This window comes from Nocardioides rubriscoriae (assembly GCF_008087085.1).
In the GTDB taxonomy this organism is placed as follows: Bacteria; Actinomycetota; Actinomycetes; order Propionibacteriales; family Nocardioidaceae; genus Nocardioides; species Nocardioides rubriscoriae.
Genome location: NZ_VIYJ01000001.1, coordinates 338,561 through 394,105 on the forward strand (window position 1 = coordinate 338,561; position 55,545 = coordinate 394,105).

The 55,545-nt window shown below is 72.2% G+C and carries 57 protein-coding genes and 1 tRNA gene (1 of these 58 running past the window's edge); 23 read left to right on the forward strand and 35 right to left on the reverse strand.

Translation table 11 applies throughout. The features are described 5' to 3' along the window. Positions 1-118: 118 nt before the first annotated feature. From FZC61_RS01660 to FZC61_RS01675, 4 genes are all read right to left on the reverse strand, one after another. Complete coding sequence (locus tag FZC61_RS01660; RefSeq protein ID WP_148611832.1) at positions 119-1,000, reverse strand: beta-keto acid cleavage family enzyme; 882 nt, start codon at positions 998-1,000, stop codon at positions 119-121. A 5-nt stretch (positions 1,001-1,005) separates the two neighbouring features. Beyond that, complete coding sequence (locus FZC61_RS01665; RefSeq protein ID WP_148611834.1) at positions 1,006-1,764, reverse strand: SGNH/GDSL hydrolase family protein; 759 nt, start codon at positions 1,762-1,764, stop codon at positions 1,006-1,008. A 33-nt stretch (positions 1,765-1,797) separates the two neighbouring features. Next, on the reverse strand, positions 1,798-2,493 hold the full coding sequence (locus tag FZC61_RS01670) for an SGNH/GDSL hydrolase family protein (protein WP_170285928.1): 696 nt from the start codon (positions 2,491-2,493) through the stop codon (positions 1,798-1,800). A 411-nt stretch (positions 2,494-2,904) separates the two neighbouring features. Further along, complete coding sequence (locus FZC61_RS01675; protein ID WP_148611838.1) at positions 2,905-3,657, reverse strand: FkbM family methyltransferase; 753 nt, start codon at positions 3,655-3,657, stop codon at positions 2,905-2,907. A 602-nt stretch (positions 3,658-4,259) separates the two neighbouring features. Between FZC61_RS01675 and dtd the strand changes: the two genes are divergently transcribed. The 5 genes from dtd to FZC61_RS01700 all read left to right on the forward strand — a co-directional run bounded on the left by dtd (position 4,260) and on the right by FZC61_RS01700 (position 9,859). Then, positions 4,260-4,685, forward strand: a complete 426-nt coding sequence (gene dtd, locus FZC61_RS01680) for a D-aminoacyl-tRNA deacylase (RefSeq protein ID WP_148611840.1) — start codon at positions 4,260-4,262, stop codon at positions 4,683-4,685. Positions 4,686-5,104: 419 nt separating this feature from the next. Beyond that, positions 5,105-6,604: a glycosyltransferase family 2 protein gene (locus FZC61_RS01685; protein ID WP_148611842.1), complete on the forward strand. Its 1,500-nt coding sequence runs from the start codon at positions 5,105-5,107 to the stop codon at positions 6,602-6,604. Then, the gene (locus FZC61_RS01690; RefSeq protein ID WP_170285929.1) at positions 6,601-7,992 is read left to right on the forward strand and encodes an acyltransferase family protein; all 1,392 of its coding nucleotides are present in this window, start codon (positions 6,601-6,603) and stop codon (positions 7,990-7,992) included. Before FZC61_RS01685 ends, FZC61_RS01690 begins: the two co-directional genes overlap by 4 nt. Further along, positions 7,989-9,065: a hypothetical protein gene (locus FZC61_RS01695; protein ID WP_148611847.1), complete on the forward strand. Its 1,077-nt coding sequence runs from the start codon at positions 7,989-7,991 to the stop codon at positions 9,063-9,065. Before FZC61_RS01690 ends, FZC61_RS01695 begins: the two co-directional genes overlap by 4 nt. After that, positions 9,062-9,859: a cutinase family protein gene (locus FZC61_RS01700; RefSeq protein WP_148611849.1), complete on the forward strand. Its 798-nt coding sequence runs from the start codon at positions 9,062-9,064 to the stop codon at positions 9,857-9,859. The genes FZC61_RS01695 and FZC61_RS01700 overlap by 4 nt, the downstream gene beginning before the upstream one ends. A gap of 132 nt (positions 9,860-9,991) precedes the next feature. On the opposite strand, the gene FZC61_RS01705 is transcribed toward FZC61_RS01700, so the two are convergent. Genes FZC61_RS01705 through FZC61_RS01715 form a run of 3 tightly spaced genes read right to left on the reverse strand, consistent with a single transcriptional unit; the run spans position 9,992 to position 11,653 of the window. Beyond that, complete coding sequence (locus FZC61_RS01705; protein WP_148611851.1) at positions 9,992-10,291, reverse strand: DUF1416 domain-containing protein; 300 nt, start codon at positions 10,289-10,291, stop codon at positions 9,992-9,994. Then, positions 10,291-11,145, reverse strand: a complete 855-nt coding sequence (locus FZC61_RS01710; protein WP_148611853.1) for a sulfurtransferase — start codon at positions 11,143-11,145, stop codon at positions 10,291-10,293. Before FZC61_RS01710 ends, FZC61_RS01705 begins: the two co-directional genes overlap by 1 nt. Positions 11,146-11,173: 28 nt before the next feature. After that, positions 11,174-11,653, reverse strand: coding sequence for a DUF4395 domain-containing protein (locus FZC61_RS01715; RefSeq protein WP_148611855.1), 480 nt, complete (start codon positions 11,651-11,653; stop codon positions 11,174-11,176). 267 nt (positions 11,654-11,920) lie between these two features. On the opposite strand from FZC61_RS01715, the gene FZC61_RS01720 reads away from it, so the two are divergent. Beyond that, entirely contained in the window at positions 11,921-12,937 is a 1,017-nt protein-coding gene (locus FZC61_RS01720) for a GDP-mannose 4,6-dehydratase (RefSeq protein WP_148611857.1), read from the forward strand. A gap of 19 nt (positions 12,938-12,956) precedes the next feature. On the opposite strand, the gene FZC61_RS01725 is transcribed toward FZC61_RS01720, so the two are convergent. Continuing rightward, positions 12,957-13,391, reverse strand: coding sequence for a thioredoxin family protein (locus FZC61_RS01725; RefSeq protein WP_148611859.1), 435 nt, complete (start codon positions 13,389-13,391; stop codon positions 12,957-12,959). Between the two features lie 38 nt (positions 13,392-13,429). After that, entirely contained in the window at positions 13,430-13,732 is a 303-nt protein-coding gene (locus FZC61_RS01730; RefSeq protein ID WP_148611861.1) for a MoaD/ThiS family protein, read from the reverse strand. An 89-nt stretch (positions 13,733-13,821) separates the two neighbouring features. On the opposite strand from FZC61_RS01730, the gene FZC61_RS01735 reads away from it, so the two are divergent. Then, positions 13,822-14,565, forward strand: coding sequence for a response regulator transcription factor (locus tag FZC61_RS01735; RefSeq protein WP_148611863.1), 744 nt, complete (start codon positions 13,822-13,824; stop codon positions 14,563-14,565). 115 nt (positions 14,566-14,680) lie between these two features. Here the strand turns inward: FZC61_RS01735 and FZC61_RS01740 are convergent, their stop codons facing one another. Together FZC61_RS01740 and ygfZ are read right to left on the reverse strand one after the other, a co-directional pair. Next, entirely contained in the window at positions 14,681-15,130 is a 450-nt protein-coding gene (locus FZC61_RS01740; RefSeq protein WP_148611865.1) for a hypothetical protein, read from the reverse strand. Between the two features lie 121 nt (positions 15,131-15,251). Continuing rightward, a complete protein-coding gene (ygfZ, locus tag FZC61_RS01745) occupies positions 15,252-16,184 on the reverse strand; it encodes a CAF17-like 4Fe-4S cluster assembly/insertion protein YgfZ (RefSeq protein WP_148611867.1) in 933 nt (310 codons plus the stop codon). Between the two features lie 78 nt (positions 16,185-16,262). Between ygfZ and FZC61_RS01750 the strand changes: the two genes are divergently transcribed. Genes FZC61_RS01750 through FZC61_RS01770 form a run of 4 tightly spaced genes read left to right on the forward strand, consistent with a single transcriptional unit; the run spans position 16,263 to position 20,355 of the window. Continuing rightward, positions 16,263-16,625: a DsrE family protein gene (locus tag FZC61_RS01750; protein WP_148611869.1), complete on the forward strand. Its 363-nt coding sequence runs from the start codon at positions 16,263-16,265 to the stop codon at positions 16,623-16,625. Beyond that, a complete protein-coding gene (mshD, locus tag FZC61_RS01755) occupies positions 16,625-17,452 on the forward strand; it encodes a mycothiol synthase (protein WP_148611871.1) in 828 nt (275 codons plus the stop codon). Before FZC61_RS01750 ends, mshD begins: the two co-directional genes overlap by 1 nt. Before the next feature lie 43 nt (positions 17,453-17,495). After that, a complete protein-coding gene (locus FZC61_RS23325) occupies positions 17,496-19,652 on the forward strand; it encodes a hypothetical protein (protein ID WP_211357035.1) in 2,157 nt (718 codons plus the stop codon). A gap of 7 nt (positions 19,653-19,659) precedes the next feature. Beyond that, positions 19,660-20,355 carry a hypothetical protein gene (locus tag FZC61_RS01770; protein ID WP_148611873.1) on the forward strand — a complete coding sequence of 232 codons (696 nt, stop codon included), beginning with the start codon at positions 19,660-19,662 and terminating at the stop codon, positions 20,353-20,355. On the opposite strand, the gene FZC61_RS01775 is transcribed toward FZC61_RS01770, so the two are convergent. Further along, complete coding sequence (locus FZC61_RS01775; protein ID WP_246142461.1) at positions 20,352-21,374, reverse strand: alpha/beta hydrolase; 1,023 nt, start codon at positions 21,372-21,374, stop codon at positions 20,352-20,354. The two genes, FZC61_RS01770 and FZC61_RS01775, sit on opposite strands and share 4 nt — an antisense overlap. Before the next feature lie 154 nt (positions 21,375-21,528). Here FZC61_RS01775 and FZC61_RS01780 point away from each other — a divergent pair, with 154 nt between their 5' ends. From FZC61_RS01780 to FZC61_RS01790, 3 genes are all read left to right on the forward strand, one after another. Further along, on the forward strand, positions 21,529-23,631 hold the full coding sequence (locus FZC61_RS01780; protein WP_211357064.1) for an RNA degradosome polyphosphate kinase: 2,103 nt from the start codon (positions 21,529-21,531) through the stop codon (positions 23,629-23,631). Between the two features lie 100 nt (positions 23,632-23,731). Further along, complete coding sequence (locus tag FZC61_RS01785; protein WP_211357036.1) at positions 23,732-24,349, forward strand: DUF47 domain-containing protein; 618 nt, start codon at positions 23,732-23,734, stop codon at positions 24,347-24,349. A 10-nt stretch (positions 24,350-24,359) separates the two neighbouring features. Further along, entirely contained in the window at positions 24,360-25,385 is a 1,026-nt protein-coding gene (locus tag FZC61_RS01790) for an inorganic phosphate transporter (RefSeq protein ID WP_148612523.1), read from the forward strand. A 95-nt stretch (positions 25,386-25,480) separates the two neighbouring features. Here the strand turns inward: FZC61_RS01790 and FZC61_RS01795 are convergent, their stop codons facing one another. The 7 genes from FZC61_RS01795 to FZC61_RS01825 form a co-directional block, all read right to left on the reverse strand. Continuing rightward, positions 25,481-25,690, reverse strand: coding sequence for a hypothetical protein (locus tag FZC61_RS01795; RefSeq protein WP_148611877.1), 210 nt, complete (start codon positions 25,688-25,690; stop codon positions 25,481-25,483). Next, positions 25,687-26,523, reverse strand: a complete 837-nt coding sequence (locus FZC61_RS01800) for a hypothetical protein (protein WP_148611879.1) — start codon at positions 26,521-26,523, stop codon at positions 25,687-25,689. Before FZC61_RS01800 ends, FZC61_RS01795 begins: the two co-directional genes overlap by 4 nt. Positions 26,524-26,673: 150 nt before the next feature. After that, positions 26,674-27,453 (reverse strand): phosphate ABC transporter ATP-binding protein PstB, encoded by a 780-nt coding sequence (gene pstB, locus FZC61_RS01805; protein WP_148611881.1) that lies wholly within the window; start codon positions 27,451-27,453, stop codon positions 26,674-26,676. 18 nt (positions 27,454-27,471) lie between these two features. Next, positions 27,472-28,533, reverse strand: a complete 1,062-nt coding sequence (pstA, locus tag FZC61_RS01810; protein ID WP_148611883.1) for a phosphate ABC transporter permease PstA — start codon at positions 28,531-28,533, stop codon at positions 27,472-27,474. After that, positions 28,530-29,486, reverse strand: coding sequence for a phosphate ABC transporter permease subunit PstC (gene pstC / locus FZC61_RS01815; protein ID WP_148611885.1), 957 nt, complete (start codon positions 29,484-29,486; stop codon positions 28,530-28,532). The genes pstA and pstC overlap by 4 nt, the downstream gene beginning before the upstream one ends. A gap of 107 nt (positions 29,487-29,593) precedes the next feature. Further along, the gene (gene pstS / locus FZC61_RS01820) at positions 29,594-30,685 is read right to left on the reverse strand and encodes a phosphate ABC transporter substrate-binding protein PstS (RefSeq protein WP_246142462.1); all 1,092 of its coding nucleotides are present in this window, start codon (positions 30,683-30,685) and stop codon (positions 29,594-29,596) included. A gap of 215 nt (positions 30,686-30,900) precedes the next feature. Continuing rightward, positions 30,901-31,776, reverse strand: coding sequence for an NUDIX hydrolase (locus tag FZC61_RS01825; RefSeq protein ID WP_148611889.1), 876 nt, complete (start codon positions 31,774-31,776; stop codon positions 30,901-30,903). A 90-nt stretch (positions 31,777-31,866) separates the two neighbouring features. Between FZC61_RS01825 and FZC61_RS01830 the strand changes: the two genes are divergently transcribed. Next, positions 31,867-32,934, forward strand: coding sequence for a hypothetical protein (locus tag FZC61_RS01830; protein ID WP_148611892.1), 1,068 nt, complete (start codon positions 31,867-31,869; stop codon positions 32,932-32,934). A gap of 27 nt (positions 32,935-32,961) precedes the next feature. On the opposite strand, the gene FZC61_RS22865 is transcribed toward FZC61_RS01830, so the two are convergent. After that, positions 32,962-33,135, reverse strand: coding sequence for a hypothetical protein (locus FZC61_RS22865; RefSeq protein WP_170285930.1), 174 nt, complete (start codon positions 33,133-33,135; stop codon positions 32,962-32,964). A gap of 200 nt (positions 33,136-33,335) precedes the next feature. After that, positions 33,336-33,539, reverse strand: coding sequence for a cold-shock protein (locus FZC61_RS01835; RefSeq protein ID WP_056863399.1), 204 nt, complete (start codon positions 33,537-33,539; stop codon positions 33,336-33,338). Positions 33,540-33,961: 422 nt separating this feature from the next. On the opposite strand from FZC61_RS01835, the gene FZC61_RS01840 reads away from it, so the two are divergent. Continuing rightward, positions 33,962-34,037, forward strand: a tRNA-Lys gene (locus FZC61_RS01840). A gap of 120 nt (positions 34,038-34,157) precedes the next feature. Then, positions 34,158-34,541 (forward strand): response regulator transcription factor, encoded by a 384-nt coding sequence (locus FZC61_RS01845; protein ID WP_148611894.1) that lies wholly within the window; start codon positions 34,158-34,160, stop codon positions 34,539-34,541. A 4-nt stretch (positions 34,542-34,545) separates the two neighbouring features. Here the strand turns inward: FZC61_RS01845 and FZC61_RS01850 are convergent, their stop codons facing one another. Further along, positions 34,546-36,585, reverse strand: coding sequence for an ATP-binding protein (locus FZC61_RS01850; RefSeq protein WP_148611896.1), 2,040 nt, complete (start codon positions 36,583-36,585; stop codon positions 34,546-34,548). Then, positions 36,585-37,514, reverse strand: coding sequence for a response regulator transcription factor (locus FZC61_RS01855; protein ID WP_148611898.1), 930 nt, complete (start codon positions 37,512-37,514; stop codon positions 36,585-36,587). Before FZC61_RS01855 ends, FZC61_RS01850 begins: the two co-directional genes overlap by 1 nt. A 111-nt stretch (positions 37,515-37,625) precedes the next feature. Here FZC61_RS01855 and FZC61_RS01860 point away from each other — a divergent pair, with 111 nt between their 5' ends. After that, a complete protein-coding gene (locus FZC61_RS01860; protein ID WP_148611900.1) occupies positions 37,626-38,228 on the forward strand; it encodes a TetR/AcrR family transcriptional regulator in 603 nt (200 codons plus the stop codon). 14 nt (positions 38,229-38,242) lie between these two features. Here FZC61_RS01860 and paaK read toward each other — a convergent pair whose 3' ends face one another. The 7 genes from paaK to paaA are packed head-to-tail and all read right to left on the reverse strand — an operon-like array spanning position 38,243 to position 43,767. Further along, entirely contained in the window at positions 38,243-39,550 is a 1,308-nt protein-coding gene (gene paaK / locus FZC61_RS01865) for a phenylacetate--CoA ligase PaaK (protein WP_148611902.1), read from the reverse strand. Position 39,551: 1 nt separating this feature from the next. After that, a complete protein-coding gene (paaI, locus tag FZC61_RS01870; RefSeq protein WP_170285931.1) occupies positions 39,552-39,968 on the reverse strand; it encodes a hydroxyphenylacetyl-CoA thioesterase PaaI in 417 nt (138 codons plus the stop codon). Then, a complete protein-coding gene (paaE, locus tag FZC61_RS01875; RefSeq protein ID WP_148611904.1) occupies positions 39,961-41,052 on the reverse strand; it encodes a 1,2-phenylacetyl-CoA epoxidase subunit PaaE in 1,092 nt (363 codons plus the stop codon). The genes paaI and paaE overlap by 8 nt, the downstream gene beginning before the upstream one ends. After that, on the reverse strand, positions 41,053-41,562 hold the full coding sequence (paaD, locus tag FZC61_RS01880; RefSeq protein ID WP_246142463.1) for a 1,2-phenylacetyl-CoA epoxidase subunit PaaD: 510 nt from the start codon (positions 41,560-41,562) through the stop codon (positions 41,053-41,055). Between the two features lie 7 nt (positions 41,563-41,569). Next, positions 41,570-42,520 carry a 1,2-phenylacetyl-CoA epoxidase subunit PaaC gene (gene paaC / locus FZC61_RS01885; protein ID WP_148611906.1) on the reverse strand — a complete coding sequence of 317 codons (951 nt, stop codon included), beginning with the start codon at positions 42,518-42,520 and terminating at the stop codon, positions 41,570-41,572. A 12-nt stretch (positions 42,521-42,532) separates the two neighbouring features. Further along, positions 42,533-42,817, reverse strand: coding sequence for a 1,2-phenylacetyl-CoA epoxidase subunit PaaB (paaB, locus tag FZC61_RS01890; RefSeq protein ID WP_148611908.1), 285 nt, complete (start codon positions 42,815-42,817; stop codon positions 42,533-42,535). Beyond that, a complete protein-coding gene (paaA, locus tag FZC61_RS01895; protein ID WP_148611910.1) occupies positions 42,814-43,767 on the reverse strand; it encodes a 1,2-phenylacetyl-CoA epoxidase subunit PaaA in 954 nt (317 codons plus the stop codon). Before paaA ends, paaB begins: the two co-directional genes overlap by 4 nt. A 100-nt stretch (positions 43,768-43,867) precedes the next feature. Here paaA and paaZ point away from each other — a divergent pair, with 100 nt between their 5' ends. Next, positions 43,868-45,916: a phenylacetic acid degradation bifunctional protein PaaZ gene (gene paaZ, locus FZC61_RS01900; protein ID WP_148611913.1), complete on the forward strand. Its 2,049-nt coding sequence runs from the start codon at positions 43,868-43,870 to the stop codon at positions 45,914-45,916. Between the two features lie 128 nt (positions 45,917-46,044). Here paaZ and FZC61_RS01905 read toward each other — a convergent pair whose 3' ends face one another. The 4 genes from FZC61_RS01905 to FZC61_RS01920 all read right to left on the reverse strand — a co-directional run bounded on the left by FZC61_RS01905 (position 46,045) and on the right by FZC61_RS01920 (position 50,206). After that, on the reverse strand, positions 46,045-46,929 hold the full coding sequence (locus FZC61_RS01905) for a DICT sensory domain-containing protein (protein WP_170285932.1): 885 nt from the start codon (positions 46,927-46,929) through the stop codon (positions 46,045-46,047). A gap of 69 nt (positions 46,930-46,998) precedes the next feature. Then, complete coding sequence (locus tag FZC61_RS01910; protein ID WP_148611918.1) at positions 46,999-47,682, reverse strand: helix-turn-helix transcriptional regulator; 684 nt, start codon at positions 47,680-47,682, stop codon at positions 46,999-47,001. Positions 47,683-47,777: 95 nt separating this feature from the next. Next, entirely contained in the window at positions 47,778-48,932 is a 1,155-nt protein-coding gene (locus FZC61_RS01915; RefSeq protein WP_148611920.1) for a zinc-binding dehydrogenase, read from the reverse strand. Next, positions 48,932-50,206 carry an acyl-CoA dehydrogenase family protein gene (locus FZC61_RS01920; protein WP_246142464.1) on the reverse strand — a complete coding sequence of 425 codons (1,275 nt, stop codon included), beginning with the start codon at positions 50,204-50,206 and terminating at the stop codon, positions 48,932-48,934. Before FZC61_RS01920 ends, FZC61_RS01915 begins: the two co-directional genes overlap by 1 nt. Before the next feature lie 192 nt (positions 50,207-50,398). Here FZC61_RS01920 and FZC61_RS01925 point away from each other — a divergent pair, with 192 nt between their 5' ends. Beyond that, positions 50,399-51,325, forward strand: a complete 927-nt coding sequence (locus tag FZC61_RS01925; protein ID WP_148611922.1) for a hypothetical protein — start codon at positions 50,399-50,401, stop codon at positions 51,323-51,325. A gap of 34 nt (positions 51,326-51,359) precedes the next feature. Next, positions 51,360-52,034 (forward strand): PaaI family thioesterase, encoded by a 675-nt coding sequence (locus FZC61_RS01930; protein ID WP_148611924.1) that lies wholly within the window; start codon positions 51,360-51,362, stop codon positions 52,032-52,034. 480 nt (positions 52,035-52,514) lie between these two features. On the opposite strand, the gene FZC61_RS01935 is transcribed toward FZC61_RS01930, so the two are convergent. Next, on the reverse strand, positions 52,515-54,020 hold the full coding sequence (locus tag FZC61_RS01935; RefSeq protein WP_148611926.1) for an NAD(P)/FAD-dependent oxidoreductase: 1,506 nt from the start codon (positions 54,018-54,020) through the stop codon (positions 52,515-52,517). Positions 54,021-54,255: 235 nt separating this feature from the next. Between FZC61_RS01935 and FZC61_RS01940 the strand changes: the two genes are divergently transcribed. Further along, entirely contained in the window at positions 54,256-55,272 is a 1,017-nt protein-coding gene (locus FZC61_RS01940; protein WP_148611928.1) for an ATP-binding protein, read from the forward strand. Further along, positions 55,269-55,545, forward strand: the 5' portion of a protein-coding gene (locus FZC61_RS01945) for a fluoride efflux transporter FluC (protein WP_148611930.1). Its footprint extends 116 nt past the window's final position; only the first 277 of its 393 coding nucleotides appear in the window; its start codon is at positions 55,269-55,271; its stop codon lies off the right edge, out of view. Before FZC61_RS01940 ends, FZC61_RS01945 begins: the two co-directional genes overlap by 4 nt.

Consider the following 55,545-nt stretch of genomic DNA (forward strand, 5'->3'; position numbering starts at 1 on the left):
CGTGGGTCCAGTCTCGTGGTCTCGAGACGGCCGCGAGCGGCCTCCTCGACCAGCGTAGGTCCAGTCTCGTGGTCTCGAGACGGCCGCGGGCGGCCTCCTCGTCCACCGTGGGGGTGGGTCAGGGGCGGGGGCGAGTACCGAGGAGGGTGCGGGCCTCGGTGGTGGTCATCGGGCGGCGTTGGGCCAGGGCGCCCATGGCGACGGCGCGCTCGACGAGCTGGCGGTTGTTGTCGACCGGGACGCCGCGGGCCAGGGTGAGGACGTCCTCCATGCCGACGCGCAGGTGGCCGCCCTTGCTGAGCGCGGCGAGGCCGACGGCGAGGGTGGTGCGGCCGATGCCGGTGGCGCCCCAGGAGGTGACCTCGGGCGGCAGGGCCGCGACGCCGGCCACCAGGGCGTCGGCGGTGCCGGGCATGCCGCCCGGCACGCCCATCACGAAGTCGCAGTGGACCTTGCCGCCGTAGGGCAGGCCGTAGGTCTTGAGCAGGCGGGTCAGGGCGGCGACGTGGCCGAGGTCGAAGAGCTCGAACTCGGGGACCACCTGACGCTCCTGGCTGAGCTGGTAGAGGTCGCAGACGAACGGCCAGGGGTTGGAGAAGACGTCGTCGCCGAAGTTGGTGGTGCCCATGGTCAGGCTGCAGGAGTCGGGGGCGGCGTCGAGCACCTTAAGGCGCTGGTCGAGGGGGTCGTGCACCGAGCCGCCGGTCGACAGCTGGACGACGAGGTCGGTCTCGGCGTGCAGGGCGGCGACGGTGTCGGCCAGGCGCTGGGCGTCGAGGCTGGGGCGGTGGTCGTCGTCGCGGATGTGCACGTGCACCATCGCGGCGCCGGCAGCCTCGCACTCCTGGGCGGCGGTGACGAGCTCGGCCAGCGTCGTGGGCAGCTGGGGGCAGTCGGCCTTGGTCGTCTCGGCCCCGGTGGGGGCGACGGTGACGAGCAGGGCCTCGGGGGGGACGCCGGGGGTGGCGGCGTCGGTCTGGGGTTGGTGGCGGTCGGACATGACCGTCATCGTGCCAGCGCGTCGCCCACCGTCGTGCGCAGCACCTGGCCGGCCTGCGCAAGCCGGTCCTTGGCCGACCCGCCGGTCGCGTCGAGGTAGGGCTGGCCGACCTCGACGTAGACGGCGTCGGCGCCCTTGGTGACGGTGCGGACGACGTCGGTGACGGTGTCGAGGGTGACCGGCAGCGGCTTGTCGAGCACCAGCGGCGAGAGCACCACGACCTGCGAGGTCGGGAAGCGCATGCGCACCTGCTCGAGGAACGTGGTGATCGCGCGGGTCAGGACCGTGCGCTCGATGCCGTCGTCGTGGGCGCCGGCGCTGATCAGCACGACGTCGGGGTCGGGCTGCTCGGCGGACACGAGCCGCAGCATCGCCGGCAGGTTGGGGCACGACGGCAGCCCGCACTCGTCGGGCGTGGCGTCGGCGACGTAGCCGACCATCGGGCGCGAGCGGTTGGTGACCTCGGTGCCGTCGGTGCCGCCGAGCTCGCCGATCCAGCGTCCGGCCGACCGGGCGCCGCGCACGCTCTCGTCGCCGAGGACCAGCACGTCGAGCGGACCGCGAGGGTCGATGATCGGGTCGTCGGTCGGGTCGTCGGACCCGGCCGAGGGCGAGCTGTCGGCCGACGGGTCGGCCGAGGTCGGGGCCGCCGGGGGCGAGGCGGGCGGGTCACGCTGGACCAGCCAGCCGGCGAAACCGATCACCGCGACCGCCAACACCACCAGAAGCAGGTCGGCTATGCGTCGTCCAGGACCCGGTTCCATGGCGGGATCATGGCACGGCGTCGCGCCGTGGCCTCAGTCGAGGACCAGGCCGTCGAGCACCCGGGCGGCGATCGCCGCGTGGCCGGCGTCGTTGGGGTGGAAGTCGTCGCGGGTGCCGAGGTAGGTCTCCTGGCCCGCCGGGCCGCGCAGCCCGGGGCGCGCGAAGAGGTCGCCCAGGCTGATCACGAGGTCGTCGGCGCAGAGACGGCGCAGCACGTCGAGGTAGGGACGGGTGGGGCGCTGGGCGTTCCACGGCCCCAGGCAGACCACCTGGGCGTCGGGCGACGTCGCGGCGACCGCGTCGAGCAGGCGGGTGAAACCCGCGCGCCACTCCCGCAGGGTCGACTTGCCGACGTCGTTGGCGCCGACCTCGAGCACCGCGACGTCGAACGGCGCCTGCCCCACGGTGTCGGTCTCGACCGCGGCCGCGACCCGAAACGCCCGGGCCCCGGAGACGCCGACCTCGACCTGGGTGACGTCGCGGACCTTCGACAACGACGCCTCGACCAACGGGGAGAACGCGTGCTCGGGGACCGTCGTGTAGTAGCCGTCGACGATCGAGTCACCCGCCAGCAGCACCCGCAGCGGGGGCAGGGACGGAGCCACGCTTCGGGCCGGCGGCTCCTGGGCGGTAGTTGCCTGGCAGCCGGTCAGCAGGGTCGTGACGGCCAAGAGGGTCAGGACCAGCGCCGTCGCCGCAGCCGACACGGAGGCAGGTGGCCGGCGCACGGCGCCAGGGTAACCAGGGCCGGCCTGGTGCGAGACTTCCCCGGTGCGAGCGGTGGTGCGTGCAGCGGTCACGTTGGCGTCGGTGGTCGTCGACGGTGCCGTCGTCGGGGCGATCAACGTCGTGAGATGCCGGTCTACCGGCGCCTATGCCCGACCCTGGGTCATGTTGCGCCGATGACCGTTCCCCCTCAACGCCCCCCGACCAGGTAACCCTGCTAGCCCCTGGCGACCTCATCCCGATGAGAACTTATACGGCTAACGGGTCCTGGTTGTGCACTGCGATCCACCAGCCCCCGCTCACTCGACATCGGCAACACGCCACTCGACGGGCCATCCAATGATGGCGCCGGCGTGCCGACCGCCTGCTGGTGATAGACGGGCATGGTGAACTGAGTTGAGCAAGTACGCTGACTAGCCCACAAAGCTTCGGCGGTACATCACGCAATCCATCTCAAGCATGTCGGGGAAGTTCCCTGCATTGTTGGGGAACAGAGCGCTCAAGGCAAAGCCCCGAGCGGTGTAGTCAGCCAGCGCTTCGTCGTAGCGCGGCGAACCATCGTATAACTTGTGAATTGCGAGCTCGCTCTGCAGCCCTACGATTTCCTCTAGCCACTTTCCAGCACCGATGACCACCTCACGGTCATGGCCTTGGGTGTCCATCTTCAGGTATGCGCGCGTGAAGCCGACCTCGTTTTTGTACTTCGCGAACAGGCTCGCAGCAGTATCAAGTCGCACCTGGATGGTCCTAGAGACGCGGTTTTTTTGGACGGTGGCCGCAACCTGATCTGCGCTCGGCGCGTGAAGCGAACTAAATTCGTCCCGCTCCATAACGTTGAACGTCGAAAGTCCAGCAGCTTCGCTGAGCGCCACTTCTTCGACATACCAGAAAGGGTCCGCTGCTGCTTGTTCCCGAAGGAAGGACGCGAGCTTTGGAATCGGCTCGCAGGACACGATGACACCCTTGTAGCCGGCACGCCGACGGAGCATCTGAGCGTATTGACCGGCGTTGGCACCAACGTCAAGGACGAAGTCGACTTGGAATTCCCTTAAGAACTTGCTCAGAAATTCTTGTTCGTAGAGCACGGAAACCTGGTCGGGCCGGACTACGCGAGCACCGATGACTGTTTCCAAGAAGTCTGCGGCGCGCCGCTTGAATGTGGGCATGGCAGGCACACTAGGCCACTGACGCCAATACCCCGGACCGTGGACCGATCGAAACCTTCACGAAGGCCAGATGAGGCGGTTTGGACCACGTCATATTGACTAGTTCTGAGGTTCAGAGAGTCGACCCGCGATTTTTCGCATCGAGATCGGGCCATCTTGGGCGCGTGGACTCTGGGAGCAAGTCCTCTCCGACGGCACTGGGTCGTCCAGGGCCTCCGCGGAGCGGAGTCACCATCACCGCGACAGGTGGAGCAGCATCGCCGCTCACACATTTCACCTAGGGCGTTCAACTGCGGACGCTCAGGTCGCGACCCCTGCTCCAGCGCGTCCGCGCGACCGGCGAGGTGTAGCCTCGGCGACCAGAACAGCGGCGCGTCTTAGAGGACCGTCACCGACGTGGCTGGGCCGCTAGGAAACGACGAACAACGTTCAGCGTCGCCGTCATTGCCCGGATCTCTCACTGTGCCCGTATCGGTGCCGGCCGCCCCCGCTGCTGCTTCGACGTGTGTGCTGCGGCCGTCTGCGCAGACCGCCTAACTGCAACCAGGAGTCGGCGCACCGCGTCACGGTGACTAGGGCAGGTCTGATGCGAGACTTCCCTGGTGCGAGCGGTGGTGCAGCGGGTCACGTCGGCGTCGGTGGTCGTCGACGGCGCCGTGGTCGGGGCAATCGAGGAGCCCGGGCTGCTGGTCTACCTCGGCGTGACCCACGGTGACGGCGACGCCGAGATCACCTGGATGGCCCGCAAGGTCTGGGACCTGCGGATCCTGGCCGACGAGCAGTCGGCCTCCGATGTGGGGGCGCCGGTGCTCGTGGTCAGCCAGTTCACGCTCTACGGCGACGCCCGCAAGGGGCGGCGCCCGACCTGGGTCGCCGCGGCCCCGGCGGCGGTCAGCGAGCCGGCGTACGACGCGGTGTGCGACGAGCTGGTACGGCTGGGGGCGCGGGTCGAGCGGGGGGTCTTCGGTGCGGACATGACGGTTACGTCGGTCAACGACGGGCCGTTCACGGTGTGGTTGGAGCGGTAGGTCGATGGGGTTGGGGTGGGGTCCCTGCAGGGGTCTCGCGGTGGGGGTGGTCTCGTGACGGTTGCTAGCGCAACCTCCTCGACCAACGTGGGGTCCAGTGACCGGCGTGAGCGTGGTCCCGTGACGGTTGCTAGCGCAACCTCCTCGACCAACGTGGGGTCCGGTGACCGGCGTGGGGGTGGTCTCGCGACGGTTGCTAGCGCAACCTCCTCGACCAACGTGGGGTGGGGTTGGGTGGGCTTGGGTCGGGTCGACCACCCGGGGGGTTTGAGGTCTAGACCGGGATACCCGTGCCCGTAACGGGTTCGCGGACAATTCGTTTCGAATTCGAGCATGAGTGGCGGTCAGGGAGGATCGTCCGCTCTTGACGTCCCCCCGTGTGCTGCTCGGAGCACATCTGTCGAGAGGCAGTTCCCCCCATGAGTACCCCCGAGCACAGCACCCACCTGTCCCGTCCCACCCGCGCACTGCGCGCCAGCCGCCTGGGGCGGTGGTACCGCGGGCTGTCGCGCCGCGGGCAGACCACCGTCGAGGCCCTCGTGGCGCTGCCCGGGCCGCTGGTCGTCGGGTTCCTGATCTATGCGCCGCTGGCGTTCACCGCTCCCGTCGTGCTTGAGGTGGTGTTCTGGGTCGTCTTCGTGTCGATGGCGGTCACGTCGTTCCTCATCGCGATGGAGTGCGCGCGGGCCTACCGCTTCCCCGAGCCGCCGTTGAGTCGGCAGGTGCCCGACCGGGAGCTGCCGCGGATCGCGACCATCGTGGCGGCGTACCTGCCCAACGAGCAGGACACCCTGATGGAGTCGCTGCAGGCCCACCTCGCCCTCGACTACCCCGCCGACCGGCACCTGCTGGTGCTGGCCTACAACACCCCCGAGCCGCTGCCGATCGAGAGCCGGCTCGAGGCGCTGGCCGAGCACGACCCGCGGGTCATCGTGCTGCGGGTCGAGGGGTCGACCTCGAAGGTCGAGAACGTCAACGCCGCCCTCACCGTGCTCGGCGACGGGGTCGACGTGATCGGCATCTTCGACGCCGACCACCACCCCCACCCGACCGCGCCGCGCCGGGTCGCGCAGTGGCTCGGCGACGCCGCCGGTGACCAGCGCTTCGACGTCGTGCAGGGCCAGTGCGCGGTGCGCAACGTCGAGGAGTCCCGGGTGACCCGCACGGTCGCCGCCGAGTTCGCCACGTTGTACGCCGTGGCGCACCCCGGGCGCACCGTCGTGCACGACTTCGGCATCTTCGGCGGCAGCAACGGGTGGTGGCGCGCACCGGTCATCACCGAGCTCGGCCTCAACGCCACCATGCTCACCGAGGACATCGACGTCAGCGCCCGCGCCCTGGCCGACGGACGCCGCCTGGCCACCGACCCGCGGATCCTGTCCTACGAGCTGGCCCCGGTGACGTGGTCGGCGTGGTGGCGCCAGCGGATGCGCTGGTCGCAGGGCTGGCTCGAGGTCAGCCTGCGCCACGCCAGCGCGCTCGTGCGCAACCCCCGGCTCTCGCTGGCCCAGCGCCGCGGCGTGGTCATGCTCTTCGGCTGGCGCATCGTGCACCCCTGGATCGCCACCCAGATGGCCCCGGTGCTGCTGGCCATGTCGCTGGTGCCGGGCCGTGACATCCCGTGGCTGCTGCTGTTCTTCGTGTTCTCCGCCGCCGGCATCAACGGCATCCCCGTGCTGCAGGCGGTCGCCGCCAACCGCCTCGGCCCTCCCGGCGTCGGCGGGCGGCCGTGGCTGTTCACCCGCTTCACCCTGGTCAGCCTCGTCTTCTACGCCGAGCTGCGGATGATGGTCACCCGCGGCAGCGTCGTGCGCCACGTGCTCGGGGCCCACACCTGGGACGTCACCAGCCGTTCCGCCAAGCAGGCCACGAGCGCGGCCCTGACGCCCGAACCCGTCGTCTCGGGGGTCGGGTCGTGAGCGGCGTACGCAGCCTGCGCCTGCGTCCGCCCGCCGCGGAGCGCTTCGACCACGGCTTCGGCCGCGGGTCGAGCCGGCCCGGCGCCCGCGCCTCGCTCAAGCTGCGCGGCGTCGAGGGGTGGCGCGGGGTCGCCTGCCTGGTCGTCGTCGGCTTCCACGTCTGGCAGAACATGGACACCGACGGCGACGGCCTCGGGCCCGGCCGCTCCGGCAGCGCGCTCTCGGCCATCCTCAGCGTCGACGTCGCGGTCGACCTGTTCTTCGTGCTGTCCGGGCTGCTGCTCTTCCTGCCGTTCGCGCACGCCGCGCTCGACGACCGGCGCGCGGTGCCGGCCTGGCGCGAGTTCCTGTGGCGGCGCTGCCTGCGGTTGCTTCCGGTCTACTGGTTCCTGGTGCTCGTGTGCTGGGCGACGCGCAACTTCGGGTTCGCCACGGCCGAGTGGAAGGACCTGGTGCTCCATCTGACGCTGCTGCAGTCGTTCGACTCCGACACGATCTTCTACACGATCGGCCCGGCCTGGACGCTGTCGATCGAGTGGATCTTCTACCTGTCCCTGGCCGCCCTCGGCCCGGCGTTCGTGCGCTCGATCCGCCGCTCGGCCCCGACCCAGGTCAGGGTGGTCCGCATGCTCGGCGCCCTCACGGTCGTCGCCGCGGTGTCGATGCTGTTCAAGATCAACGTCCAGGTCGTGTGGCAGATCCCGGTCACCGACTGGGCGTGGCGCTTCGGACCGATGGCCAAGGCCGACGACTTCGCGCTCGGGATGGCGCTGGCCGTGGTCATGGTCGTCCTCGGCAACCGCCGCCTGCCCGCCCTCGCGACCGTCGGCCTGGCCGCCTCCGGCGTCGCCCTCGTGTACGCCGCGCGGGTCCGGCTCGACGCCGACCCCGACTCCCTGCTGGTGATCCTGCGCCACCCGGTCGCCGCCGCCGGCTGGTGCCTGCTGCTCCTGGCCGTGATGACCGCCCGCAGCGACCGCCCCGCCCGATGGGTCGACAACTGGCTGTTCGTGAGGCTCAGCATCGTCGCCTACACCGTCTACCTCGTGCACGAGCCGGTCATCCTGGTGCTCGTCAAGGCCGGCCTGCTCTCCCCCGACCCCGACCGCTACCTGCTCAACCTGGCCGTGTCGGTGACGCTCACTCTGCTGGCCGCGTGGGTGCTGCACCGCACCGTCGAGGAACCCTGGATCGACCTCGGCGCCCTGCAGTCGCGCGGCGGCGGCCGCAAGAACCTCTACCTGCACGCCCGCCCCGGCCCCTCCCTGCAGGCGGTCACCGTCGAGCCCGGCCGACCGCGGCTGCGCGACGAGGTGCTCGCGGGCTCCGGCCACCAGGGTGCGGCGATCACGGTGGTCGCGAGTGACCGTGTGGGTGGGCGACCGTGAGGGTCCGGGTGCGGGGCGGCGTCAAGGCCCTCGGGGCCGTCGGCGCGGTCGTGGCCCTGAGCGTCGGGCCGGCCCGGCACTACCTGGCCAGCGACGCTCCCCCGTCGATCCTCGACGTCCACCTGGTCGACGACCCGGCCGCCGCGCCCCGGCTGCCCGTCTGGCCCGTCGGCGTCGTCGACACCGCCGAGGCGCTCCCGGGCGGCGACGAGCGACCCGAGCCGCCGGTCACCCCGCTCACCTACGCCGAGGCGACGGTCGCCGCGGCCCGCAAGGACCGCGCCACGGTCACCCTCGTCGGTGCTCCCAGCGACGTCCCGCTGCTGGGGGTCGGGTCGGTCATCACCGCCGGCGACGTCGCCTACCTCGCAGCGCTCCCCGAGCCGCTGCGCACCCGGGTCGTCGGCTTCCTGGCCCAGGCCGACGGGGCCGCCCTGTCGGTCACCGCCGTCGACGGACCGGCGACCGGTGACGTCACCGTCGTACGCCGGGGCAGCCCGGCCTCCGCACGCGACGCCCTCGACGCCCACCGCGACGTCGCGCGGCTGCTGAAGGTCTGGTCGCAGGTGCGGCCCGACCTGTCGGCCCTGCTCGGCTCCGACGCGCCCGGGCCCGACGCCGCCGACGTCGCCGGCGCCAGCGGCCTGGAGGCCGGCGCCTCGGGTCGCGGGACCCGGGAGGCCAGCACCGTCGCCCGGGTCGTGACCGAGGAGATCCTCCCCGAGCTCGACGCCGGCCACGTGCCCCTGGCCCCGGCCCTGCTCGCCGCCCGCTCCCCCGGCGGCCTGCTCGCGCTCGAGGACGACCAACCCGTCCTGACCGCCCGCGGGGCGGCGTACGCCGTCGCAGCGCGGGTCGTGCAGCCCGGTGTCCGGGCCACCCCGGTGCGCGTCGTCGGACCGGTCCGGGCGCGCGCCTTCGCCCGGCCCGGCGGCGGGGCGTCGGTGCTGCTGTGGAACCCCGGAGCCCGTCGTACGGTCACGGTGCTGGCGCCGGCCGGTGACCGCGTGCTGCGGGTCAGGGTCACGGTCGCCGCGGGCGCGCTGACCGGGGTCGTGCTCGGCGCACGATGAGCGCCCTCGGGCGGGGCCTCGGCGTGCTCGCGGCCGTGGTCGCCCTGGTGCTCGGACTCGTCGGGTGCGGTGACGGCTCGTCGGGCGACGAGACCTCCGCGACCTGCGTCGAGCTGACGGTCATCGGGGGCCGCGGCTCGGGCCAGGCCGTCGACAGCGCACGGCCGCGCGGCTTCGGCAAGGAAGCCGGCGAGCTCGCGGTCGCCGTCGGCGACGCGGCCACCAACCCGCCGCGCAGCTGGCGCACCGCCTACGTCGCGATCGACTACCCCGCAGTCGACGTCCCGACCATCCGCGCCGACCCCGCGGCGTTCGACACCAGCGTGCAGGCCGGGGTCGACGACGGGCTCGCCGCGGCCCGCGACGCCGTCACCTCGTGCCCCTCGACCCGCCTGGTCGTCATCGGCAGCAGCCAGGGCGCCGCCGTGGTCCACGGCATCGCGGCCCGGCTGGCCGCCGACGACACCCTCGCCCCGGTGCGCGACCGGGTGCTGGGCATCGTGCTGCTGGGCGACCCGACCCGGCGGCGGGCCGACGACGACGTGGAGCACGTCGACCCCGGCGGGGTGGCGGCCGAGGACGGGTTCCTCGCCGACGACCGCGACGACGTGGGCCCGGCGCTGGCCGGGCGGGTGCTGTCGGTCTGCGCGGTCGGCGACACCGTGTGCGCCTCGGCGCCGGGCACGACGTGGGCGACCCTGCAGATCTCCGCCGTCCACAACCAGGGCTACACCGTCGAGCTGGTCGGCGGCGTGGTGCTCAGCTGGTTGGGCAGCCGGCCCGCGGTGGGGTGATCGGCCGGTGCAGGGTCTCGAGGCTCGTCGCTGGTGCGAGCGCAACAAGCCGCGAACCCACCGAGACAACGCCGAAATGACGTCGACCCGCCGGCGGTGGGGCCGGCGGGTCGTCGTACGGGAGGAGGCGGGTCAGCCGATGGCGACGACGACCTCGGCCACGGAGCCGACGGCGGCCTGGACCTGCTTGTCGACCGGGTCGGCCTTGGGGGCCAGGGTGCGCAGGGTCCACTGGCCCTCGCCGGCGAAGAACCGGAAGTGGCCCGAGGCCGAGGTCGGGACCTCGGCGGTGAACTCACCGGTCTTGTCGAGCAGGCGCACGTAGGCGTTGCCGACGGGCTCGCCGTCGCGCAGCACCTGGCCCTGGATCAGGGCCTCCTTGGCGACGTTGACGCCGTCGAGCGACAGGCCGCCCTCAGTGGCGCCGCACATCAGGCGTCGGCCGATCCGGGCTCGTCGCCCAGGGCGATCGGGACGCCGACCAGCGAGCCGTACTCGGTCCACGAGCCGTCGTAGTTCTTGACGTTGGCGTGGCCCAGGAGCTCCTTGAGCACGAACCAGGTCAGCGACGAGCGCTCACCGATGCGGCACAGGGCGATGGTGTCCTTGGAGTCGTCGATGCCGGCCTCGGCGTAGAGGGCCTTGAGGTCGTCGTCGGACTTGAAGGTGCCGTCGTCGTTGCAGTTCTTGCTCCACGGCACGTTGAGCGAGGTCGGGACGTGACCGGCACGCTGCGACTGCTCCTGCGGCAGGTGGGCCGGGGCCAGCAGGCGCCCGGCGTACTCGTCGGGGCTGCGCACGTCGATGAGGTTCTGCACACCGATCGCGGCGATCGCGTCGTCGCGGAAGGCGCGGATGGAGCGGTCCTGCTCCTGCGCGGTGTACGACGTGGCCGGGCGGGTCGGCACCTCGTCGACGAGCTCGCGGGAGTCGAGCTCCCACTTCTTGCGGCCACCGTCCATCAGCTTGACGTCGGCGTGGCCGTAGAGCGTGAAGTACCAGTAGGCGTAGGCAGCGAACCAGTTGTTGTTGCCGCCGTAGAGCACGACGGTGTCGTCGTTGGCGATGCCCTTGCTCGACAGAAGCTGCTCGAACTGCTGCTTGTTGACGAAGTCGCGGCGGACCTGGTCCTGCAGCTCGGTCGACCAGTCGAGCTTGATCGCACCCTTGATGTGGCCCTTGTCGTAGGCGGTGGTGTCCTCGTCGACCTCGACGATCACGATGCCCGGGGTGTCGAGGTTGTCCTCGACCCACTGGGTGGTGACGAGTGAGTTCTCGCGGCTCATGTGGTGGTGCCTTTCGGTTGGGTGCAGCTCAGTGAGTGGCGGCAGGGGTGGAAGCAGAAGCGGAGGTGGACGCCGGGACGACCCGGCGCAGGAGCAGGTAGAGCTCGCAGCCCAGGCAGAACCTGAAGACCGCGTTGAGCAGGGCCGCCACGAGGGCGAACCCGACGGCGACCAGGGCGAGGGTCTCGACGCCCGTGGGGTAGCCGACCAGTCCGAGGACGGCGAAGCCGAGGCCGACCGTCTGCGCGAAGCGCGGCGGGGTGGGGTCCTCGAGGTGGTCGGGCGCGCCCAGGCGCGGGCGCACCGCCGTACGGAACAGCCAGGCGACGGGGGTGTGCTGGACGCCGGCGATCGCACCCCACGCGAACAGCGCCGCCTGCACCGCGAGGATCGGGGCGGCGACGGCGGGCGGGGTGAGCAGCACGGCCACGAGCACCACGGCGGTGAGCGAGGCGGTGAACTGCGGGCCACGGGGGTCGATCCCGTGCTGGGGTCCGGGTGCGGACATGGCGAGCTCCTGGGAGGTGGCGGGCGGACTGACGGACCGGCCCTGCGAGAGGGGCCGTGGCCGGGACGGAGAAAAATCTGGGTCCGGGCGTCAGCGAGCGCGACACAGGGCGGAACGCGTGCGGCAGTGGTCCACCGCGCGTCGCTTCGTCAGCCAGGTCGTTGCCACGTCAGCAACAGTACGGAAACCGCGCGTTTCATTCCCCTCGACGTCTCAATGGATGGACACGCCTTCCACCATGTGGGACCCGATACGCTTCGGCCCACCATGAACACGATCTCACGGACCGCCCTGGTCACCGGCGCCGGCGGTCAGAGCGGCATCTACCTGGCCCGGCACCTCGTCTCCCTGGGCTACCGGGTGGTCGGCACCATCCGCCCCGGGGCGAGCGCGTCGCAGGCGGTCGCCGCCTACCTCGCCGGGGTCGAGGTGGTCGAGCACGAGCAGCGCGACGGCGCCGGCTTCGACCGGCTGCTGGCCGACCTGCGCCCCGACGAGATCTACAACCTCGCCGGCTTCACCTCCGTCGGCGCCAGCTGGGGCCACGCCGAGGTCGTCGCCGAGACCAACGGCATCGCCGTGCTGCGCATCCTGGAGTCGCTGGTGCGCCACCGCGACCGACACGGCTCGGCCCCCCGCTTCTTCCAGCCCTCGAGCTCGGAGATGTTCGGCACCGCCGACCACATGCCCCAGACCGAGTCGACGCCCCACCACCCGCGCAGCCCCTACGCCGTGAGCAAGAGCTTCGCCCACCACCTCACCGTCAACTACCGCGAGTCCTACGGCCTGTTCACCAGCACCGGCACGCTCTACAACCACGAGAGCCCGCTGCGCCCGCAGAAGTTCGTGACCCGCAAGATCTCCCGGGCCGTCGCCGAGATCGCGCTGGGCCGCCGCGAGAGCGTGACGCTCGGCAACCTCGACGTACGCCGCGACTGGGGGTTCGCCGGCGACTACGTGCGCTCGATGCACCTGATGCTGCAGCAGGACGACCCCACCGACTACCTGGTCGCGACCGGCCGGTCCTACGCGCTGTCGGAGCTGCTGCGCGTCGCGTTCGCCGCGGTCGGCATCGACGACCCCGCCCCCCACGTGCTCCAGGACCCCGCGTTCATGCGGCCCGCCGACGTCGCCGATCTCTACGGCGACCCGACCAAGGCCCGAGAGCAGCTCGGCTGGACCCCCACCGTCGGCTTCGAGCAGATCGTCGAGCACATGGTGCGCAGCGACATCCGACGCCTGGAGACCGGCGTCGAGGAGTCGGTCGACTACCTGTTGCCCTGACGGGGCGTCCCCTCGTGGGTCAGGCGGGCAGTGACCGGAGCACCTGCTCCTTGGTCGGCGCCCCGGCCGCACGGCCGAGCTCACGGCCGGCGGCGTCGAGGACGATCGTGGTCGGCGTACGCATGACACCGAGACGGCGGACCAGGTCGAGGTGCTGCTCGGCGTCGACCTCGAGGTGGCGTACGCCGGCCTCGGCCCGCGCCACGTCGGCGAGCACGACCCGCGTGGTGCGGCACGGCGCGCAGAAGGCCGACGAGAACTGCACCAGCGTGGCGCGCTCCCCCAGGGCGTCGGCCCACGGGGTGTCGGTCAGGAGAGACTCGGCAGGCACGTCGGCCGCGTCGGTGACGGCGTCGGTCGCCGCGACGAACCGACCGTCGACGCGCCGGCGCCACAGACCGAACGCGAGGGCGAGGACGACGGCCGCGATCGCGACGTAGGCTCCGGTGCTCACGTGGGTCCCAACCGGTCGGCGGGCGTCGGCATTCCGGCTCAGCCCCCCGCGAAGGGCGGCAGGAACTCCACGCTCTGGCCGGCCTCGACCACGACGGTCGCCGGGTCGAGCGAGCGGACCGGGCGGTCGCCGACCAGCACCGAGCACGCGTCGACGACCGTCCGGAACCGGTCGTCGCCGTGGGCGTCGACCAGGCGGCGTACGAGATCGGTGAGGGTGAGCGGTCCGTCGACGACGACCTGCTCGGCGTCGGTGCCGGCGGCCTCACGGGCCGAGGCCCAGTAGCGGACGTGGATGACCTGCGTCTCAGATGTGTCGGTTCCGGTGCCCGTGTCGCTCACGTTTCGGTATTCTTCACCCTCAGGTAAACCGGCCGGTACCCGACGACGTGTCCCGGTCTCACACCCGCATCCTGTGGGAGGGGACCACCATGAGCACGCTCCTTCTTCTGACCAGCGCCCTGCAGCCGTCGGCCGAGGTGCTGCCCGCGCTCGCGCTGCTGGGCCACGGGGTCAAGATCCTGCCCGCCGAGGGCAGCGCCCTGCTGGAGGCACCCGAGTCCGACCTGCTGCTGGTCGACGGCCGCCAGGACCTCGCCGGCGCCCGCGACCTGTGCCGCCTGATCCGCACCACCGGCACCGACGTCCCCGTCGTGCTGGTCGTCACCGAGGGCGGGCTGTCGGTCGTCGGCCACGACTGGGGCATGGACGACGTCGTGCTCCACACCTGCGGCCCCGCCGAGCTCGAGGCCCGCATCCGGCTCGCGATCGGTCGCCTCGGCGCGGCCCGCAACGCCGCTGACCCCGAGGCCCACGTCATCCGCTCCGGCGAGGTGGTCGTCGACGAGGCGACGTACACCGCCAAGATCGGTGGCCGTGCGCTCGACCTGACGTTCAAGGAGTTCGAGCTCCTCAAGTTCCTCGCCCAGCACCCCGGCCGCGTCTTCAGCCGCCAGCAGCTGCTGCAGGAGGTCTGGGGCTACGACTACTTCGGCGGCACCCGCACCGTCGACGTCCACGTCCGCCGCCTGCGCGCCAAGCTCGGCGTCGAGAACGAGACCCTCATCGGCACCGTGCGCAACGTCGGCTACCGCTTCGTGCTGCCGGCCAAGGACAAGGACTCGGCCGCCGCCGACTCCGCCCGTGTCGCTGAGCGCGCCGCGCAGGACGCCTGACGCCACAGCGGCGATAGTCCCTGACGAAAATCAAGGAGCCGGGCCCGGAATCCTTGATTTTCGTCAGGGACTATCAGGACGACCCCGGGGGCCCAGGTGGTGCCCGACCTCGGGGTCAGGCCCCGCGGCGTACGAGCAGGCGCCGGTTGCCCGACATGCCGGGCGCGAAGATCGTGCTTCCCCGCGGCGTGTGGCGGCACCTGACGTTGTATTTGCCGCGGGGCAGGCGCGGGGTCCGGATGACGACCCTGCCGGTGTCGCCGAGCCGGTGGCGGCCCGACACCGAGTAGGTCCGGCCCGCGCGGCCCACGCGCAGCGTGACCGTCCCGACCGGTCGGGCCGTCGTACCGATGAGGCGGACCACGCACGTGAACGGCACCCGCGTCCGTGGCTTGGCCGTCGTGGGACCGATGAGACCCACCCGCGCCGGCTCGCAGGCCGGGTACTGCGGGTTGCAGTCCCGGCTCACCGGTGCCGGCCGCGCCTGGGCCGGTACGACGAGCCCGGGCAGCCCGGATAGGGCGATGGCGAGCGCGGCGGTGAGGGCGACGAGGAAGGCTTTCACCCGCGCAGCCTCTGACCCAGGCCGGCGATAGTCCCTGACAGCAATCAAGGATCCGGGCTCGAGATCCTTGATCTTCGTCAGGGACTATCGCGACGGGGCCCTCGGACTGCCCCCGGAGCGATCAGCGCAGCTTGGGCCGCACGTGGAGCCCGACCTCGGGGTCGACCACGACCTCCTGGGCCGCGGCCACGCCGTCGACCATCAGGTCGACGTCGACGGGGGTGTTGCGCTTGAGCAGCGCGAGCGCGATCGGCCCGAGCTCGTGGTGACGGGCGCTCGAGCCGACGAACCCGACGGCCTTGTCGGCCAGCGTCACCTCGGACCCCGCGGCCGGGAGCCGGTTCTCGGAGCCGTCGAGGTGGAGCAGGGTGAGGCGGCGCGGCGGGCGGCCGAGGGTGTGCACGCGCGCGACGGTCTCCTGGCCGCGGTAGCAGCCCTTGTCGAGGTGGACCGCAGGCCCGATCCAGCCGACCTCGTTGGGGATCGTGCGGTGGTCGGTGTCGACGCCGAAGCGCGGCTCGCCGCGCGCGATGCGCAGCGCCTCGTAGGCCCAGTGGCCGGCCGCCGGGCCGGCCGCGGCGGCGTACGTCGTCAGCTGGTCGCGCGGGACGAGGCGGTGGCCGGTGGTCGGACGCCAGGTCAGGGCCCAGGTGCCGGTCACGTCGGTGATCTCGGCACGCATCATGAACTTCATCCGCTCGAGGAACTCCACCAGCGCGGCCGAGCGGCCCGGCTCGGTCCACACGGTGAGGGCCTCGCCGTCGTCGGTGCCGCGGAACTCGTGCTCGACGTGACCCTGCGGGCTCAGCACCAGCGCCTGGGTGAGCACGCCGGGCTGGAGGTCGGTGAGGTGCTGGGTGGTGATGTTGTGCAGCCAGGTCAGACGGTCGGGGCCCTCGATGCGCAGCACGTCGTGGTGGGACAGGTCGACGAACCCCTCGCCCGACTCGAGCGTGCGCTGCTCGCCGTTGAACGAGCCGTAGTGGGCGGCGACCGGCGCGTCGACGCCGTTGCCGGCGACCGCTCCGGGCAGGTCGAGGAGGGGACTGCTCATGGGTTCCACTCTCGCAGAACGTCTTACTGCGTCGACCGATTCCGACGGGCGGTGCACGACAGGTCCTAGGCTGCGAGCGTGCGTCGATCCCTGGCCGTCAAGCTGACCTGTGGGGCCGAGGCCGCCGAGCGGGCCAACCAGGCCCTGTCCGTCGCCGCGTCCGCCGTCGCGGCGGGTGCCACCGTGTCGCTGTGGCTGACCGGTGAGGGCGTGTGGTTCGGCGTCGAGGGCCGCTGCCCCGACCTCGCCCTCGAGCACGCCGCCCCCACCGCCGCACTGGTCGAGGCCATCCGCAGCGGCGGCGAGGTGACGGTGTGCTCGCAGTGCGCCGCCCGGCGCGGCATCACCGCCGACGACCTGATCGAGGGTGCCCGCGTGGCCGGGGCCGTGGCGTTCACCGAGCTCGTGCTGCGCGAGGGCGTGCAGGCGTTGGTCTACTGATGACCGGCCCCGACCGGCCCGACCCGCTCGCGACGATCTCGGCGGTGCGCACCGCGGTCCTCGAGCACGACGGCCACGACCCGCTCGACGAGGCCGCCGCCCTGGCCCTCAAGCACCACGGCACCGAAGGCGCCGCCGTTGCGGTCGCCGAGGACGGGTTCGCGCTGGTGCGCGGCGGGGAGCTGACCCTCGCGGTCGCGCCACAAGCGCGGCGCCGGGGCCTGGCCCGACGGCTCCTCGCGGAGGTCGGGCCGGCCTGGCGGGCCTGGTCGCACGGCGACCACCCGGGAGCCGCCGCCCTCGCCGCGACGACGGGCTGGCGTCGTACGCGGGACCTGTGGGTGATGCGGCGGCCGACCTCGCTGCCGCTGCCCGCGCTGGTCGTCCCCGACGGTGTGACCGTGCGCGGCTACGACGGGGAGGCCGAGCAGGTGCTGGCGGTCAACGCCGCGGCCTTCGCCCACCACCCCGAGCAGGGCTCCCTCGACGCCACCGGCCTCGCCGAGCGGATGGCCGAGCCGTGGTGGGACCCCGCCGGACTCCTCCTGGCCGTCGACGACGACACCGGCGACGTCCTGGCCTTCCACTGGACCAAGCGCCACGACGCCGACCTCGGCGAGGTCTACGTCGTCGCGGTCGACCCGGCCGCCCAGGGCCGCGGGCTGGGCCGCGTGGTCACCCTCGCCGGGCTGCACCACCTCGCCGACGCCGGGGTCGCCGAGGTGCTCCTCTACGTCGAGTCCGACAACACGGCCGCCGTCCGGCTCTACTCCTCCCTGGGCTTCGCGCACGCCGCGCGCGACACCCACGTGCAGTACTCCCGCTGACACGTCCCCCGGAGCGAGGACCGCGCTGAGTAACATCCGCCGCATGAGCCCCGACCCCGACGAGCGCCCGAGCGGCGACGCACGCAGTCGCCGCCGACGCTTCGTACGGCGCCCGGGCGAGGTCACCGCACCGGCCGCACCCGTGGCCCCGGCCGCGCCGGCCCCGGCGCTGGTCGCCGACGTCGACACGGAGCCGGCGGTCGAGGTCACCGCGGACGCAACGGACACGTCTGACGACGTCATGGCGCGGGTCGCGGCCTACAGCCGGCGTCCGGCCGACGAGGAGCCTGCCGACGAGCCGGCCGACGAGCCCGAGCCGCTCGTGGACGCCGCCGCGGAGCGTGACGCGATCCGCGCCGCCACCCAGGCCGCCGCCGTCGCGGACGCCCGGGCCCGGGTGGCCGACCAGCTCGCGGCCGAGCAGGCCGAGGCGGCGCAGCGCGCGATGGCCGAGCTCGAGGAGGTCCGGGCCGTCCTGGCCGAGCAGCAGCGCGCGGCCACGGCCGCCGGCGCGACCTCGCACATCGAGGAGTCCGTCGCCGCGACCGAGGAGGACGAGCGGGCCCAGCGCGAGCTGGTCGCCGAGGCGTCGCAGGCGGCCGCCACGGCCGCCGCCGAGGCCGACGAGGCACGCGCCGACGCCGAGGCGCAGGCGAGCGAGGCGACGTCGGTGGTGCAGTCACTGCGCGACGAGCTGTCGCGCACCCAGGCCGAGCTGGCCGAGCAGGCCCGGGCCCGCGCCGAGGCCGAGGCCCGTGCGAGCGCCGAGGCCGACGAGGTCCGGCACGGGCAGGCCGTGGACGCCGAGGCCGAGGCGGCGGCCGCGGCTGCGGAGGCCGCGCGGGTGCGTGCCGAGGCCGAGGCGTCGGCCCGCGAGGCCACCGAGGCGATCGCCGCCCTGCGCGCCGAGCTGGCCCGCGCCCAGGAGGACCTGGCCAACCAGGCCCGCGCCCGGGCCGAGGCCGAGGTACGCGCCCAGGAGCTCGCCTCGCAGCTCGCCGACCGGGCGCCCGCGCTGGCGGACCCGCCTGCCGTGGAGCCCGACCCCGAGCCCGAACTAGAACCCGATCCGGAGCCCGAGCCAGAGCCAGAGCCCGAACCTGAGCCCGAGCCGGAACCCGAGCCCGAACCCGAACCGGAGCCCGAACCCGAACCGGAGCCCGAGCCGGACCCGGTCCCAGAGCCCGAACCAGATCCCGAACCGGAGCCCGAGCCCGAGCCCGAACCGGAGCCCGAGCCCGAACCGGAGCCCGAGCCGGACCCCGTCCCAGAGCCCGAACCAGAGCCCGAACCCGAACCGGAGCCCGAGCCCGAGCCCGAACCGGACCCCGTCCCAGAGCCCGAACCGGACCCCGTCCCAGAGCCGGAGCCCGCACCGCCCGCCCGCGACCTGGCTCTGCCGTCGGCACGGTCGCTGCTTTCCCGCGGGCTCGGTCGTGAGCGCCGCAAGTCAGCCGGCGTCCAGAACGACGCGGCGGCCCCGACCGCACCAGCCAAGCCCGCAACGCCCGTCGAGCCCGTCGAGCCCGCGGCAGCCGTCGTGGTTCCGGAGCCGACTCCCGAGCCGGAGCCCGCACCGGAGCCCGCCGTACCCGAGGCCCTCGTCGCCGAGCCTGTCGAGGAACCGGTCGTCGAGGAGCCCGTGGCAGAGCCGGTCGTCGAGCCGGTCGTCGAGCCGGTCGTCGAGCCGGTCGTCGAGCCGGTCGCCGAGCCGGCCGTCGAGGCCGCGCCGAGCCCGGAGCCCGAGCCCTCCCCCGCCCGCAGCACCGTCACCCACGCGCCGTACGAGACCGTGCGCCGCGGGTGGGCCGGCTGGCTGGCGGTCGGGGTCGCGCTGCTGAGCGCGGTGCTGATCTTCGTCCTCGGCGCCGTGGGCGCCCTGGCCGGTGAGCCGCTGCGTGCCTCCGCGATCGGGGTGGTCGGGGTCCTGGCCGGCCTGTTCGCCTTCCGTCGGATCGGCCGCACGAGCCTGGTCCACCTGGCCGAGGACGGCACCTTGTCGATGACCTTCGGCCCGCACCAGCACACGGTCTCGCTGGCCGACGACGACACCGTCGTCGAGATGCGCGGCGAGCCGGGCACCCGCGACTGGGCCGTCGACATCGAGCGGCCGGGTGCGTCGCGGTTGACCGTCACCTCCGCCTCGGTCGACCCGCCCCGGTTCACCGACGCGGTGCGCCAGTGGCGCCCCGAGCTGTGAGCGCCCGGTGAGCGAGCCCGCGAGCGGCACCGGCGACCCGTACGCCGCCGAGGTCGCGGCGCTGCGCGCCGAGCGCGACGACCTCGAGCAGCGGGCGCTCGAGGCGGAGGCGATGGCCGAGCAGCTCGCCGACGCCCTGGCCGACGCCCAGCGCCGGCTGGCCGAGCGCGCCACCGCCTGGCACGACGCGGGCCAGCACGACCACCACGACCACCACGACCGGCGCGACTCCGACGACCCACGGCACCTCACGCTCTTCGACGACGCCACCCCCGAGTCCGCGGGCGGGCCGCTGGCCCCCGACGGCAGCGACCAGGCCGTCCTGCCGATCGCCCTGGCCGCGACGGCCGTGGTCGCCTTCCTCGTCAGCCTGGTGATGATCGCGTCGGGCCGTTTCTCGTTCCTGACCGTCCTCGTGCTCGCCGTCGCGGGCGGGCTCGCGTGGGCCGCGGTGCAGACCCGGGTGACCCGGCGGTCGGTCGAGGTCGTCGACGGGATCGTCCGCGTCGTCGAGGGCGACACCACCCGCACCTTCGACCTGCGCAACGACGGGGTCCGCGTCGACGTGCAGGGCACCCCGGGCGACGCCTACTGGCGGGTGCGGTTCTACCGCCGCGCGCTCGACCCCGTCGACGTCGACGCCTCGATGGTCGACCCCGCCGACTTCATGGCCCGCCTGCGCGAGGTCCGCCCCAACCTCTAGGCCAGGCCGGCCTTGAGCGCCGCCGCGATCTCGTCGACCGCGGCGCGCGAGCGCCGCCCCACCCCCACGATGTTGAAGAACCCGTGGATCTGGTCGGGGAAGCGCTTGAGCTCGACGCTCACCCCCGCGTCGGCGAGCTGGCGGGCGTAGGCCTCGCCCTCGTCGCGCAGCGGGTCGAAGCCGGCCGTGGCGACGTACGCCGGGGCCAGCCCGTCGGGGACGGTGTCGTGCAGCGGCGAGGAACGCGGGTCCAGGCGGGTGCTCGGGTCGGGCAGGTAGCTCTCGGTGGCCAGCGCCATGAAGCCGTGGGTGAGGTAGAAGCCCTCCCCGAACAGCTCGAGGCTGCGGGTCGCGCGGGTGTTGTCGGTGGCGGGGTAGACGAGCAGCTGGAAGGCCAGCGGCAGGCCCTCGCGCGCGGCCTCGTTGGCGACCGCGGCGGCCAGGTTGCCGCCCGCCGAGTCGCCGCCCACCGCGAGCCGGGTGGGGTCGGCGCCGAGGGTGTCGGCGTTCTTGACGACCCAGCGCAGCGCCGCCAGCGCGTCCTCGTACGCCGCCGGGAACGGCGCCTCGGGGGCCAGGCGGTAGTCGACGGCGAGCACCCGTACGCCGGCGCCCTCGGCGAGCACGCGGCAGCTCGCGTCGTGGCTGTCGAGCCCGCCGTAGACGAAGCCGCCCCCGTGGAAGAACACCAGCAGCGGGGTCGTGCTGGCCGCGCCGCGCGGGGTGTAGAGCCGGGCCGGGACGTCGTCGACGGTGAGGTCGCGCACCGACCCGATCGGCTGGGTGCCGCCGGTCATGCTCGCCTGGTGCTCGATGGCGGCGCGGCCCTCGGCCAGGGGCAGGGTCTCGGCGCCGGGGATGCGAGCGGCGCGCTGCAGGCGCAGCATCAGCTGGGTCTCGGTCGCCAGGGTCTGGCCGTCGAGCACGACGGGACGCCCGGCCAGACGGCGTTGCACGGGCTCAGGGAGCGCCATGGTGGCGCGCAGCAGGGCGGCCTCGGCACGGTCACGGTAGGTCACCGTCGCAACCTACCGTCACCTGCGGTTCACCGTGGGCTGACAGACTCCGTCCATGTCGCTCGAGATGGTCCCCGATCCCACCACGTCGCCGGCGACCGCCGGCGTGCCCGACGAGGCCTACGACGTCGACGCGCCCTACGTCCCCGACCCCGAGATGGTCGCGGCGGTGGAGAAGTTCGAGGACCGGTTCCTCGACCGCGAGGTCTCGTGGCTGCACTTCAACCAGCGCGTGCTCGAGCTCGCCGAGGACGAGAGCCTGCCGCTGCTCGAGCGGGCCCGCTTCCTGGCGATCTTCACCAGCAACCTCGACGAGTTCTTCATGGTCCGCGTCGCCGGGCTCAAGCGCCGGATCGCGGCGGGCCTCGCCGTACGCGCCGCGTCGGGGCTGATGCCGCGTGACGTGCTCGAGCACATCTGGACGACGTCGCGCGAGCTGCAGGAGCGCCAGGCCGCCGTCTTCCGCGACACCATCGTGCCGGCGCTGCGCGAGCACGAGATCGAGCTGGTGCGCTGGGACGACCTCGACCTCGAGGAGCAGCGCTCCTGCAAGAAGCTGTTCAAGAACCGGATCTTCCCGGTCCTCACCCCCCTGGCCGTCGACCCGGCCCACCCGTTCCCCTACATCTCCGGGCTCTCACTCAACCTCGCCGTCTTGATCCGCAACCCGCAGAGCGGCAAGGAGCACTTCGCCCGCGTCAAGGTGCCGCCGATCTTCGACCGCTTCGTCCCCCTCGGCACGACCGGGGCCTCGGGTCGCGGGGCCCGCTTCGTGCCGCTGGAGGACGTGATCGGCTCCCACCTCAAGCGCCTGTTCCCCGGCATGGACGTGCTGGAGTTCCACACCTTCCGGGTCACCCGCAACGAGGACCTCGAGGTCGAGGAGGACGACGCCGAGAACCTCCTGGCCGCGCTCGAGAAGGAGCTGCTGCGTCGCCGCTTCGGTCCCCCGGTGCGCCTGGAGGTCGAGGAGTCGATCTCCAGCGGCGTCCTCGACCTGCTCAAGGAGGAGCTCGGCGTCGTCGACGAGGAGGTCTTCCGGCTGCCCGGGCCGCTCGACCTGCGCGGCCTGCACGGCATCGCCGACCTCAGCCACGAGGTGCTGAAGTTCCCGACGTTCCTGCCGACCACGCACAGCCGGCTCGCCGAGTTCGAGTCGGCTGCCCCGGTCGACGTCTTCAAGGCGGCGCGGCGCCACGACGTGCTGCTGCAGCACCCCTACGACTCGTTCGCGACCTCGGTGCAGCGCTTCATCGAGCAGGCGGCCGCCGACCCGCACGTGCTGGCGATCAAGCAGACCCTCTACCGCACCTCCGGCGACAGCCCGATCATCGACGCCCTCATCGACGCCGCCGAGGCCGGCAAGCAGGTGCTGGTGATCGTCGAGATCAAGGCCCGCTTCGACGAGCAGGCCAACATCCGCTGGGCCCGCAAGCTCGAGCAGGCCGGCTGCCACGTCGTCTACGGCCTGGTCGGGCTCAAGACCCACTGCAAGCTCGCCATGGTCGTGCGCGACGAGGCCCACCACGGCTACGGCATCCGTCGCTACACCCACATCGGGACCGGCAACTACAACTCCAAGACCGCCCGCACCTACGAGGACCTCGGCCTGATCACGACCAACGAGTCGATCGGCGAGGACGTCGCCCACCTCTTCAACAACCTCAGCGGCTGGTCGCGCAAGCCGTCCTACGGCCAGCTGCTCGTGGCCCCCGACTCGGTGCGCACCGGGCTGGTCGAGCAGATCCACCGCGAGATCGCCCACCACAGCGCCGGGCGCCCCTCCGGCATCCGGATCAAGGCCAACTCGGTGGTCGACGAGGCCGTCATCGACGCGCTCTACCTCGCCTCGCAGGAGGGGGTGCGCGTGGAGCTGCTGGTGCGCGGCATCTGCGCGCTGCGCCCCGGGGTGCCCGGCCTGTCGGAGAACATCGTGGTGCGCTCGATCCTCGGCCGCTTCCTCGAGCACAGCCGGGTCTTCTGGTTCGAGAACGGCGGCGACCCGACCGCCTGGCTCGGCTCGGCCGACATGATGCACCGCAACCTCGACCGTCGCGTCGAGGTGCTCGTACGCCTGCCCGACCCCGACAGCATCGCCTCGGTCGGCGCCCTGCTCGACCTGTCCTTCGCCCCCACCACCAACGCCTGGGAGCTCCACACCGACGGCACCTGGACCAACAACGGGGCCGAGCAGCACCTGCAGGAGATGCTCATCGAGCGCCAGCGCAAGCGGCGTACGACGGGGTCCCAGATGGGGTGACCGGCGGGGTGACCGGCGGGGTGACCCTCCGGGGTTGCGTGGCGCCCGGACCCACCCCCTACGCTGATCGGCGTTTGCGTCCCTCTCACCAGGAGTTCACGTGGGTCTGCGGTTCCGGCCGGTCGACACGGCGTTCTACGACCTCTTCGGCGAGCAGGCCCAGCACCTCGTGACCGGGGCGGGGCTGCTCGCCGAGATGCTGGGGGAGACCTCCGACAAGGCCGACGTCGCAGCGCGCATGCGAGCCGCCGAGCACGACGCCGACGAGACCACCCACGCCCTGGTGCGCCGCGTCAACAGCACGTTCGTGACGCCGTTCGACCGCGAGGACATCTACGCGCTGGCCTCGAGCCTCGACGACGTCATGGACGCCATGGACAAGGTCGTCGACCTGATCCTGCTCTTCGAGGTCAAGGCGATGCCGGCCGCGCTGTCGCAGCAGGTGGAGGTGCTCCAGCGCTGCGCCGAGCTCACCGCGGAGTGGATGCCCCAGCTGATGTCGCCGCGCTCGCTCGCGGAGTACTGGATCGAGATCAACCGGCTCGAGAACGCCGGCGACCGGTTCTACCGCCGTACCCTCGCCCACCTGTTCTCCGGGGAGCTCAAGACGATGGAGGTGCTCAAGCTCCAGGTCGTCGTCGAGGCGCTCGAGGACGCCGTCGACGCGTTCGAGAAGGTCGCCAACACCGTGGAGCAGATCGCCGTCAAGGGGAGCTGAGTCGGTGTCCCTGACCCTGGCGATCGTCGTCGCCGTCGTCGTCGTCGCGCTCGTCTTCGACTACACCAACGGCTTCCACGACGCGGCCAACGCGATCGCGACGTCGGTCTCCACCCGCGCCCTGACCCCGCGGGTGGCCCTGACCCTGGCGGCCGTCATGAACTTCATCGGCGCGTTCCTGGGCCAGAAGGTCGCCCGGACGGTGTCGGAGGTGATCGAGTTCCCCGCCTCGATGCTCGACACCGAGCCGGTGCACGCGCTGATCGTGGTGCTGGCGGGCCTGCTCGGGGCGATCGCCTGGAACGTCGCCACCTGGTTCTACGGCCTGCCGTCGTCGTCGACCCACGCCCTGATCGGCGGACTGGGCGGCGCCGCGCTCGCCGCCGGGGTGTCGGTCCGCTGGGACACGGTCATGGACAAGGTCGTGATCCCGATGCTGGTGTCCCCGCTGGTCGCCTCCGCCGCCGCCTTCGCGGCGATGGTCGCGCTGCTGTGGGCCTTCCGGCGCGCCCACCCGGCCCGCGCCGACCGGGGCTTCCGGGTCGCCCAGACCGTCTCGGCCGCCGCGATGGCGCTGGGCCACGGCCTGCAGGATGCTCAGAAGACGATGGGCGTGATCTTCTTGGCGCTGGTCGTCGGCGGCTACCAGACGCCGGTGAGCGAGGGCGGCAGCCTGCCCGTCTGGGTGATCGTCGCGGCCGCCGCGGCCATCTCCCTCGGCACCTTCTCGGGCGGCTGGCGCATCATGCGCACGCTGGGGCGTCGGATCATCGACCTCGACCCGCCGCGCGCGTTCGCCGCCGAGTCGGTGGCCGCGTCGGTCCTCTACACGACGGCGTACGTCTACCAGGCCCCCATCTCGACCACCCACACCATCACCTCGGCCGTGATCGGGGTCGGCGCCACCAAGCGCCTGTCCGCGGTGCGCTGGGGCGTGGTGCGCAGCATCCTGGTCGCCTGGGTCCTCACCTTCCCCATGGCCGGCCTCGTCGCCTGGCTGTCCTACGAGCTCCTCACCGTCGTCGTCCCCACCTGACGCCGCGATAGTCCCTGACGAAGATCAAGGACTCGGGCCCCGGACGGTTGATTTTCGTCAGGGACTGTCCCGACGGACCGGGAGCGCATGCCCGATCAGGACGCCCGGTAGCGCAGGAAGCGGGCGCGCTGGTCGGGGGTGAGGGCGCGTCGCTGCTCGACGGTCATCGTCGGGACCCACCACGCGGGCGGGTCGGCCGTCCACAGCCGGGCGTGACGCGGCGTACGGGCGGCCCTCGCGTAGGCGTCGTCCAGCCGGGCGACGAAGGCCTCGCAGGCGTAGCGGTCGTCGGCGAGCATGGTCACCGACTCGATCCCGTGTGCGCGCAGCACCCCCTCGCGCCGTACGTCGCCCGCGCGGACGGCCCGCTCGAGGTGGACCATCCCCTCGTACTCGCCGGCGACACCGGCACCGGGTCGAAGACGTCCGGGGTGGCGAGGTGGCGGCCGGAGAGGTCGAAGATCGGCGCGTTGCACAGGGGCATCGGCCGTCCCGCGAGGACGACCCAGACGAAGACGAGGTCGACCTCGGCGGGTGACCAGCAGCTCTCGCTGGCCAACGGGACCGCCGCCCGGGCCTGGGGCACGCCGGTCCAGGAGTTCTGGCCCGGGGTGAGGAAGGTGTCGATCTCCTGGATCGACACCAGGTCGTCGTAGGCCGCCATCGACAGGACCCGCACCGCCTGGCGGACCGATCCGGCGTAGCGCATCAGGAACGACACCGCACTGCGCGGGTCGGCCACCGCCAGGCCGTCGACGACACCGCGCAGCGTGGGGTCGAGGCCCTCGCCCGAGAGGGCGAGGCCGGGTCGGGGCCGGATGTCGTGGGTGCCGATCACGATCTCGACCGGCAGCGGGTCACCCGAGGCGTCGACCCCGTCGAACCAGTGCGCCCCTCGCCAGTGGAGGGCAGCCCAGCCGGTGATCGTGTGAGCGCCACGCATGACCATCGAGGCCTCGACGATGCGCTGGGGCGTCGTCTGCTCCACCCAGCTCGGCACGTAGAGACCGTGGGAGGTACGGCGTACGAGCGCGCCCTGCGCCTGCGACCGGGTGGGCCCGGTCAGCCCGCGCGGGTCGAGCGCACCGGGGCGGTAGAGCCCCGGACGCGCCGGGTGCCAGGGCTGCGGATCGAACATGACGCCACTATCGGCGCCGGACGCCGACGCCGCGACCGCTCCTCCACAGGGTCCGTCGCGGCGAGATAGTCCCTGACGAGAATCAAGGATCTGGTGATGACTTCCTTGATTTTCGTCAGGGACTATCCCGGGCGGCCGGACGGAGGGGGCTCAGCCGAAGCGGCCGGAGATGTAGGCCTCGGTGGAGGGCTCGTCGGGGTTGGAGAACATCTTCTTGGTGGGGTTGAACTCCACCAGGTGGCCGGGCTCGCCGGTCGCCTTGAGGTTGAAGAAGCCGGTCTCGTCGGAGACGCGTGCGGCCTGCTGCATGTTGTGGGTGACGATGACGATCGTGTAATCGGACTTCAGCTCGTGGATGAGGTCCTCGATCGCCGAGGTCGAGATGGGGTCGAGGGCCGAGCAGGGCTCGTCCATGAGCAGCACCTGCGGCTCGACGGCGATCGCGCGGGCGATGCACAGCCGCTGCTGCTGACCGCCGGACAGCCCCATGCCGGGCTTGTTGAGCCGGTCCTTGACCTCGTTCCAGAGGTTGGCGCTGCGCAGCGACTTCTCGACGATCGCGTCGGCCTCGGACTTCTTCATCTTCTTGGAGTTGAGGCGGTTGCCGGCCAGCACGTTGTCGTAGATCGACATCGTCGGGAACGGGTTGGGCCGCTGGAAGACCATGCCGATCTGGCGGCGTACGGCGACCGGGTCGACCATCGGGTCGTAGAGCGATTGGCCGTCGACGACGACCTTGCCCTCGACGCGGGCACCGGGGATGACCTCGTGCATGCGGTTGAGGGAGCGCAGGAACGTCGACTTGCCGCAGCCGGAGGGGCCGATGAAGGCGGTGACGGCGCGGGCGCGGATGGTCATGTTGACCCCCTGCACCGCGAGGAAGTCGCTGTAGTAGATGTCGAGGTCGGAGACGTCGATGCTCTTGGCCATGAGGGTGATCTTTCCTTTTCAGCCCTGTTTGGGCGACAAGACCTTGCCGAGGACGCGTGCCACGAGGTTGAGCAGCATCACGATGACGATGAGCACCAGCGCAGCGCCCCAGATGATGTCCTCGTTGCCGGCGCTGGTCCGCTTGCCGAAGATCAGCACGGGCAGCGTGGTCATGTCGCCGGAGAACGGGTTGGTGTTGGTGATGTCGGTCGCGCCGGCGATCAGCAGCAGCGGGGCCGTCTCGCCGATGACGCGCGAGATCGCGAGGGTGACGCCGGTGATGATGCCGCCGATGGCGGTCGGCAGGACGACCTTGGTGATGGTGCGCCACTTGGGCGTGCCCAGGGCGTACGACGCCTCGCGCAGGTCGTCGGGGACCAGCCGCAGCATCTCCTCGGTGGCCCGCACGACGGTCGGCACCATCAGCAGCGACAGCGCGACCGAGCCGCCGATCGCCGACTTGTAGCCGGGGCCGAAGAGCAGCGTGAACATCGCGAAGGCGAAGAGCCCTGCGACGATCGAGGGGATGCCGGTCATGACGTCGACCAGGAAGGTGACGGTGCGTGCGAAGGAGTTCTTCTTGCCGTACTCGATGAGGTAGACGGCGGTCATGATGCCGATCGGGACCGAGATGATCGCGGCGCCGGCGGTGATGATCAGGGTGCCGATGATCGCGTGGTAGACGCCGGTCGGGGCGTCGAGCGAGGTTTTGAACCCGGAGTAGGTCAAGAAGGTGCTGTTGATCGCGGGGACCCCGCGGGCGATGACCTGCCAGACCAGGCTGATCAGCGGCGCGAGCGCGATGGCGAACGTCGCCCAGATCAGGCCGGTCATCATCCGGTCGGTCGCCGTGCGGCGACCCTCGATGCTCAACGACCACACCGGCAGCGCGACGAGGTAGACCAGGGCGCCGATCAGGACCGCGGGCACGAGGCCGAGCCCGAGCAGCAGGCACAGGGCGCCCACGGCGACGGCGATGCCGGCCACCATGAGGGGCGCGCGCTGGGGCAGCCGGGCCGACACCATCGAGGTGGCCACCCGGTCGGAGCTGGTGCGCGTGGGCTGGTCGAGGGAGGTCATACCGCGAACTTCCTCTCCTGGCGGGCCACGATGTAGCGGGCCGCGAAGTTGACCACGAACGTCATCACGAACAGCACGAGGCCAGTGGCGATGAGCACCTCGAGCGTGCCGGGCGACCGCTCGGAGTACTTGAGCGCAACGTTAGCCGCGATGGACGGCGTGTTGGAACCGCTGAACAGGTCGATGGTGAAGATCGTGCCGGGCGAGAGCACCATGACGACGGCGAGCGTCTCGCCGAGCGCGCGGCCCAGGCCGAGCATCACGGCCGACACGACGCCGGAGCGGCCGTAGGGGAAGACCGTCATCCGGATGGTCTCCCACCGGGTGGCGCCCAGGGCGAGCGCGGCCTCGCGGTGCAGTCGCGGCGTGCGCGCGAACACCTCGCGGGAGATCGCGGTGATGATCGGCAGGATCATGATCGCCAGCACGACGCCGGCGGTCGAGATCGAGCGTCCGCTGGTCGCGACCTTGCCGAAGAGCGGGATGAAACCCAGGGTGTCGTGGAACCACTGGTAGACCGGGACCAGCTTGGGGGCCAGGAAGAGCCCGCCCCACAGGCCGTAGATGACCGAGGGCACCGCGGCGAGCAGGTCGATGACGTAGGCGACGGGGCTCGCCAGCCATGGGGGGGCGTACTGCGTGATGACCAGCGCGATGCCGATGGCCAGCGGGACCGCGATGATCAGCGCGATCACGGCGGCGATGACGGTGCCGCCCAGCAGCGGCAGGACGTAACCGATGAAGCTGTCACCGTAGCCGCGCTGGTAGACCTCGGTGGGCTGGGTGAAGCCCTGGGCACCCTTGAGGCTCAGGAAGACGAACACGCCGGCGAGCGCGAGCAGGATCACGCACGCGGAGGCGAACGCGGTGCCCTTGAAGACGGCGTCGCCGCCACCCGCCTTGCGGGTGGCCCAGGCGGGGGCCGCGTCCAGGTCGGACTTCGTGGTGGTCAACGTGCGGGCCTCTCCTGGTCCGGCTGGGGGTGCGGGGTGATCCGGTCAGGGTGACCGGTCCGGCGTCCGGGTGGCGGGGGTGGCCGCCACCCGGACGACGAGATGGATCAGTTGACCACGATCTTGTCGACGATGCCCTGCGCCTCGGCGGCGACCTCGGGCGTCAGCGGGGCCGAACCGGCCTCCTCGGCGGCGAGCTTCTGGCCGGCGTCGGACACGATGTAGGACAGGTAGCCCTTGACGTTCTTGGCGTCGGCCGGGTCGTCGTACTGCTGGCACGCGATGAGGTAGCTCAGCAGGATGACGGGGTAGGCGCCGTCCTCGGTGGTGGTGCGGTCGACGTCGGTGGCCATGTCGACGTCGGAGCGACCCTCGACCCGGGTGGAGACCGCGACGGTCTTGGCCGCGGCCTCGGCGCTCGGCGCGACGAACGCGTCGCCCACGCCGACCGACACCTTGCCGAGGTCGCCGACCTGGCTCTCGTCGGCGTAGCCGATGGTGTTCTCGGTGCCGGTGATCAGGTCGATCACGCCCGAGGTGCCCTGGGCGGCCTGCGAGTTGCCACCGGAGACCGGGAAGGCGTCCTCGGCCTCGTAGGGCCAGTTGTCGGGGGCGGCCTTGCCGAGGTAGTCGGTGAAGTTCTTGGTGGTGCCCGAGTCGTCGGCGCGGTGCACCGGCGAGATGTCGGCGTCGGGCAGGTCGGCGTCGGGGTTGTCGGCGGCGATGGCCGGGTCGTTCCACGTGGTGATCTTGTTGTTGAAGATGTCGGCGATCACGCCGGGCGACAGGTTGAGCGTGTCGATGCCCGGCAGGTTGAAGGCGATCGCGATGGGCGACACGTAGGCCGGCACCTCGATCGGGTCGGTGCCGCCGCAGCGCTCCTTGGCCTTGGCGAGCTCGTCCTCGTCCTCCTTGAGGTAGGAGTCGGAGCCCGCGAACGCCGTGGTGCCGGCGATGAACTGGCTACGGCCGTCGGTGGAGCCGACCAGGCCGTAGTTGATGGTGAGCTTGCCGCCGTTGAAGCCCTGGACGGTGGTCTTCCAGGCGTCCTGGGCCTTCTCCTGCGAGGTGGCGCCGGCACCGTCGAGGGTGCCCTCCAGGCCGGCCGAGGCCGACGGGGCGTCGCCACCGCCGGTCGAGTCGGTGCCGCCGGAGCTGGTCTCGTTGTCGGCGCCGCAGGCCGTGACGAGCAGGGTCATTGCAGCCAGGCCGGGAACGAGCGCCCGGCGAAGGGAAGTGCGAATCACTTCGTGTCTCCTGTTTCCTCTTGAGGGTGACACGGCCACTGTGGTGAGGCCAGGTGGACGGATCGACCGTCCATGGTGAACGACGGGTGAACTCACACCACCCAGTGGGCGACGAGAACCTGTGACCTGGGCAACAGGTGGATGAACTCGTACGCCGAGGACTTGACTCAGAGCACGAGATGGCGTTCGGTGCCCACCACCAACCCCTTGCGCAGGTGGGCTACCAGCATCTCGCCGGCCTCGAGGCCGGGGTCGGCGAGCCCCAGGGCCGCGAAGACCTCCGGCAGGACCGGTCGGTGGGTGCACAGCGCGACGCACCGACCGGCGTCGGCGGCCTCGAGCGCGTCGTCGACGACCGCGCGCACGCCCGCGGGGCTCGCACCCTCCTCGGAGAGTCGGCGACGGGTCTCGAGGTCCCAGCCGGTGGTGGCGGCGAACGGCTCCAGGGTCTGCCGGCACCGGCGGCTCGACGAGCTGACCAGCCGCGTCACCCCGTACGCCGCCAAGAGGGGGACCAGCCGTTGGGCCTGCAGCTCACCGGCGCGCAGCAGCGGGCGCTCGGCGTCGTCGCCGCGCCAGGCCCGGCGCGAGCGGGCCCGGCCGTGGCGCAGCACGACGACCGCCTGGGTGCGCCGCCGGCGCTTGACGGCCTCGGCGAGGGTCTCGCGGTCGTGGTCGTAGGTCAGCAGGTCGACCGCGTCGTCGGCCGCCACCCAGCGGACCCCGTCGATCTCCGCGTTGGGCCGGTAACCGCTCACGTCGTCGTCGCCGACCACCCGGCCGGTCCAGTAGTGCACGGTCTTGTGGCCGACCTCGACCGGGTAGCCCTGGTCGCGCAGCGGCAGGCACAGCCGCACGTGCAGACCGGTCTCCTCGGCGACTTCGCGCACGGCGGCCGCGGTGGCGTGCTCGCCGCGGTCGAGCTTGCCCTTGGGGAACGACCAGTCGTCGTACTTGGGCCGGTGCACGAGCAGCACACGACGACCTGGACGAAAGGCGACGACGCCGGCAGCGCGCACGTCCTTCGCTGCGGGGGCGGACACGACGGCTACTCTCGCACCACCTCGCGCTCCGCGGGAAGTCGGCCGGGAAGGGCACACGTGACACCACAGGGGACACGCAGGCGCTGGTGGGTGGTCGGCGGGGTCGTCGCCCTGGTGCTGCTCGCGGTCGCGGTGGTCGTGGTCGTCGACCCGTTCGGCGACGACACGCGCGAGCAGCGGGTCCGCGCGGCCCGCTCGGCCGGCGCGTCGTTCGACGACGCCGTCCTGCTGGCCCCCGGCGACGCCGAGCGCGTGCTGTGGACCGACTGGGCCGGCATCCGCGACGAGCTGGGCGTCGACCTCGACGCGTCCTCGACCCCGGAGCAGGTCGAGGACCTGCTCGACCGGGGCTTCGACGCCAACCTGACCGCCACCACGGCACTGGAGTCCTCGGCGTCGACGCTGCAGGAGTCGTTCGGCTTCTCCCCCGCGACCCTCGAGTGGGAGCTCTTCACCCAGTCCCCCCAGGCGGCCACCCTCACCATGCACCTGGGCGACGGGGTCACGACCGACGACGTCGCCGAGGCCCTGCGCGCCCTGCAGTACGCCGAGCCCGCCGAGCCCGACGGGGTCTGGCGCGGCGACGCCGACCTCGCCGTCGCCGGCGACGTCACCCCCGAGCTGACCTTCATCGCCCTGGACCGCGCGCACGACCTGGTCTTCGCCTCCGACCAGCCCACCGGGGTCGACGCCGCGGTGGAGGCCGCCGCCGCGGCCGACTCCGAGCCGGTGCCGGACGAGGTCGTCGCCGGGCTCGGCTCGCCGCTGTCGGCGGTGGCCTACAACAGCACCTACGTGTGCAGCGCGCTGGCGATGGCCGGTGCCGATCCCGACGACCAGGCCGAGGCCGACACCCTCGTCGCGCAGGCCGGCCGGATCAACCCGCTGACCGGCTACGCGATCGGCGCCGAGCCGGGCGGGCTCGTACGGGTCGCCCTCGGGTTCGAGAACGAGGACCAGGCCGGCGCCAACGCGCTGAGCCGCGGGCAGCTCGCCTCCGGCCCGGCTCCCGGCCAGGGCGGCGACTTCACCGACCGCTTCACCCTCGGGCCGGTGCAGGTCGACGGCGACGTCGTGACGATGGAGCTCGACCCGGTCGAAGGGCAGTTCGTGGTGTCCGAGCTCAGCGACGGCCCGGTGCTGTTCGCGACCTGCTGAGCCGAAGGAGCACAGGCCCCCTGGACCTCAGGCCTCGCGGCGCGGGTGCGGCGGCACCGGGACGACGCCGAGGATCCGGTCGATCTCGTCGGGCGTCAGCCGGTCGTCGGCCTCGCTGGCCGCGATGATCAGGTTGGTCGTCAGCTCGACCTCGCCCAGCAGGTCGACGTCTTCAAGAGAGACGTCGAATTGGTCGTACACCGTGGTCTCCCTGCTCCCGAATGCTCGTGTGACCCCTTGTGACACCTTACGCGGTCGGGGGTCGCGACCGTGATGGTCATTACGGGTGGTTCGCCCGGTTCCGCCTGGGCCATGCCCCACCCCACCGGCCCGGGACGAGCCGAGGCCCCGCCGTCAGGGACGGCGGGGCCTCGGTGGTGTGGTCTACAGACCAGCCGGTGTCAGACCGGGCGGACGTTCTCCGCCTGCGGGCCCTTGGGGCCCTGGGTGACGTCGAACTCGACCTTCTGGTTCTCGTCGAGGGACTTGTAACCCTGGGTCTGGATCGCCGAGTAGTGCACGAAGACGTCGTCGCCGCCGTCCTCCTGCGCGATGAAACCGAAACCCTTCTCGGCGTTGAACCACTTCACGGTGCCCTGAGCCATTGCTCATATCTCCTTGTATCGGGGCGAGAGCCGCCACGTCAGCGACCCGCAACAGGTGCGGTGACACGTCGCTCCGACCCATGGGATGACACCACAAACCAGAAACGCCGTTGGATCACGTACTCCTTAGGCGTCAGACCAGCTGAGAACTTGCGCCTGTTGCATTCATGACCTTACCAACTGCACCGGCCAGGAAAAGAGTTCGCACCCCTCGGATCCGATTCGTCCGTGTGAACTTCCCACGACGCGCGGGTGACCGACACCGCCCCCGGGGCAGCGCGGGCGGTCGCGGTGGCCGGTCTGGACGAGCGTGGGCTCGCGGCCGCAACCGCGCCCGCCCGCACGAACCGCGACGTCTCGCACTATCCTCCAGGCCTGGGGGCGATCCGGAGCAGTGTGCGTGCTCCGGGGGCTCCCCACCCGGGCCCCTAGCTCAATTGGCAGAGCTGAGGACTTTTAATCCTTAGGTTGTGGGTTCGAGTCCCACGGGGCCTACCAGCGTCGTACGCCGTCGCCCCGGGGCAGGCCGATCCCCCGGGAAAGGATCTTCACGCTTACTTCACAACGGCCGACCCGTGACGCGTGTGACGACTCCGATGTCTCGACATGCTGGCAGGCATGACGAAGATCCTGGTCGCGGACGACAACGACGACCTGCGCGACCTGATCACCCTGTTCCTCGTGCGCGCGGGCTATGACGTCACCGCGGTGCCCGACGGCATGGCGGCGTGGACCGAGATCCAGGCACGGCGCTACGACCTGGTGGTGCTCGACAACACGATGCCGAGGATGACGGGCATCGAGGTTCTCGTCGCCTGCCGCGACGCGCAGATGGCCGACCGGCCGCCCGTCATCATGCTGTCGGCGCTGCGGTCACGCCACGACGTCGAGGCAGGGCTCGACGCGGGTGCCGACGCCTACATGACCAAGCCGTTCACCTGTGCTGGTCTGATCGGCCAGATCGACACGCTCCTGGGCCGCGGGACCGCCACCGCGATGTGACGGCTCAGACGGGGGCGAGCGGCAGGTCGAAGACGAACGTCGTGCCTGACGTCGCAGATCCCACGTCCTCGGCGTAGATCATCCCCCCGTGACGCTCGACGATGGTGCGGCACAGGGCGAGCCCGAGGCCGGTCCCGGCGTACTGGCCTGCGTGGTCTTGCGACCGGAACAGCCGTGAGAACACCAGCTCGCGGTCCGCCGGCGGGATCCCGATCCCGTTGTCGGTGACGCGGACGACCACCCGGGGCCCGACGGCGTGCCCGCTGATCGTGATGTGGGGCACCGTCCCAGTGGCGACGTACTTCGCCGCGTTGCCGAGGAGGTTCGCCAGGAGCCGGCCGACGAGCTGCCTGTCGGCCATGACCGCGGGGATGTCGGGGTGGACGTCGATCACGACCTCCCTCGGCAACGACTCGTGCAGCTCGCCGACGAGACCCAGCGGGCCGCTGAGGTCGAGCGGCTCGAGCTCGAGCTCGGCTCCCTCGGCGGTGGCCTGCTCCAGGAAGTCCTCGATAAGTCCGGTCATGCGGTCGATGGACCCGACGGCGCGCAGGAGCGCGACCGAGAGCGTCTCGCGATCGACGTCGACCGGCGACACGGACGCAGCCATCGAAGCCAGGTCGAGCCACCCGCGGGCTGCGGTGAGCGGCGACCTAAGGTCGTGGGACACGTTCTCGGCGAACTCCAGAAGGCCCTGCCGCTCACGTCGCAGGTCGGTGACGTCGCGGTAGACGACGACGACACCGAGGGGGCTCCCGTCACCACCCGGCCTCGCCAGGGCAGCCGCCGACACCGACAGTGTTCGTCGAGCGCCGTCCGTACGACGCACGCACAGGTCGTGGGCCAGCACCCGTCCCTCCGAGAGCGCTCGGTGCGAGGGGCGCTCGCTCGGATCCATCGCACGCCCGTCGGGATGTTCCACGACGTAGTCCTCGGCCTGGTGCTGGTACCCGGTCGTGGTCGACTGCAGCATCGCTCGCGCAGCGGAGTTCGCACGGGTCAGCTGCCCGGCGGGGTTGACGATGACGATGCCCTCGTCGAGGGCCTCGGTCATCGTGTCCAGCAGCTCGGCGCGCGCCGTCGCCTCCCGCTGCTCCGCGTGGAGGGCGGCCGTGAGCGTGTCGCGCTGGTCGCGACCAGAGGCGAGCGCGAGCGCGATCAACATGATGGTGAGCAGGTAGGCCTGCGTCACGACCAGCTCGCTCTCGGCGCCTCCGATGCCGGCGAACGGACCACTGCCCACGAGGGTCGCGACGACGGCGAGCGTCCCGAACAGGGCCGTGTGCCAGGCAGCGGCCAGCGTGGAGAAGCGGGTCGCGACCCAGGTCGCGCTGACGGCCCCCAAGAACGCCAGCGGCAGGTCGTAGGCGACGAAGATCACGAGGTAGCTGATGAGGGAGACGATCAGGAGGAGCGTCGCCTCGGCGACCCGGGCCCTGGACGGCGCCCGTGGCCGCCACGATGACTGCCACCGCTCCAGCAGGAGGTGCCCGCACGCGCCGACGACCACGATGCCCGTCGCGTTGGTCGCCCACCAGATCGTGAAGCCGTCGACGTAGTCGGCCACCGACTGCGGGGTCGAGGCCAGGCCCGCCACCAGGGCCCCAGCCGCGGTGGCGAGCGTGACCGCCAGCGTGCCCAGGGCGAGGGTGGACGGGTCGTGCACGCTCTCGCCACCACCCGCTCCCAGGAGCCGGGGGCACCATCGCCGCACCAGGGTCGTCGCGATCACCACCTGGACGACCCCTGCTCCCGAGATCACGACTGCAGGCAGCGCAGGTGTCGCGACGAGTCCGGAGACGACCAGCGTCTCTGCGGTCATGAGCACCACCACGGCGACGCGTTGGCGCCGGGAGGGCTGCACCAGCAGCCACAGGAACGCCGAGCCGGCGGCGGGCCACACCAGCGCCGGCCTGGCCGCCGAGTCGCCAGCACTCCAGCCCGCGAGCAGCAGTGCGCCGTGGACCGCCGCCCACCCGGCGGTGGCCGTCGGACCCGGTCGTCGAGGCCGCTGGACCCAGGAGACGGATGACCGCAGCGTCATCAGACGATGGTAGGACCATCGCCTTCGCGACACTCGAGATTCGAGGCGACGGCCCAGGCCTGCTGCAGGAGGTCGGCGAGCTGTCCTCGTGCCGACCCGCCGAGCTGCTCGGTACGCACGACCTCGAGCACCCTCTCCGCCAACGAGACCAGGGACGACGCGTCGGGGGCCGGCGCATCGTCGGCCGGCGACGCCTCACCGTCACGGTCGGGCGTCGTCACCTGCGGGTGGGGGCTGTCGGCGTCGCTCTCCGCGATCCACCGGTACCCGATCCCGCTCTCCGTCCGCAGCAGGTGCGAGTCGGTGGCGTCGTCCCCGAGCTTGTGCCGCAGCGAACGGACGTGCGCCCGCAGGGCCCCGTTGACCTCGGGCCCGTGGTCGGTCGACCAGATCTGGTGAGCGAGCCACCGATGGGTCACCACCCGGCCCGGCCGCCGTGACACCGCCTCGAGCAGTCGCCACTCGAGGGGAGTCAGTCGCACCTCGTGACCCGCGCGGCGCACGGTCATGGAGGCGGTGTCGATGCTCAGCTCGCCGAAGTGGCGCTCGGTCACACCCGGAGCGACGGCCTCGGATCGACGGACCACGGCCCTGACACGAGCGGCGAGCTCGGCGGCCCTGAAAGGCTTGGTGATGAAGTCGTCGGCGCCGGCGTCGAGCGCATCGATGCGGCTGACGTGGCGACTGGTGCCGGACAGGAAGATCACCGGCGTGTCGCCTGCTGAGCGCAGCTGCTCGATCACCTGGAGTCCCGACAGGTCCGGCAGTCCGAGGTCGAGGAGCACCAGGTCAGGTCGTCGGTCCTGGTAGGCGACCAAGCCCGCCCTCCCGGACGGGGCGTCGACGACGTCCCACCCGTACGTCTTCAACAGCTGGGTCAGGTAGGCGCGGGTGTCCTCGTCATCCTCGATGACCAGCACGGTTGCCATGTGATCACAGTAGGCGCGATCGACGTGCGGTCCAGTGGTCCTGCGACCTCGAGCCGAGGTCGCCGCTTCGACCAGAGTGGGGCCGGGCGCCCCGTGTGCGAGGCTTCGCCGGTGACCGAACCGGCAGCCAGGGCGCGACGTGGGCGACCCGGCCACGACCAGGCCGCGGTGCTGGCCGCGGCCATCGAGCTGTTCAACCGCAAGGGCTTCCAGGCGACCAGCATCGGTGACATCGCCGAGTCGCTCCACGTCACGAAGTCCGCGATCTACCACCACGTCGCCAGCAAGGAGCAGCTGTTGGCCGAGGCGCTCGACGAGGCGCTCGTCGAGCTCGAGGCGACCGTCGCAGCGGCGGTGGCGGCCGACGGCTCGGCCTACGACCAGCTGCGGGGCGTCGTACGCCGCAGCGTGGAGGTGCTCGTCGAGCACCAGCCGGCGGTGACCCTGCTGCTGCGGGTGCACGGCAACAGCGACACCGAGCGCGCGGCCCAGCGGCGCCGGCGCGCGATCGACGCCCAGCTCGCGGCGCTGGTGCGCCAGGCCGCGCAGGAGGGAGCGCTGCGAGGCGACCTCGACCCCGACCTGGTCAGCCGGCTGCTGTTCGGCATGGTCAACTCGCTGGTCGAGTGGTACCGCCCCAGCGGTCCGGTCTCGACCGAGGAGGTCGCGACGGCTGTCGCGGCGCTGTCGTTCGAGGGCCTGGCCGCCCCCTGACCGCCGGCTCGGCGTCAGCGCCGGGGCCGCTTGTCGACGATGCGGCGCATCTTGCCGACCGACCGTTCGACGCTGTCGGGGTCGACGACGTCGACGGCCACCGTCACCCCGATCGAGGCCTTGACGAGGTGGCGCAGGTGGGCGCCGGCCGCGTCGGCCTCGTCGCGGGTCGCCGCCTCGCGGCGCTCGACGAGCACCGTCATGGAGTCGAGGGTGCCGTCGCGGTCGAGCACGCACTGGAAGTGCGGCGACAGCGCCGGGGTGGCGAGGATGAGCTCCTCGATCTGGGTGGGGAAGAGGTTGACCCCGCGCAGGATGATCATGTCGTCGGTGCGGCCGGTGATCTTCTCGATGCGCCGCATCGTGCGGGCGGTGCCGGGCAGCAGCCGGGTCAGGTCGCGCGTGCGGTAGCGGATGACCGGCATCGCCTGCTTGGTCAGCGAGGTGAGGACCAGCTCGCCCTCCTCACCGTCGGGCAGCACCTCGCCGGTGACCGGGTCGATCACCTCGGGGTAGAAGTGGTCCTCCCAGACCGTCAGGCCGTCCTTGGTCTCCACGCACTCCGACGCCACCCCCGGGCCGATGACCTCCGACAGCCCGTAGATGTCGACGGCGTGCATGTCGAGGCGCTGCTCCATCTCGCGGCGCATGTCGTTGGTCCACGGCTCGGCGCCGAAGATGCCGACCTTGAGTGACGTCGTGCGTGGGTCGACGCCCTGGCGCTCCATCTCGTCGATGATCGAGAGCATGTAGGACGGCGTGACCATGATCAGGTCGGGCTCGAAGTCGAGGATCAGCTGCACCTGCCGCTCGGTCATCCCGCCCGAGACCGGCACGACGGTGCACCCGAGCTTCTCGGCGCCGTAGTGGGCCCCGAGCCCGCCGGTGAACAGCCCGTAGCCGTAGGCGTTGTGCAGCACGTGGCCCCGGCGACCACCGGCCGCGCGGATGCTGCGGGCGACCACCGTGGCCCAGGTGTCGATGTCGTCGGCGGTGTAGCCGACCACGGTCGGCTTGCCGGTCGTGCCGGACGAGGCGTGCACGCGCACGACCTGCTCGCGCGGCACCGCGAACATCGCGAACGGGTAGTTGTCACGCAGGTCGGCCTTCGTCGTGAAGGGCAGCCGTGCGAGGTCGGCGAGCTCGCGCACGTCGTCGGGGTGCACCCCCGCGGCGTCCCACGCGGCGCGGTAGTGGGGCACGTGGTCGTAGGCGTGGCGCACCGACCACCGCAACCGCTCGGTCTGCAACGCCCGCAGCTCGTCGACCGAGCAGGTCTCGACCGGCTCGAGATCACCGGGGCGGGGGCTCAGGTCGTGCACGTCACTGCCTCCCGGTCAGGGCGACGGCCCGGCTGCGGCCGCGCATCTCGGCGACCACGACGCCGTCGGCGGCACGGCTGACGGTGACGTCGTAGAGGCCCGAGCGCCCGCGCAGCGCGGTCTCGCGCGCCACGGCCACCAGCTCGTCGCCCAGGCGCCCGGCCTCAAGGAAGGTGATGTCGAAGCCCGACGCCACCGTCGTTCGCCCGCGCGAGTTGCAGGCCAGCGCGAAGGCGCTGTCGGCGAGCGTGGCGACCAGGCCGCCGTGGGCGAGGTCGTGGCCGTTGACCATGTCGGCGCGCACCGTCATCGCCACCGTCGCGTGGCCGGGAGCGAGGTCGACCAGCACCATCCCGAGCGCCTGCGACGCCGCGTCCGCGGCCCACATGGCGCGGGCCGTCTCGGCCGGGTCAGGCATCGAAGTCGACCGTCACGGCGTCGCCCACCGGGTAGGACTGGCAGGTCAGCACGAACCCGGCCTCGACCTCGGACGGCTCGAGCGCGTAGTTGCGGCGCATGTCGACCTCGCCGTCGGTGACCTTGGCCCGGCAGGTGCCGCATACCCCGCCCTTGCAGGCGAAGGGCAGGTCGGAGCGGACGGCCTGGGCGCCGTCGAGGACGGTCCGGTCCCGCGGGAGCGCCACGGTCGCCGACAGGCCCTCGAGCACGACGGTGACGTCGGTCGTGGCGCCGTCGTACGCCGCGGCCTCACGTCGCAGCTCGGGCGGCGGCTCGTCGACGTAGAACAGCTCGAAGTGGACCCGGTCGGGCGCGACCCCGAGCTCGGCCAGCACCTCGCGGGCGTCGTTGATCATCGCGAACGGCCCACACAGCCAGACGTCGTCGAACCGCTCGACGGGCAGCAGCGCCGCGAACAGCCGGCGCAGCCGGTCGGCGTCGAGGCGGCCGGAGAACAGCTCGGCGTCGCGGGGCTCGCGCGAGAGCACGTGCACCAGCTGCAGCCGGGAGCCGTAGCGGTTCTTGAGGTCGCCGAGCTCCTCGGCGAACATCACCGACGCGCTGGTGCGGTTGCCGTAGAGCAGGGCCACCTCGGCGTCGCCGCCGGCCAGCAGCGAGCTGGTGATGGAGAGCATCGGGGTGATGCCGGAGCCCGCGGCGATGCAGAGGTGGCGGCCACCGGCGCCCGGGTCGGCCCGGAAGCTGCCGCTCGGGACCTGTACGTCGACCTCGTCGCCGGGCCGCACCTCGCGCACCAGCCAGCGGGAGAAGAGCCCGTCGGGGATCTCACGGACCCCGATGCGCGGCCGCGCGCCGGCGGGCGCGCAGATGGAGTAGGAGCGGCGCTCCTCGCGACCGTCGACCGTGCGCCGCAGGGTCAGCGACTGGCCGGGGGCGAAGGCGTAGTCGTCGGCGAGGTCGGCCGGCACGTCGAAGGTGACGGCGACCGCGTCGTCGCACAGCCGCTCGACCGCAGCCACGGTGAGGGTGTGGAAGGCCGCCAAGCGCGCGGGGCGCGGCGGGGCGTCGGGAGCGAGCGTCATTCAGATCTCCTTGACGTGCTCGAAGGGCTCGAGGCAGGCGGTGCAGCGGTAGAGCGCCTTGCACGCGGTCGCCCCGAACTCCGACGTCAGCTCGACGCGCCCGGAGCCGCAGCGGGGGCAGTCGATCGCCCGGCGGGTGGGGGTCAGGGTGAGCGGGACGGGCCCGCCGGTGCGCGGGGCGGGGCCGGGCGCCGAGAGCCCGTGGTCGCGCAGCGCCTGGCGACCGCGCTCGGTGATCCAGTCGCTCGACCAGGCCGGGGTCAGCGACACCTCGACCCGCGCGGTGAACCCGGCGTCGGTCAACCGGTGCACGAGGTCGTCGCGCATGGTGGCCATCGCCGGGCACCCGGAGTAGGTGGGGGTGATCGTGACGACCACGCCCTGCTCGCCGGCGCCGTCGTCGGCCCGCACGTCGCGCAACACCCCGAGGTCCTCGAGCGTCAGCATCGGCATCTCGGGGTCGGTGACCGCGGCGGCGATCTCGCGGGCCACCGTGGCGGTGGTGGTCACGGGCGGCTCACCACAGGCCCGTCGGGTGGGCGCGCGCCACGACCTGCATCTCGGCGAGCAGCCGCGTGAGCGACTCGGTGTGGAGCCCGTCGCGCCCGGTGCGTCCGCGGACGCCGGCCAGGGCGGCCTTGTCGGGTCGCTCGACGCCGCTGACGGCGAGGACCTGCTCGAGGACGACGTCGACCTCGGCGGCCACGGACGCCGGGTCGACGCCCACCCCGGCGGCGGCGACGGCCGCCTCGACCGGGTGCGTGGCGAGCAGCTCGGGGTAGAGCGGCCAGAGCTCATCGAGCGCGGCCAGCAGGCGTCGGTGGGACTCGTCGGTGCCACGGGCCAGCGTGAGGAACCAGCGGCCGGCGTAGTCGCGGTGGTAGGTCAGCTCCTTGACCCCCTTGGCCGCGATCGCCGCCAGCACCGGGTCACGGCTGTCGACCAGTCGCCCCAGGACCGCCAGGCGGGCGGTGGAGAAGAGCAGCAGCCGCACCATCGTGTGGGCGAAGTCGCCGTTGGGCACCTCGGCCAGCCGCACGTTGCGGAAGGCGCCGGCCTCGCGGAAGAACGCCAGCGCGTCCTCGGCCGGCACCGGCGAGCCCGCGGGCAGGGCGGGCACGACCGAGGCGTCGGCCGCGGCCGCCCGGGCGAGCAGCAGCCGCGCCTGGCCGAGGAGGTCGAGCGCGGTGTTGGCCAGCGCAATGTCTTCCTCGAGGTCGGGGGCGTTGCTGGTCCACTCGCTCAGCCGGTGCGACATCACCAGCGCGTCGTCGCCGAGCATCAGGCAGTACGTCGCCAGCGCGGCCGCGTCGACGTCGTCGGGCACGGTCGTGTCGACGCCGGCCAGGGGGTCCTCGAAGTCGGTGCCGAAGGCCCACTGGGAGTCGTCGCCGGCCACCTCGTGGTGCTCGAGGAGCCCGTCGTAGGCGCTGCCGGCCTCGTGGGACGGGTCGGGGGTCGGGGTCATGGACTCTTCCAGCTACATGTGGGGGACGTTGTCGGGGATGTCGTAGAAGGTCGGGTGGCGGTAGACCTTGTCGCCGCTGGGCGCGAAGAGCGGGTCCTTCTCGTCGGGGCTCGACGCGGTGATCGCGTCGGCGCGCACCACCCAGATCGAGACACCCTCGTTGCGACGCGTGTAGACGTCGCGGGCGTGGCGCACCGCCATCTCATCGTCGGCGGCGTGCAGCGACCCGACGTGCACGTGGTTGAGGCCGCGCTTGCCGCGCACGAAGACCTCGTAGAGAGGCCACTCGGCGCTCACGCGATGGCCTCCTGCTGCTCGCGCCGGGCGAACGCCGTCGCGGCGTCGCGCACCCAGGCGCCGTCCTCGTGGGCGCGGCGACGGTGGGCGATGCGCTGGGCGTTGCACGGCCCGTTGCCCTTGACCACCTGCATGAACTCGGTCCAGTCGGGCTGGCCGAAGTCGTAGTGGCCGCGCTCGGCGTTCCACCGCAGGTCGGGGTCGGGGAAGGTGACACCGAGGGCCTCGGCCTGCGGCACGCTCATGTCGACGAAGCGCTGGCGCAGGTCGTCGTTGGTGTTGCGCTTGATGCCCCACGCCATCGACTGCTCGGTGTGGGGCGAGTCGTCGTCGGGCGGGCCGAACATCATCAGCGCGGGCCACCAGAACCGGTCGACCGACTCCTGCACCATCGCGCGCTGTGCGTCGGTGCCGCGCATCATCGTCGCGAGCAGCTCGTAGCCCTGTCGCTGGTGGAAGGACTCCTCCTTGCAGACCCGGATCATGGCGCGACCGTAGGGGCCGTAGGAGGTGCGGCACAGCGGCACCTGGTTGCAGATCGCGGCGCCGTCGACGAGCCAGCCGATGGTGCCGACGTCGGCGTAGGACAGCGTGGGGTAGTTGAAGATCGAGGAGTACTTCTGGCGGCCGTCGACGAGCATCTCGGTGAGCTCCTGGCGCGAGACCCCGAGCGTCTCGGCCGCCGAGTAGAGGTAGAGACCGTGGCCGGCCTCGTCCTGCACCTTGGCCAGCAGGATCGCCTTGCGGCGCAGCGACGGCGCGCGGGTGATCCAGCCCCCCTCGGGCTGCATGCCGATGATCTCGGAGTGGGCGTGCTGGGCGACCTGGCGCAGCACCGTGCGGCGGTAGCCGTCGGGCATCCAGTCGCGCGGCTCGATCCGGTCGTTGCGCGCCACCGTGGCCTCGAACTGCGCCAGCAGCCCGGCCTCGCTCACGTCGGTCGTCGTCACGGCGGGTCCTCCTCGACAGGGCTTTACTGACCGTTCGGTCTGTAATACCTTGACACGGCCGCGCACCCCCGCGCAAGCACCCTGAGGACGGAGTCAGCTCGTGAGCGCACTGTTGGAGAGCTATGCCGCCGGACGCTGGCACCGGGCCGACGACGAGGGCCGCCCGGTCCTCGACGCCGTCACCGGCGAAGAGGTCGCCCGGATCAGCTCGACCGGCCTCGACCTCGGCGCGATGGTCGCCCACGGCCGCACCGTCGGCGTCGCCGCCCTGGCCCCGCTGACCTTCCACGAGCGCGCCGCACTGCTCAAGGCCGTGGCCAAGCACCTGACCGAGGTCAAGGACGAGCTCTACGAGCTGTCCTTCCGCACCGGCGCCACCCGCCGCGACTCGGCCGTCGACATCGACGGCGGCATCGGCACCGTCTTCTCGCTCGCGAGCAAGGCCACCCGCGAGCTGCCCCACGACACCGTCCACCTCGACGGCGGCCTCGAGCCCCTGGGCCGCGCCGGCACCTTCGTCGGCCAGCACGTGTGGACCAGCCGGCCCGGTGTGGCCGTGCAGGTCAACGCGTTCAACTTCCCGGTCTGGGGCTTCCTCGAGAAGCTCGCCCCGGCCTTGCTGGCCGGGTCGCCGACCATCGTCAAGCCCGCCGCGCAGACGGCGTACCTCGCCGAGCTCGTCGTCCGCCGCATCATCGAGTCGGGCCTGCTGCCCGAGGGCTCGCTGCAGCTGCTGTGCGGCAGCCCCGCCGGGCTGCTCGACGAGCTCACCGTGCAGGACCGGGTCGCCTTCACCGGGTCGGCCCACACCGCCGGCCTGCTGCGCGGCCACCCCAACGTGCTCCACGGCGGGGTCGAGCTGACCGTCGAGGCCGACTCGCTCAACTGCTCGATCCTCGGTCCCGACGTCGCGGCCGACGATCCCGAGCTCGACCTGTTCGTCAAGGCCGTGGTCACCGAGATGACCGTCAAGGCCGGCCAGAAGTGCACGGCGATCCGCCGCGTGATCGTGCCCCGCCCCCTGGTCGGCACCGTCACCGACGCCCTCGCCGCGCGGCTGGCGACCATCACGGTCGGCGACCCGCGCTCCGACGACGTACGGATGGGGGCGCTGGTGAGCCTCGAGCAGCGCGACGAGGTCCGCAAGGCGATCCAGTCGCTGCGCGCCTCGGCCGACCTCGTGCACGGAGACCCCGACCGGGTCGAGGCGATCGACGCCGACGCCGAGCGCGGCGCGTTCCTGTCCCCCGTGCTGCTGCGCGCCCACGACGGCGCGGTCGAGGCCCACGACGTCGAGCCGTTCGGGCCGGTGAGCACCGTCATCGGCTACGACGGGCTCGACGACGCGGTCGCGCTGGCCGCGCGCGGCAAGGGCAGCCTGGTCGGCTCGGTCGTCACCCACGACCCCGCCGTGGCCCGACACGTCGTCCTCGGCACCGCGCCCTGGCACGGCCGGATCCTGGTGCTCGACCGCGACGACGCGCAGGAGGCCACCGCGGCCGGCGGGCACGGCTCGCCGCTCCCGGTGCTCGTGCACGGCGGCCCCGGCCGCGCCGGCGGGGGCGAAGAGCTCGGCGGCATCCGAGGGGTCCTGCACCACCTGCAGCGCACCGCGATCCAGGCCTCGCCCGACATGCTGACCGCGATCACCGGCCGCTGGACCCCCGGCTCGCAGCGCAGCGACGACGGCACGCACCCGTTCCGCAAGAGCCTGGCCACCCTGCGGGTCGGCGACACCATCGCCTCCGCCTCACGCACGGTCACCCTCGCCGACATCGACCACTTCGCCGAGTTCACCGGTGACACCTTCTACGCCCACACCGACCCCGAGGCCGCAGCCGCCAACCCGCTGTTCGGCGGCATCGTCGCCCACGGCTACCTCGTGGTCTCGCTGGCCGCCGGGCTGTTCGTCGACCCCGACCCGGGCCCGGTGCTCGCCAACTTCGGCGTCGACCACCTGCGGTTCCTGACGCCGGTCAAGGCCGACGACACGATCGCGGTCACCCTGACCGTCAAGCAGATCACCCCGCGCAGCAACGCCGACTACGGCGAGGTCCGCTGGGACGCCGTCGTCACCAACGCCGACGACCAGCCCGTCGCGACCTACGACGTGCTGACCCTGGTCGCGAAGGAGTGGCCGCAGGCCTGACCGGGGCGCACGAGCGCGCGCGGACGGGCACGCTGGGGCAGGTCGTGCCCTTGCTCACCGAGCACTCGACGTGTGATCACGACCCGTCTGGCGGACCAGGACCCCACCTCGAGCGAGGCGGACCCGGCTCAGGACGCCCGGACGTTGCGGTCGGTGTAGGCGACGACGCGGTTGAAGAGCGAGGTGACCTGGGCGAGGTCGACAGGCTCGGTCGGCAGCGGGGCCGCGAGCTCGTCGGTCACCTCGTCGGCCCCCGCCGCACCGAAGTCGCGGGCGACCAGGGCACAGACCCGGGAGGCCTCGCGTACCGCGTCGCGCTCGACGGTCCAGACCGACTCGAAGAGCCGGTCGCCGTCGCGGACCCCGGCCTGGCCGGGGATCTCCCAGGCCGTGAGGGCGACCGGGAGCTCGGGGCCGTCGCACACGACCGCCCACTCGCGGGCCATCGGGTGGTGGCTGGGCAGGGCGACCGGCACCGGGGTGCGCGGCTCGTGGTGGGTCGCCCCGGTCGGCTCGAAGTCGGCGAAGACGTAGGTCGAGCCCATCGTGCGGGCCAGGTCGTCCCAGCGCGGCTCGGCGGCCTGGTAGTGCTGGGTGCGCTGGAAGGCCCCGAAGAGGTGGGCGGGCTGGACGCGCGAGGCGAACTCGTCCTCGATCGCCCAGGACAAGGCCAGCAGCGTGCGCTTGGTGAGGCGCTGCGGCGTCAGGCCGGGGTGGGTGTGTCGCAGCCGGGCGTAGACCGACGGCGCCCCCGGGGCGTCGAGGGTCGGACGCCGGGCGGCCACGGCCTGCTCGATGGCGACGTCGAGGCGCACGCCGTCGTCGCGGCGGCGTACGACGTCACGGATGACGAGGACGTGCTGCTCGTCGTAGCGGCGGTGGCCGCTCTCGCGCCGGTGGGGCACGGGGAAGCCGTGCCGGCTCTCCCACACCCGCAGGGTCGCGGCGCTCACACCGGTGCGGTCAGCGAGATCGCCGATGCTGAGCGCGGCTTCGGTCTCGGAGTTGGACACTGTGTTCACCTGACTGGTCGAAATCTCCACATAGTGTGGAGAAGGCTGTGGAGACTGTCCAGGCGGGGGTCAGCCGACGAGCGCGTGCCCGCGGTCGACGTGGATGCCGTTGTCGAGACCCCACAGCACGGCCTGGGTGCGGCGCTCGACACCCATCTTGCGGTAGGCGCTGCGGATGTAGGTCTTGACGGAGTTGATGCTCAGCTGCAGCCGGTCACCGATCTCGCGGTTGCTGAGACCCGACACGATGAGGCTGACGATCTCGCTCTCGCGCGGGGTCAGGCCGACGTCCTCGTGCTCGAAGTGGGTCTCGGGCTCGATCTCGGGGGTGGGCTCCTCCTCGACCGGCTCCTCGGCGACCGGCGCCAGGACGACTCGGCGGCTGACCGGGGCGGTCTCGAAGCGGCCCTCGACCAGGCGCTCGACCGAGACCACGAGCTGCGAGGCGGTCAGCGACTTGGCGAGGTGGGGGTTGGCGGGGGTGGCGGGCAGCTGGTCGGGGCCGGCCCAGCTGAACACGGCGGCCTGGGCCGCGCTCATCGACTGCAGGTCGCGCAGCAGCGAGCGGGACATGCTGGTCTGGCCCATGGGCTCGTAGAGGACCACGTCGAGGCTGTCGGGAGCAGCGAGTGCGTCCCGGTTGTCGACCACGGCGACCCGGTCGGCGTACGGCGCCAACAGGGTGCGGAGGCCGGCGTTGGCCAGATCGGAGTCGTCGACGAGCGTGATGCGAAGCGGGAGCGTGCCGGTCATGATGATCTCCAGACTTAGACGGGATGTCTAAGAATCTAGACCAAAGTTCAACACGCTGTCCACACATCCACCCGCAGGGGTGAGGGAGGTCACCCTCAGGTGAGGCGGGGGTCGACCAGGATCTTGGCCTGGGTCTCGGGATCGCCCAGCGCCTCGAAGGCGTCAGCCACGCCCGCGAGCCCCACCGTGCCCGTGACCAGCGGCGACGGATCGATCCTGCCGTCGGCCATCAGGTGCAGGGCCTGGCGGAACTCGGCGGGCGTGTAGCCGAGCACGAAGCGCAGGTCGACCTCCTTGTTGATCGCCACCGACGGCCGGATCGTGTCGTCGCCCATGCACACCCCGACCACCACGACGCGCGTCGACAGCGGCGCCGCCGCGATGACCTGGTCGAGGATCCCGGGCACCCCGACGCACTCGAAGACCACGGGGCCCGACGGCGTCGCGCCGGCGAGCTCGGCGGCGCGGAAGACGTGCTGCCAGGGCAGGAACGGCACCGAGCGCAGCTTCTCCATGCTGCTCACCGCGAGCTCGAAGAGCGCGGGTGCGTCGAGGAAGCGGCCTCCGGCCGCGCGCGCGGCGTCGAAGGGCGAGTCCTGCGCGGGGTCGACCACGACGTCGGCACCCATCGTCTCGGCGAGCGCGCGGCGCCCCGGGGAGAAGTCGCTGGCCACGACCGTGCGCACCCCGGCGGCCTTGAGCATCGCCACCACCCCGAGGCCGATCGGGCCGCACCCGATGACGATCGCGGTCTGGCCCTTGCCCACCTGCCCGCGGCGTACGGCGTGGAGCGCGACCGCCATCGGCTCGGTCAGCGCCGCCGTGGACGGTGCGAGGCCGTTGGGCACCGCGAAGGTCAGCGCCTCCTGCACGAGCACCTGCTCGGCGTACCCGCCGGCCGCACGGGTCGTGAGGCCCGTCAGGTGGACACCGCCCGCGGCCCGCAGGATGGGCATCGCCACGACCGGCCCCGACGTGCGGCCGGCCCCGCGGCCGGTGCCCTTGCCACGCTCGGCGACGGTGCCGCAGAACTCGTGGCCGAGCACCACCGCGTCGGCCGGACGCATCAGGTCGTCGTAGCCCGCGGTCGCGGCCGCGTCGGCGACCGCGTCGGCGTGGTGGCGGGCGTGCAGGTCGGAGCCGCAGATGCCGCAGGCGAGCACGTCGAGGAGGAGCTGCCCCTTGCCGGGCACGAGGTCGGGCACCTCGCGGACGTCGAGCTCGCCCTCCTGGCAGACGACCGCGCGCATCAGGAGGTCCGCAGCTGGTCGAAGAGCGACGGCGGCAGGTCGAAGAGCGGCTCACGGTTGAGCTCGGCGCGCGCCAGTGTGGTCAGGTGGGCCTCGTCGGGGCCGTCGAAGATCCGCATGGCGCGGTGCCAGCCGTAGAGCATCGCCAGCGGGGTGGCGTCGGTGACGCCGGCGCCGCCGTGCAGCTGGATCGCGCGGTCGATGACCGAGAGCACCGCTCGCGGTACGGCGACCTTGGCCGCGGCGATCAGGTGGCGCGCGGCCTTGTTGCCCTCGCTGTCGACGACGTACGCCGCGTGGTGGCACAGCGCGCGGGCCTGCTCGAGCTCGACACGAGACTCGGCGATGCGCTCGCGCACCGCCGACTGCTCGGCCAGCGGACCACCGAAGGCCGTGCGGGCCTGGGCCCGCGACACCATCATCGCCAGCGCCCGCTCACCGGCCCCCAGGGCCCGCATCACGTGGTGGATGCGCCCGGGGCCCAGACGGGCCTGCGCGGCGGCGAACCCGCCGCCCTCCTCGCCGAGGATGTTGGTCACCGGCACGCGCACGTCGGTGAGCTCGACCTCGCAGTGGCCGTGCTGGTCCTGGCGACCGAAGACCGGCAGCGAGCGCTGGATGTCGACGCCGGGGGTGTCGGTCGGCACGATGACCATCGACTGCTGGCGGTGCGTGGCGGCGTCGGGGTCGGTCTTGCCCATCACGATGAGCACCGCGCAGCGCGGGTCGGCGGCCCCCGAGATCCACCACTTGCGGCCGTTGATGACGTACTCGTCGCCGTCGCGCTCGATGCGGGTCTCGATGTTGGTCGCGTCGGACGACGCCACCCGCGGCTCGGTCATCGCGAACGCCGAGCGGATCTCGCCGGCCAGCAGCGGCTTGAGCCACCGCTCCTGCTGCTCGGCGTTGCCGATGAGGTGCAGCAGCTCCATGTTGCCGGTGTCGGGCGCCTGGCAGTTGATCGCCTCGGGCGCCAGCTCGTTGCTCCACCCCGACAGCTCGGCGATGGGGGCGTACTCGAGCTGTGTCAGCCCGCTCTCCGACGGCAGGAAGAGGTTCCACAGCCCGCGCTCGCGCGCCTTGGCCTTGAGCTCCTCGATCACCGGCGGCACGGTGTGGTCGCCCTCGCCGGCCTCGTGGCGGAACCTGTCGTAGGCGGCCTCGGCCGGGAACACCTCCTCCCGCATGAACGCGAGCATCGCGTCGTAGTGACGACGCGCGGCGTCGCTGGGGACTGGATAGGCGGGGTACATCCCGGACGGCCCGAAGGGCATGGCTTCTCCTGTACGTCGTCGTACGCCGGCGATCAGCCGGCGTGCGGCCGGCGACCAGGTCGCCAGCAGTCTTCCAGGACCAGCCTGCCCGGCGGACGGTCGGCACGGACGGTCGACACGACTGGTCACTCCCGGCCACCAGGATTCGACCAACCGGGGGACGAAGCCGTGACGACGGGCTAGCGTGACGGCATGCCTTCGCGCAAGCCCGGCGACGAGCCGGACACCGCCGCGGAGCTCCTCGGACGCTGGCAGGCGCACCACCAGGGCGGTCCGGCACCCTCACCGCCCCCACCGAACCCCGAGGACGCCTCCGGCGACACCTCGCGGGCAACGGACGCCACCGCCGACCGTTCGCACGACCAGCCGCACCACCGTGACGGCAGCCGGACCACCGCGCCGCGGGCGGTCGCACCCCGCCACGCGGCCGCCCGGCTCGCCCCCCCACCCACCCGTCCGCCCTCCGCGCGCGGCTTCGACCAGACCGAGGCCGGCCGCGAGGTCGTCGAGGCGCTCCTGGCCGCCCCGGAGCCCGTGTCCGCGGCGGCACCCGAGCCCAACCCCGACGCCAGGCCCGACCCCACGCCCGACCCCGGGCCCGCCCGCAAGCCCGTCCCGGCGGCCACCGCGCTGCGGCGCGACCGCCGCCGCGACACCCGCCCGGACAGCGCAGCGGGCCGGTCGACCGACGTCGTGTTCCCCCCGCGCGTGGTCCTGCGCCGGGTCCTCGGGCTGCTGCTGCTCGTGCTGCTGGCCGCCACGATCCTGCTGGGCTACCTCGCCTACCGCGACCGCACGACCCTGTCCATCGGACTGGCCGGCACCCTCGTGGTCGCCACCCTCGCGACGTACGGCGTGCGCGTCGGGGCCACGCCGACCTACCTGGCGATCCGCAGCGGTCAGCTGGAGGTCGTGCGCGGGCAGCAGCGCGAGGTCTTCGACCTCACCAGCCGCTTCACGCGGATGGAGGTCGTGGGCAAGCCCGGGCGTCGCGGCTGGAAGGTGCTCATGGCCCGGTTCGGCCGTGACCCGCTGGTCATCGACTCCTCCATGGTCGACCCCGCGTCCTTCACCGCGGCGCTCGAGCGGCACCGCCCCGGCTCGACCCAGGGTTCCTGACCCGCCACCTAGAACGTGTTCTAGGCTGCCCGTCATGACCGGTGGCTTCACGCGCGACGACCTCTCCGAGGACGAGGTCGCCCGACGGGCCGCCCTCTACGGCCCCTTCACCGCCGCCGTGCGCGAGCTGGTCGACGTGACCATCCGTACGACGGTCGACGACGACGAGATCCGCCGTGCCCAGGCCGAGATCGAGGCGGTCACCGCCCGGCTGCGTGCCCGTCAGCTGCCCGGCGCCCTCGGTGTCAGCTACGGCCCCGACGGCCGGGGCCGGCCGTGGGGCAACACCGTGGTCGGCCTGCGCAACCCGGTCGCCCCGCCGCTGGTCACCGAGCACCACCCCAGCGCCGACGGCCGGGTGTGGTGCGACTTCCACCTCGGTGCGCCGTACGAGGGGCCCCCGGGGCTCGTGCACGGCGGCGTGTCGGCACTGGTCCTCGACCAGATGCTCGGCGAGTCCGCCGGCGCCGGGGGCCGCCCCGGCATGACCGGCACCCTCACCTTGCGCTACCGCCAGGGCACGCCCCTCGGCGACCTGCGCGCCGAGGCCTGGATCGACCGCGTCGACGGCATCAAGACCTGGGCCAAGGGCCACCTGATCGGCCCCGACGGCGTCACCGTCGAGGCCGAAGGTGTCTTCATCCTGCCGCGGTGGGCGCGCGACCGGATCGCGGCCGGCGACGGCGACACCCCGAGGTTCTTCGAGTAGGGGCGCCGGGGTCTCGGTGCCTCGGGTCGTCCGCGCGCCTAGCAACGCGGGCAGCGGCAAGCCGCGCCCTCGTCGGCGCGGACGACCGGAGACTCATACCGCCAGCCCCACCCATGCCACCGGGACGCTGACGCAATGACAGGGACGCTGACACAACAGCGGCCCTGTCATGGGTTCAGCGTCCCGGTGGTCAACGGTGTGACTCCTGAGGCAGGTGAGAGTCAGGCGGCCGCGCCAGCGGCGGCGGGCCGAGCCTGCGAGGCTCCGCCGCGCCGTCAGTCGATCGCGAGAGGCTCGGGGTCAAGGAGCGCACAGCGCCCACGAAGTGGCGGAGCGAAGCGACGTCCTTGACGCCGAGACGCGATCGACTACGCGCGGCCGCCCGACCCGGACCCCGCGAGACCCCGGGCGACAAGGCACAGCGGTGCTCCTCGACCACCGTGGGGTCACCGTCGCGGGCGAGGGCCGGAGGACGAAGCCTCAGGCCTTGCCGGCGCCGACCTTCGTGCCGCGCGCGCTGGAGTCGGTGAGGCGGACCTCCTCGGCGGCCTGCGCCTCGAGCTCGGTACGACGCAGGCGCTCGGCCTCGGCGTCGAGCTCGCCCGGCGCGGAGACCAGGTCGGTGGCGCCACGGCCGAGGCGGGCCAGGGCGGTGCGGCCGAAGATCTGCTGCTCGGTCGCGGTGCGCTCCGACCGGCCACGGCCCAGGAACGAGACGAACCAGTGCAGGACCGCGGTCGTCCGGTTCTTGAATCCGGTGATGTAGACGAGGTGCACGGCCAGCCACATCAGCCAGGCGATGAAGCCGGTCAGCCGGATCTTGCCGATCGTCGCGACGGCGTTGAAGCGGCTGATGGTGGCCATCGAGCCCTTGTCGAAGTACTTGAACGGCTTCTGGGCCGGCTTGCCCTTGAGCCGTCCGTCGATCTCCTTGGCGGCGTACTTGGCGCCCTGGATGGCGACCTGGGCCACGCCGGGCAGGTTGTCGAGGGCGATCATGTCGCCCACGACGAAGACCTCGGGGTAACCGGGGAGCGTGAGGTCGGGGTTGACGCCGATGCGGCCGGCGCGGTCGAGCGGCGCACCGGTCTGCTCGCTCAGGCGCTTCGACAGCGGCGAGGCCTGGACACCGGCGGCCCACACCTTGGTGACGGCCTCGATGCGCTCCTCGCGCCCGTTCTTGAACTTGACCTGCAGGCCGCGCTCGTCGACGCCGGTGACCATCGCGCCGAGCATGACCTCGACGCCGAGGCGCTCGAGGCGCTCCTTGGTCCACAGGCCGAGCTTGCGGCCGAACGGCGGGAGCACCTGCGGGGCGGCGTCGATGAGCACCACCCGGGCGGTGTGGGTCTCGATGGCCCGGAAGTCGCGCTTGAGGGTGCGGGTCGCGAGCTCGGCGATCTGACCGGCCATCTCGACGCCGGTGGGGCCGGCCCCGACGACGACGAAGGTGAGCAGGTGGTCGACGTTCTCGCCGCGCGAGGCGCCGAGCTCGGCCATCTCGAAGGCCCCGAAGATGCGTCCGCGCAGCTCGAGGGCGTCGTCGATGCTCTTCATGCCGGGGGCGAACTCGGCGAAGTGGTCGTTGCCGAAGTAGGACTGGCCGGCGCCGGCGGCCACGATCAGCGAGTCGTAGTGGTTGACCGTCGTACGGCCGAGCACGTGCGAGGTGACGGTGCGCGCCTCGAGGTCGATGTCGGTGACCTCGCCCAGCAGGACCCGGGCGTTCTTCTGCTTGGCCAGGACCTCCCGGGTCGGCGGCGCGATCTCGCCCTCGGACAGGATGCCGGTCGCGACCTGGTAGAGCAGCGGCTGGAAGAGGTGGTGGGTGGTCTTGGCCACCATGGTGATGTCGACGTCGGCGCGCTTGAGGGCCTTGGTCCCGAACAGACCGCCGAAGCCCGAGCCCACCACCACGACGCGGTGGCGCGTGCTGTCGGGCTGGTCGTCGGACCGGGGGGTCTCGTTGCTGGTGCTGGTCGACATCTGACGCTCCATCTAGGGTGCGGACTGCCTTTCGAGCATAGTGTTCCGCCTCACGGCCCGAGACGCCCAGCCCGCGGGCGCGTCGGGTGCGTCACAAGGCCCCGGGTGGAACAATCTTTCCGGCTCGCGTTTGCTCCGGACTCGGTCGGGTACACGAGTCGGGATCGGCCCGAGGTGGGTCGTTCTCCCCCCCCACGTCCTGCCCGCCACTTTCGCCGACGTCCGGAGACCGCTCGTGCCGCTGAACAGGCCCGCCCTGTCACTGGGCACCGGCCCGCGCGGGGTCCAGCACGCCCGGCGCTGGGTCGTAGCGACGTTCCGCGACATCGACCGCGACGACCTGGTCGAGTGCGCGGAGATGGCCGTCTCCGAGCTGGTCACCAACGCACTGCTCCACGGCGCACCGCCCATCCAGGTGCGGGTGCGCGGCACCCGCGAGCACCCCCGGGTCGAGGTCAGCGACGGGTCGCAGGAGCCGCCCGCCCTGCCGTCGTACCCGCCCGACCTCGCCGCGATCGACGACTTCCACCTCGACGGGCTCGACGACATGCTGCTCACCTTCGGCCGCGGCCTGAGCATCGTGGCCCGCGCCTCCGACGCCTGGGGCGCCGAGATCGAGGACGACGGCAAGACCGTGTGGTTCACCCCGTCGTCGCAGTTCTCCGAGGACGCCGGCACTCCCGGGATCGTCACCGGCACCCCCGGCGCGAGCGAGCCGACCGGCGAGCACCCCGCCGACCCCGAGCGGTTCCGGCTGCTCGGGGTGCCGGTGCGCGACTACGTCTCCTTCCACAACCACTTCCGCGAGCTGCGCCGTGAGGTGCGGCTGCTCGCGATGGCCAACGAGGACGACTACCCGCTGGCGCGCGACCTGGCCGAGGTGTTCACCCGGCTCGGCCGGCCCCTGACCCTGGGCACCGTGCGCGACGAGGTCGACCGCGCCCAGTCCCGAGGGCAGTCGTCCACCGACCTCGACGTGCTGATGGGTCGTGACGAGGCCCGGGGCATCGCCCGCTTCATCGACCTGCTCGCCCTCACCGACGCCTTCGCGCGCGAGGAGAAGATGCTGGCGCTGGCCCGCAGCGCCCGGCAGGTCGCCTTCCAGACGTGGCTGCTCGGCGAGCTGGTCCACCAGGCCGAGGGCGCCGAACCGCTGCCGTGGAGCGAGCCGGCCGAGGCCCGTGACCGTGACCGTGACACCGGCACCGGCACCGGCACCACCACCGCCACCCGCCGCGCCAGCGTCTCGTGAGGGCCAGCGCCGCGCTCTGCGCGTGCGTGGCGGCCGGCGGTGCGGTCGGTGCGGTGCTGCGGTGGTCGGCGGGCGAGGTCGTGCCCGATGGCTCGGGCTTCCCGTGGACGACCTTCGCCATCAACGTCTCGGGCGCCCTGCTCCTCGCCCTGCTGCAGGGCCTCGCGCTCGTGCGCCGCTCCCCCGCCTGGGGCGCGGCGCTGGGCCCCGGCCTGCTCGGCGGCTACACCACGCTGTCGGCCTACAGCGAGCAGGCGCGCGCCCTGCTCGACG

Excerpts from the sequence above, each read along its gene's own strand:
- FZC61_RS01660 (WP_148611832.1), bottom strand. The coding sequence starts at position 1,000 with ATGTCCGACCGCCACCAACCCCAGACCGACGCCGCCACCCCCGGCGTC.
- FZC61_RS01665 (WP_148611834.1), bottom strand. The coding sequence starts at position 1,764 with ATGGAACCGGGTCCTGGACGACGCATAGCCGACCTGCTTCTGGTGGTG.
- FZC61_RS01675 (WP_148611838.1), bottom strand. The coding sequence starts at position 3,657 with ATGCCCACATTCAAGCGGCGCGCCGCAGACTTCTTGGAAACAGTCATC.
- FZC61_RS01685 (WP_148611842.1), top strand. The coding sequence starts at position 5,105 with ATGAGTACCCCCGAGCACAGCACCCACCTGTCCCGTCCCACCCGCGCA.
- FZC61_RS01700 (WP_148611849.1), top strand. The coding sequence starts at position 9,062 with ATGAGCGCCCTCGGGCGGGGCCTCGGCGTGCTCGCGGCCGTGGTCGCC.
- FZC61_RS01705 (WP_148611851.1), bottom strand. The coding sequence starts at position 10,291 with ATGTGCGGCGCCACTGAGGGCGGCCTGTCGCTCGACGGCGTCAACGTC.
- FZC61_RS01710 (WP_148611853.1), bottom strand. The coding sequence starts at position 11,145 with ATGAGCCGCGAGAACTCACTCGTCACCACCCAGTGGGTCGAGGACAAC.
- FZC61_RS01715 (WP_148611855.1), bottom strand. The coding sequence starts at position 11,653 with ATGTCCGCACCCGGACCCCAGCACGGGATCGACCCCCGTGGCCCGCAG.
- FZC61_RS01720 (WP_148611857.1), top strand. The coding sequence starts at position 11,921 with ATGAACACGATCTCACGGACCGCCCTGGTCACCGGCGCCGGCGGTCAG.
- FZC61_RS01735 (WP_148611863.1), top strand. The coding sequence starts at position 13,822 with ATGAGCACGCTCCTTCTTCTGACCAGCGCCCTGCAGCCGTCGGCCGAG.
- ygfZ (WP_148611867.1), bottom strand. The coding sequence starts at position 16,184 with ATGAGCAGTCCCCTCCTCGACCTGCCCGGAGCGGTCGCCGGCAACGGC.
- mshD (WP_148611871.1), top strand. The coding sequence starts at position 16,625 with ATGACCGGCCCCGACCGGCCCGACCCGCTCGCGACGATCTCGGCGGTG.
- FZC61_RS23325 (WP_211357035.1), top strand. The coding sequence starts at position 17,496 with ATGAGCCCCGACCCCGACGAGCGCCCGAGCGGCGACGCACGCAGTCGC.
- FZC61_RS01780 (WP_211357064.1), top strand. The coding sequence starts at position 21,529 with ATGGTCGCGGCGGTGGAGAAGTTCGAGGACCGGTTCCTCGACCGCGAG.
- FZC61_RS01800 (WP_148611879.1), bottom strand. The coding sequence starts at position 26,523 with ATGTTCGATCCGCAGCCCTGGCACCCGGCGCGTCCGGGGCTCTACCGC.
- pstB (WP_148611881.1), bottom strand. The coding sequence starts at position 27,453 with ATGGCCAAGAGCATCGACGTCTCCGACCTCGACATCTACTACAGCGAC.
- pstA (WP_148611883.1), bottom strand. The coding sequence starts at position 28,533 with ATGACCTCCCTCGACCAGCCCACGCGCACCAGCTCCGACCGGGTGGCC.
- pstS (WP_246142462.1), bottom strand. The coding sequence starts at position 30,685 with ATGACCCTGCTCGTCACGGCCTGCGGCGCCGACAACGAGACCAGCTCC.
- FZC61_RS01835 (WP_056863399.1), bottom strand. The coding sequence starts at position 33,539 with ATGGCTCAGGGCACCGTGAAGTGGTTCAACGCCGAGAAGGGTTTCGGT.
- FZC61_RS01845 (WP_148611894.1), top strand. The coding sequence starts at position 34,158 with ATGACGAAGATCCTGGTCGCGGACGACAACGACGACCTGCGCGACCTG.
- FZC61_RS01850 (WP_148611896.1), bottom strand. The coding sequence starts at position 36,585 with ATGACGCTGCGGTCATCCGTCTCCTGGGTCCAGCGGCCTCGACGACCG.
- FZC61_RS01855 (WP_148611898.1), bottom strand. The coding sequence starts at position 37,514 with ATGGCAACCGTGCTGGTCATCGAGGATGACGAGGACACCCGCGCCTAC.
- paaI (WP_170285931.1), bottom strand. The coding sequence starts at position 39,968 with ATGCCTGACCCGGCCGAGACGGCCCGCGCCATGTGGGCCGCGGACGCG.
- paaE (WP_148611904.1), bottom strand. The coding sequence starts at position 41,052 with ATGACGCTCGCTCCCGACGCCCCGCCGCGCCCCGCGCGCTTGGCGGCC.
- paaC (WP_148611906.1), bottom strand. The coding sequence starts at position 42,520 with ATGACCCCGACCCCCGACCCGTCCCACGAGGCCGGCAGCGCCTACGAC.
- FZC61_RS01910 (WP_148611918.1), bottom strand. The coding sequence starts at position 47,682 with ATGACCGGCACGCTCCCGCTTCGCATCACGCTCGTCGACGACTCCGAT.
- FZC61_RS01915 (WP_148611920.1), bottom strand. The coding sequence starts at position 48,932 with ATGCGCGCGGTCGTCTGCCAGGAGGGCGAGCTCGACGTCCGCGAGGTG.
- FZC61_RS01920 (WP_246142464.1), bottom strand. The coding sequence starts at position 50,206 with ATGCCCTTCGGGCCGTCCGGGATGTACCCCGCCTATCCAGTCCCCAGC.
- FZC61_RS01925 (WP_148611922.1), top strand. The coding sequence starts at position 50,399 with ATGCCTTCGCGCAAGCCCGGCGACGAGCCGGACACCGCCGCGGAGCTC.
- FZC61_RS01930 (WP_148611924.1), top strand. The coding sequence starts at position 51,360 with ATGACCGGTGGCTTCACGCGCGACGACCTCTCCGAGGACGAGGTCGCC.
- FZC61_RS01935 (WP_148611926.1), bottom strand. The coding sequence starts at position 54,020 with ATGTCGACCAGCACCAGCAACGAGACCCCCCGGTCCGACGACCAGCCC.